Source organism: Acetobacterium tundrae (genome assembly GCF_008086615.1).
In the GTDB taxonomy this organism is placed as follows: Bacteria; Bacillota; Clostridia; order Eubacteriales; family Eubacteriaceae; genus Acetobacterium; species Acetobacterium tundrae.
The window spans coordinates 57,672-106,366 of sequence record NZ_RXYB01000012.1 but is presented as its reverse complement, the minus strand read 5'-3'; the positions used below and the strand labels follow the sequence as shown (position 1 = coordinate 106,366).

Here is a 48,695-nt window from a genome sequence, read left to right as displayed (position 1 = left end):
GGTTAACATAAGGTTTGCCTCCATTTGTTTTCTAATTTTATGATAAACCATGAACCTTGGAATAAGCTTTTTTGATTTCAAAAAACTAAAAAAGGCCAGGTTTCCCTGACCTTTGTCTTCAGTCTGAGCTGATTTCATTAATGAAATCAGCTTTTTTATTGATCGTAATCTTTATTTTGATAGAATATATTCATCCATTGCTTGATTCACAAGCAAATCAGCCTGATTGTTGTAAGGATTCGTTGCATGGCCTTTGACCTTGTGAAAGGTAACCTTGTTGGCATTAACCAGTTCATCGAGTTCCATCCAGAGTTCTTTGTTTTTCAGTTCTCCAGCTTTTCCTCTTGTCCAGTTTTTATTCTTCCAGCCGCCAATCCAGTTTTGCAGATAGGCATTGACAACATAGGCCGAATCACTGAAAACATGGACTTCACAGGGTTCTTTCAACATCTTAAGCCCTTCGATGACTGCTAACAGCTCCATTTTATTATTGGTAGTATTTTCATAAGCACGCTTGAATTCTTTTTTAATATTCTTGTCCGGATACATGAGCACTCCACCAATAGCGCCCATGTTTTCCCCTTCTTTTCCATTACCGCGGCAACCGCCATCAGTATATAAATGAATGATTTTCATAATTTTTCCTATTTCACAACAATATTAAAAATCTTTCCTGGTACGTAAATCTCTTTAACAATGTTTTTTCCCTGGGTATAGGCCAGGATATTTTCCTGGTTAAGGGCAATTTCTCTGGCAGTTTCCGTATCAGCATCTACCGGCAAAGTGATCGTGCCTCTGACTTTCCCATTAATCTGTACTGCCATTTCGATGACGTTGTCCACTGTTTTTGACTCGTCATACTGCGGCCATGCGGCCTCATCTAAGGTTCCGCCCATTTTCATATTTTGCCATATTTCCGACGTGATATGGGGGGCAACCGGATAAAGAAGCAATATAAAGGTTTTTAAGCCCGCTTTCGTAATGATGCCTTCTTTGTTAAAATCATTCAGCAAGGTCATTAAAGCGGCAATGGCAGTATTGTATTTCATTTCCTCATAGTCATTATTGACTTTTTTTATTGTTTTATGAATGGCTGTCTCTAAAACTTTACCGTAGCCTTCTTCTTCTGAAACCATGTCCTGAAGTTTCCAGACGCGATCAAGAAAACGTCGACAGCCTTTTGCACCATTATCAGACCATGGCGCCGATTTTTCATAGTCACCGATAAATAAAATGTAAGTTCTCAGAGTGTCTGCTCCAAAAGCGTCGATAATCTCATTAGGATTTACCACATTCCCTTTAGATTTAGACATTTTATCGCCGTCATTTCCCAAAATCAAACCCTGAGCTGTTCTTTTGGCATAAGGTTCTCTTGTCGGAACACAACCAATATCGTAGAGGAATTGGTGCCAGAAACGCGAATAAAGCAAATGTCGTGTAACATGCTCCATCCCGCCGTTATACCAGTCTACCGGAAGCCAGTATTTCATTTTTTCTTCGGATGCAAACGCTTCGTCATTTTCATTGTCAAAGTATCTTAAAAAGTACCAGCTGGAACCAGCCCATTGAGGCATGGTATCGGTTTCCCGCTCCGCCGGTCCGCCGCAAACAGGGCAGGTCGTTTCATACCATTCCGGAATATTTGCCAGTGGTGATTTTCCGTTATCTGTCGGCTCATAGCTCTCCACTATTGGCAATTCCAATGGCAGTTCATTTTCAGGCACCGGCACCATTCCGCATTTTGGACAATGAATAATCGGAATCGGTTCGCCCCAATAACGTTGTCTATTGAAAGCCCAATCCTTCATTTTATAATTAATGGTCTTTTTACCAAGGTTCTCTTTTTCAAGGTATTCAATCGTTTTTTTAATAGCATCTTTGACTTCTAAACAATTTAAAAATCCGGAGTTCACCATCTCTCCCGAATCGGTATTAGTATAGGCCGCTTCAGTAACGTCGCCCCCTTTGATAACCTCGATGATTGGCAAATCAAATTTCTTTGCAAATTCCCAGTCCCGGTTGTCATGTCCCGGTACCGCCATAATGGCACCGGTTCCGTAACCCATCATGACATAGTCCGCAAGAAAAATGGGGATTTCTGTATGCGTAACCGGATTAATCGCCTGAACGCCCTGAATCCTTACCCCGGTTTTGTCTTTGGCTAATTGCACCCGTTCAAACTCAGTTTTCCGTTTTGCTTTATCCTGATAATCAACCAGTTCATTCATATTGGTTATTTCTTCAGCCAGTTCCTGAATCAGCGGATGCTCTGGAGCGATGACCATAAAAGTTGCCCCAAACAAAGTATCCGGTCGCGTTGTGAATACCCGAAGGACCTTATCATGTCCGGCAATAGCAAACTCCACTTCCGCGCCAACTGATTTTCCAATCCAGTTTTCCTGTTCTAAACGAATTCGCGGTAAATAATCAACCTCGTCCAGGCCGTCAAGGAGTCTTTCTGCATAGTTTCTAATTTTAAGAAACCACACATCTTTTTCCATTTGAACCACTTCACTGCCGCATCGATCACATTTTCCATCTCTGAAATCTTCATTGGCAAGAACAACCTTGCAACCATTACAAAAATTAACATAGGTGCGATCTCTGAATGCTAAACCATGTTTGAATAATTGTAGGAATATCCATTGCGTCCATTTATAATATTTAGGATCCGTGGTATCAATTTCCTTACTCCAGTCAAAAGAATAACCAATCCGTTTTAACTGATCGGTAAAAACTGCGATGTTTTCATCGGTTACTTCTCTTGGATGTCTTCCGGTTTTGATTGCATAGTTTTCCGTCGGCAATCCAAACGCATCCCAGCCAATTGGGAAAAGAACATTAAAACCCTCTAAACGGCGTTTTCTGGCAATAACCTCAAGCGAGGTATAGGCTCGGACGTGACCGACATGCAGCCCAACCCCCGATGGATATGGGAATTCAACCAACCCGTAAAATTTTTCTTTTTTTGAATTGTCTTCGGTACGAAAGGTATCATTCGCTTCCCAATACTTTTGCCAATATTCCTCTATCTTTTTATGATCATATGCTGACATATTTCCTCCATTTGCTCGCTTTAGACTACTAAATTTATTCAAAACAAAAAAATCCGTACCCAATAAGGACGAACTTTATTTTGTCTCCTAACGATCTTCATCACTAATTATAAAGAAGGGGGCCAAAACTGTCAATGATTTGTGGCTTATTTATCATATAGATTCTTTATGAAATGTTTTTTTATGAAATAGCCTATTATTTATGGTATACTATACCCCAGAAAACTGCAAAGGAGCCTTTCATGTATCCCCTTTTAAAAATAAACAAACAAAAGATTATTGAAAATACCAAAGCCATTGCCGACCGTGCAAAAAAACAGGGAGTCACGATTACTGCCGTTACCAAATGTGTTGGCGGTAATGTGGAAATAGCCCAAGCTTTTTTGGATGGCGGTGCCACCGCCATTGGTGATTCACGGATAAAGAATTTAAAAGAACTGGCGACATTACCCTGTGAAAAATGGCTCATCCGCATTCCCCTGCCCAGTGAGATCAATCAAACTGTTGCATATTCCAATCTGTCCCTAAACAGCGAAATTAAAACCATTCGCCTTTTAAATGACGCTGCAAAAGCTCAAGGAAGAACCCATGGAATTTTATACATGTTCGATCTTGGCGACCTCCGGGAAGGCCTTTTCATCGGAGACGGTCACCCGACAAGCCCTGAAATTGAAAAACTGATCGCTGAATCTTTCACGACGCTCGATCAGACACTTCAGGAAATTTTGTCCATGAAGCACATCAAACTCCGGGGGATTGCCACCAACGCCACCTGTGTCGGAGCAACCATTCCTACGCCAGATACGTTTAAGGCTTTTTTTGAAGTAAAACAGCTACTGAAAGAACAATACAAACTCCCCTGTGAAATCATTTCCGGCGGAAATTCCAGTGCCTATTATCTTATTGAAAGTAAAACCATTCCCAATGAAATTAATAATCTCCGTTGTGGAGACGTTATTCTCTTTGGGCGAGAATCCGCTTATTATAAGTGCTATGATTACCTTCATCAGGATGCGTTTGTTCTGGATGTTGAGATCATCGAGCTTCAGGATAAACCCACCTACCCCATCGGAGAAATCGGCAGAAATGCCTTTGGAGAAATTCCAGATTTTAAAGACCGGGGAATCCGGCGCCGGGCGGTTTGCGGACTGGGGCGACAGGACACCGATCCTGATCACCTATTCCCCCTATTAGCGGGTTTAACTATCGAAGGTTCCAGCTCCGATCATCTGATCATCGATGTAACGGATGCGGAAACTTCCTATGATGTCGGCGATATCATCAGTCTTCGATGTGACTACGTTGGAGCGCTTCATGCCGCGACCTCATCATATGTTGATAAAATTGTGATCAGCCATTAAATTTGAAATAGAAAATTAATTACAAGAGGAGAATCATTAATGAAAAACGAAGCCCCCTACACTGTTCCCTTTGACACCATGGAAGCTTTCATGGCAGATGCCCTTAAAGGCGTTGGTGTTCCTGAAGAAGATGCAAAAGTCTGTGCCGACATCCTAATCAATGCCGATAAACGAGGCATTGATTCCCACGGAATTGGGCGATTAAAGCCCATTTACTATGACCGTATCAAAAAAGGCATTCAGCACCCAGTGACAGAATTTGAAATCGTCAAAGAGACCTTCACCACGGCTGTTATTGACGGGCACGACGGCATGGGCCATGTCATCGCCAAGCGAGCCATGCAGATGGCCATCGATAAAGCCAAAGTCTACGGCATGGGTATGACGGTCGTCAGAAATTCAACACATTACGGATTTGCCGGCTATTATCCTTTAATGGCCATTGAAAACAATATGATCGGGATAACCGGAACCAACGCCCGACCATCCATCGCCCCAACATTTGGGGTTGAAAATATGCTCGGCACCAATCCGATTACCTTTGGGATGCCAAGTGATGAACCTTTCCCATTCGTCATCGACTGCGCCACATCCGTTTCCCAACGCGGTAAAATCGAAGTTTATGATCGAGAAAACAAAGAGCTTCCCGAAGGATGGGTTATCGACCGCCAGGGAAACAGCCGTACGGATACCAAACAGATCTTAATCGATTTGGTTAAAGGTGAAGCTGCCTTGACTCCCCTTGGCGGAATCGGCGAAGACACTGGCGGATACAAGGGCTACGGCTATGCAACCGTCGTCGAAATTTTATCGGCGGCACTGCAGGGCGGATCCTTCCTTAAAGGTCTTTTAGGCTTTGATCCTAACGGAAATGCTCAGCCTTACCATTTGGGTCATTTCTTCATTGCCATCAACATCGACAATTTCATCGAACCGGATGCTTTTAAAAAAACCACCGGTGACATTTTGAGAGACCTTCGCAGTTCCGATAAAATGCCGGGTCAGGATCGAATTTACACCGCCGGCGAAAAAGAATACGACAAATGGCTGGAACGAAAAGATACCGGCGTTCCTATCAATGACGCTTTGATCAAAGATATTCTGGCTATTAAAGCCGAACTTGGTTTGAACCAATACTCATTCCCTTTTGAAAAATAATAATCACTCTAAAAAAGATTTTGCGAAATAGCGCCAAGCTATCAAGCAAAATCTTTTTTTATCGCGATTATTTCTTAAAGTGTATATCTACGAAAATGATTATGAATCATTTATTAAACACTAAAATTATTTAAAACATTGCTGATGAATGAGCTGGATGTTTCCCCCAATGCCTCAATTCAAAGGATGTACAATCAGTTTCATGATCTTGCCCAAAACGCGATCAACAACAAAACAGCCTTCTTTTGATCTGACTTTGCGATGTCTCCGTTTTATTCTTCCACATAAACAGCACATAGCTAATCGGCCTGAACCTTGAAAAACAATATCATTAAAACAACAGATGCCCTTCACACAATCGACACATTTCATGAAACAGTTTGTGATAAAGTTAAGTAAACAAATGTTGAAGATTTTCATTTAGTTCAATGGTTTTAAATCAGTGAAAAGAGTCATTGATTTATTATATTTATTCTATTTTGAAAGGAGTCACTACTAATGAATATTTCATCTGTTTCATCCACAGCCAGCAGCAACAGCACGACTACTTCCACACAAGCATCGGTTAAAAATCTTGAGAGTCAGGTTAAAAATCTCCAGGAACAAATCACAACAATCAACTCCGGAGATGGCGATGCTAAAACGAAACAAACCCAAGTTCAATTGATTCAATCTCAGATTCAACAATTACAGGCTCAGATTCAGCAAATTCAACAACAAGCTACTGAAAAACAGGTTACTCAAACAACTGACCAACAAACCACTGCTCAACAAGCCACGGCCACTCAAAATATTCCCAGCACAAATGTTTTAGACACTTTTGCTTAAGGTAATCTAAGATCATTCTCCGGAATGATCTTGCCGAAAAGCAAAGAAGCCTGCCAACTATCATGGCAGACTTCTTTGCTTTTTCTAATTAAATTGTGCGGGCCACTTCAAAGGCGTCCCAAATTGCTCCTCTGATATTTCTTACATTCTGACTGTCTCCAAGGATATAGATTTGAGAATAATCATTCTTCAGTTCGCTATACAGTAAACTGCTTGATTTGCTGCCGACAGCAACAATGATGTGGTGGGCAGTAATGCTTCTATCCTGGCCATCTGCTGTAATGACCGCACCGGTCGGGGTCACTTCTGTGAGTTGAGCATTTGTCACAATATCAACCTTGTAGAAAGCAAGCAGATCCCGAAGCATCCCCTCATTTGGTGGTGCCATTGGTACTCCGGATTTCAGAATATCAGCCGACGCTTCTACAATTATAATCTTATGGCGATGTTTGGCAAGATGAAGTGCCACTTCGCAGCCGACCAGACCACCGCCGATCACGATGCATTTTGGTCCGACATACGTTTTCCCAGTCAGCACATCGATGGCATTAGTAACATTTTCGCCGTCGATGCCCGGCAGTTTTAATTCAATTGATTTCGAACCTTCAGCAGTATATATTATATCCGGTTTGAGGGCATCGATTTTTGCCTTAGTTGCCATCGTACCCAGTTTGACATCAACCTTGAGTTCATTCAGCTGAATCTCATACCAGGTTATCAGTGCTCGAACGTCTTCTTTAAAAACCGGTATACCCCCAAACTTAAGATTGCCGCCAAGACGATCTGCTGTTTCAAACAGTGTGACCTGATAACCGCGTATTGCACTTACTCTGGCAGCTTCCAGGCCGGCCGGACCGCCGCCAACAACGACAATCTTTTTACGCTCTTTTGCCGATTCAATATTGACAATCAATTCACGGTTGCATTCAGGATTAACTGAGCAGGAACCACGCCCGCCCATTAATTTTCTTTCAATGCAGCCATCATGACAGCCGAGGCATGGTCTGATGTCCTTGATATCGCCATTTTTCAATTTATTTGGATAATCGGGATCGGCCAGTACCGGCCTTCCCAATCCAACGGCATCAAGCTTACCATCTGCAAGAGCTTCTGCTGCAATGTCGGGATCATCCATTCTTCCGGCCGCCAGCACTGGTACCCTGACAACTTTTTTAAGCTGCTCGGTCAGAGGTAAATACAGACCTTTCTCAAAATACATTGGCGGATGTGTCCAATACCCTGAATCACAGATGCCAGCATCCACATCGAACCCATCGTATCCTGCTTCTTCCAGAATTTTAGCTGCTTCCAGTGCTTCACCAATATCGCGTCCCAATTCTTTAAAGTCCTCTTCCGGCAAAGCGCTGTGAAATAATGCTTTGATATAACTCTTGATGCTGAAGCGCAAGATAACCGGAAAATCCTGACCACAGGATTTTTTTATCGCTTGGACAATTTCTGTTGCAAAGTGGAGCCTTCCACGTAAATCTCCGCCGTATTTATCCGTTCTTTGATTTATACGCATCATTGTGACGTCATCAAATAATTTGCCTTCATGAACTTCTATCCCATCAAAGCCACAGGCCTGAACGATTTTAGCCGCTTCGACAAATCCGGCGACAATTTGTTCGACTTCGTCAGCTTTCAATTCCCGGCAGGATTTACTCTGATCCCTTTGATTTTTAATTGCTGCCAGTGTAGCGGAATCCGTTTCGTCGATCCAATGAGGTACCACTGAGTGACTAAAATCGGCAGTTAGTTGCACAAATATTTTACAGCCGAATGCATGAATTCGATCGGTCATTTCGATTGCTGCATTTTTATAAACATCCGGGTCAGTAGTCGGAGATGGAAAAATGTGGTTTTCATGTTTTTCAATGTTGTCTGCTACCCAGTTGGCACCAGTGATAATAAGTCCGATACCGCCTTTTGCCCTGGTAACGTAATACTCGACGGCGTCGTTTGTATAAGCACCGTGTTCATTGATGACTGGAATTGTCATTGAGGTCATAAAGAATTTATTCTTAATCTCAAGATTGTTAATCATAAACGGCTCAAACAAAGCCTGATACTTCTTATCCATAGGTTTCTCCTTTATATTTTTGCATGTTTTTATCAGTAAACCAGTTTTTCTTTTCACTTTTTTTGAAACTTAAAAAATAGTTGATGCAGTTCGCCCTGGTAGTGAATCATAAATTCTTTGATGCCGTTGATGGCAATGCTTTCTAATATAATTTGGTTTCATGTATTACCCTAAAATTTTCGATCACTCATTTTTGTTAATTTTATCAATTTAATGGTTTAATTACAAGTTATGTTAGCAGATTTTTATAAAGAACCATTAAACCGGGTTTATCAATTGACCTAAAATCCATTTAATCCTATTCTAAAATTAACTTTGTCATTATTACTTTAAGGCTATGAAATAATATCCAAGGCCGATACTTTAATGGTAGAATAGCATAAAGTTCTATAAAAAAATATACTATTCTAAAGGTAATAAAATGACTAAACAACCCGAAATAAAACTGTCTGTTCGAAACCTGGTCGAATTCATTTTGCGTTCAGGCAATATTGATTCGCAATTCATGAGCAATTCAAGGGCATTGGAAGGAACCAGAGCTCATCAGAAAATTCAAAAAGACAATAAGAACAAAGGATACGAGCCAGAAGTGTCTCTAAAATATACAGTGGACTACCAGGGCTTTACATTTAAGATTGAAGGCCGTGCCGACGGCATTATCACCAAGGATGATTTGCTGATCGTCGACGAAATAAAATCGACGAATTGGCCCCTGGAATATCTCGAAGAAAATTACAATGAAACCCATTGGGCACAAGCAAAATGCTATGCCTTTATTTATTCTGTGCAAAATAATATTGAACAGATTGGTGCGCAGCTCACCTATTACCAGCTGGAAAGCGAGGAAATCAAACAATTTTTGGAAGTTTTCTCGCAAAATGAATTAACCGAATTCTTTTATAAGCTCATCGATCAATATCTCATCTGGGCAAGTCTAACCAGCGATTGGGTGATAAAAAGAGATGACTCCATCAAGGCGCTGGATTTTCCTTTTGAAGACTATCGGAAAGGTCAACGGAAGCTGGCTGTTTCGGTATACCGCACTATTTCTGAACACAAGAAAATATTTGTACAGGCTCCGACCGGCATCGGCAAAACCATTTCAACCTTGTTTCCGGCCATAAAAGCCGTCGCCGAAGGTCATACCTCCAAACTGTTTTACCTGACAGCCAAAACCATTGTCCGGGAAGTGGCTGAAGAAGCTTTTTCTAAAATGAAAGAGAAAGGCCTCGAATTCAAGACCGTCACCCTGACTGCCAAGGATAAACTCTGTTTTCAGACGGAAACAATTTGCGATCCCGATCATTGTGAATTTGCCAAAGGCCACTTTGACCGTGTCAATAACGCCCTTCTTGATTGTTTGCAGCAGGAAAATCATTTCACCCGTCCGGTTATTGAAAACTATGCAAGAAAGCATCAAATCTGTCCGTTTGAATTTTCCCTGGATTTAACACTCTGGTCGGATTGTGTGATCTGCGATTATAATTATGTATTTGATCCGAGAGTCTATCTCAAACGTTTTTTTATGGATAATGGTGGTGACTATACCTTTCTCATCGATGAAGCCCACAATTTAGTGGATCGGGCACGATCCATGTTTTCGGCAGAACTCTATAAAAAGCCCATTCTTAAGCTGAAAAGAATCTTTCAAGATAAAGAACCAGGGATTGCCAAGTCTCTGGATAAATTAAATGCCTACATGATCACCATGCGAAAATTAGCGGATACTGATCATCACTACCTCCAAAAGGATGAACCCAAAGAGGTCTATCCGCTCATCATGCGGTTCATCAGCGAATCCGAAGAATGGCTGGCAAAGAATGAAGGCCGGGAAGGCCATGAACAACTGCTTGAACTGTACTTCACTGCCTTGACCTTTATGCGGACAGCCGAGTTCTACGACGAACGGTACATCACTTATGTAGAAAATAGCTACGGAGATACCAGGATTAAATTATTCTGTCTCGATCCATCCTACCTGCTGAGCGAAGCAATTAAGCGCGGCAAGTCAGCGGTATTCTTTTCTGCCACCTTGTCACCCATTGACTATTTTTCAGAAATTCTGGGTGGCAGAGAGGATTGTTATAAAATCATCCTGCCCTCACCTTTTGCTGTAAACAACCGAGCGCTGCTAATCGCCGATCATATTTCGACAAAATACCGGAACCGGGAGGAATCCTATTTTGCCATTGCCGAATGCATAAAAACGGTCTATGATCAAAAATTCGGCAACTATATTGCTTATTTCCCATCCTATCAATACATGAACGACGTTTATGACGCGTTTAGCGAAAAATATCCGGATATTTATACCATCAAACAATTAACTGAAATGAATGAAAAAGAACGGGAACATTTTCTAAGCTTATTTAAGTCCGATGCCCGAGATGGAGTTTTAGGCTTCTGTGTACTGGGCGGCATCTTTTCTGAAGGGGTGGACTTGAAACATGAAGAATTGGTCGGGGCAATGATCGTGGGTGTCGGTCTGCCGCAAATTTGTTTTGAACGAAATATCATTCGAGACTATTTTAATGAAAAGAACCAGCGCGGATTTGAATACTCCTATCAGTATCCGGGAATGAATAAAGTTTTACAGGCAGCCGGAAGAGTCATCCGGACAGAAACAGACAAAGGCATCATCCTGCTCATTGATGATCGATTTAGTAATCAGAGCTATCAGCAGTTATTTCCCATGGAATGGTTTCCCCATACCAGAGTCGTTAATTCCAAAGAGCTGAGAAGTGTTTTAAAGGAGTTTTGGGAAAATAGCTGAAAGCACAGTCCAGTATCAACCGAAGCACACGTATCTATTGACTTCAATTATCCACTATTCTTGAATGATTTAATTTTTAGTACCTTCTTCCAATTAACTATAGTTAAATAAGAAATTCTGTTATTTAATGCCTGCATAAAGCAGTAATAGATGGGTATAAACCAAACATTATGAGAAATGGCAACGAAGATAAAGAAACACTCTATTTTCTTCAGTCTGGCTGTATTTTTTGCTTCTTGTTCAGACTACTTGTGAAAGCAAAAAAAATATTCCCATGATATATAATTTTCTAATCTTTTTTAAATATTTGTCGATATAAAAGCAGTATATTATAAAAAATAAAAGGAGAAATGAAAATGAAGATCGAAAAACGCCTGTTTTTATCCCTCACTGTATTACTTTGCTGTTTGGCTATTGCCGGATGCAGCGCCAAAACAGCCGATACAAAAGAAGATGCGGCACAGACGGAATCTTCCACAGCCATTCAGGCTACGGATTACAGTCAAAGCAACCACTGGTTGAACCTTCCCACAGAAAACAACAAAGACGTGGATGTTTTTTACCTATACCCGTCAGCATGGGCAAAGGTAAATGCTGACGATCCGATTATCTGCGATATTGATAATCCTGTCATGCTCCAACAATCAAAATTAGCCTATGAGCGACAGGCGACAGCTTTTTCAGACATTGCCAATATTTATGCCCCCTACTATCGCCAGGATGATGCCGGTTCAACTCTTGCCATGTCGGTTGATGAACAACAGGATGTAGTCAAAGGTGTTCCGCTGACTGATGCACTGGCCGCTTTTGACTATTATATCAAAAATTATAATAATGGCCGCCCTTTTATTTTAGCAAGCCATTCCCAGGGGTCCAACGTCATGATCTATATCTTGTCGGAATATATGAAAGCACACCCTGAGGTAAATGACCGCATGATCGCTGCCTACGTCATTGGCTATTCGGTAACCGATGATTATCTGGCCCAGAATCCTAACCTTAAATTTGCTACCGGCGCTGGCGATACCGGCGTCATCATTTCATATAATACTCAGGCCCCAACCATTGAAGGAACCGATGGTGTCGTAACCCCTGGCGCTAAAGCGATCAACCCGATCAGCTGGACCACTGACGAAACAGTCGCACCTGCTTCTGATAATCTGGGGTCACTCCAATTAAATTCGGATGGATCAGTGGCTAAAAATGAGGATGGAACCAATATCGTGGTGAAGAACTTTGCCGATGCTCAGGTTGATACCGCCAAAGGTGTTATCATTTGCAGTACTGTTGACGTAGACAAATATGCGCCGGGAAATGCAGTGTTTGGCAAAGGAGTTTTTCATTCCTTTGATTTCCCTTTTTACTACTATGATATTCAGGCAAATGCCGACCTGCGAGTTCAAAATTATCTGTTGAACCATAAATAATCCGATTCGTTTCTTATCAGAAATCGATTCAGTCATTAATATTTTCCGCTCCAAAACGGCTTAAACTCTCCAGCAGAATTTTTCATCGGGGTGACAATTTTAGAAGAATTTTGTCACCTCCTTTCAAAAAAATCGACTATCAATCCAGGTTATGAATTCCGCTCCAAAACATCTTTCAGGGCAAGCTGATAATCCTTTAAATTATCCAGCATGGTCATATGTCCGGCATTCTTGATGAGATACAGTTGTTTTTCTGGGGCGATAATCGTTTCAAAATATTTCACCGCAATCTCAGTTGGTGTTTCGTTGTCATTTTCTCCTAAAATAAAGTAAACCGGAACAGTATACTGTCGATTATATGCGTAAAGACTGTAATCCCAGAGTTCTCGAAATACATCATTATTTACTTTCATTCCATTGATCTGTCCCAATATCTCAGGCCATCCAACAACCGGACTTTTCAGAATCAGTTTGATTAAATTCCAGTCTATTTTCATACCAAGGTTATATTTTCCCTGCATTTTTCGAAGCACATTCATTTTTTTGAGCAACTTCGCGTCATCCGACTTTGGCGGATAAACACCGATTGCTGAGAGCTTTTCCTTGTCTTTTTCATTTTCTGCGTCGTCAATGGCACATGCCAATTTGCTGTAACAGACTTTCTCATTCTCGATGATGTCGATGACCTGGCCAACACCAATATAACACCGCACATGTTCGGGATGTTCGATTGCAAACATTGATCCCAGCACAGTTCCAAAAGAATGTCCCAGAATAACGATTTTTTCAGCCTGATATTTTTCTTTAACATAAAGCACTGTCTGCAGAAGATCTTCCTTAAGATTATCCATGGTTGGGATGGCGTTTTTGTTTTGATAATAAGTTTTTCCGGAACCTCGCTGATCGTAATACACACTGGTATAGTTTCCACTCCAGCCACTTTCTATATAATAGGCAAAAACAGATTCCGAACTACCCGGTCCGCCGTGGAGAAACAGAACAACAGGAGCATCCTTTTCGCCCTGATAGTGAATCATATATTCTTTGATGCCATTAATAGCAATGGTTTCTTCGATATAATTTGGTTTCATGCTTTTTCTTCCTCTAATAAATTCATGCCAATCATTTTTTTTACTTCAGTTTCTCAAAGTTATATATTTTTTGGGTTATCATTCAGATTTTTTCTGCAGTCTATCAAACTAACGGAATTTCCAATATATCAATTCATATTATTCTTAATATAATCAACAATTTCATTTTTACCGACACGATTGATGCCACTGTGTTCCACATCAAAACTCGGATCAATTGATTGTCCAAGTTGCCGTTCCATCACTTCGGCAACACGGGAACGGCAAAAAGTCCCCTGACACCAACCACAACCAGTTCGTGTACGTCGTTTAATACCGTCAATCGTTTTGACCGGAATACCACGATTCATGGCATCGATAATAGTAGCCTCAGTTACCTGTTCACAGCGACAGATTATTTTATCAGGACTGGATTCCATATCAACAAACGGCTGAATTTCTTTTAAAGGTTTCAGCTTTTTTCTGGTAATAATGGGTTTGCGGTAAGGATTGAAATCGGGGTCTTCTTCAAGCGGACAGTTCAGTTCTTTTAGAAGCTTGACAACCATATCAGCAATGGCCGGAGAAGAAGTGATCCCTGGAGATTGAATTCCGGCACAATTAATAAACCCTTTGACAGCAGTTGCTTCAATGATAAAATCATCTGTCGAACTGACCGCGCGGACACCTGTAAAGCTACGGATGAATTTTTTAATATCTAATTTGTCAGTTGTATGTTTGGCCTCCATAAAAATCTTGAGCAGACGTTCAGCATGAGTGGATTTATCAGCAGTTTCTTCATTAACAGCATCCGGTCCCATCAGAAGATTGCCATAATAAGTTGGCGTTACCAGGATTCCTTTGCCCATTTTTGTCGGCATTTGGAATAAAACCTTATTGATGATACTTCCCGATCCCCGAACCATGAGGAGATATTCTCCACTGCGCGGGTTGATTGTAAAGTAATCAACCCCAACCATCTTGGATACGGTGTCCGATGAAATGCCCCCAGCATTTATGACATATTTAACAGCATAATTTTTGTTCGTTTGATCAACCAATTCGAACCCATTTTCGGTCTGATGAATACCTGTAATTTCGGTATCAAGAATGAGCTTTACACCATTTTCCACCGCATTTTCAGCTAGTGCAATGGCCATTTCGTAGGGGGAACAAACGCCAGCCCCCTTACAATAAAGAGCGTACTTGACATCAGGGTTGACATTCGGTTCTAATGCCATGATTTGATCATGGTCAAGAATTTCAAGGTCATCCAAACCATTGGCTAATCCATTTTCATAAAGCTTTTTTAGTTCCTCCAGCTGATCTTCCTCAAAGGCGAGAACCAAAGAACCGATTTTTTCAAATCCAAAATTCAGCTCTTTATTAAGCTGATCAAATTGCTTTCTTCCCTTGTAACACAAACCACCCTTAACTTTTGCATGAGATTCAGCAAATCCGCCATGAACAATGGCAGAATTAGCCTTGGTTGCCCCCATTGACACATCATTTTCTTTGTCAAAAATAACAACCGATAATTGATAACGACTTAAAGCCCGGGCAATAGATGTTCCGATTATTCCAGCTCCAATAATAGCGACATCATACATAACAGTCTCCTTCGTATTCCTACAATAAATTTTGATCAATAAATTATTGTATATTATATACCAATTTTCCTTAAAATTAGAAGCATTATATTTTTTTCGATCCGCAAAATAATATAATGCGCTGTCTGGAGAAATTTTCATGGTAATAGACTGTATTTTAGTATATATTTAAATTCAAATGAAAATTTTATTCATCTAAATTTTTCTATTATTTTAATTTAGGAGTGACGATACAATGAAGTACTCATATGATTATGAAGAACTTATTGGCGATATCAACGAAGATATTGACGCCGGCATAATTTCGCCAAACGATACATTAAAGGTTATTCGCAAAAGAAAAGCGGTAAGCAACAACTATCACCCGATTATTGATTATTATTATTCCGACAATCTTCCCGAACAAAAGCACGAGGTCATGCTTGTTAAAGACGTTTTACAGGAACTGGTTTATCATCACATGCTTACTAAATAAAACTTTGATAAGTTTTACTTTGGAATATGATCAAATTTGCCCATAACATGAAACGAAGGCTGCCAATATTGGCAGCCTTCGTTTCTATTTAACAGCAGACAAATTAATGTGTTAATTCCATCAACCATTTATCCAGTTCCCGTTCATGGTCTGTAACGGTCAGGAATTCTTTGCAAGCTGCTATCTGCCCATCTTGAATATAGAGTACCTTTTTTGCTTTGGCCGCGACCCGGGGTTCATGTGTAACGGTCATGATGGTCATTCCCTCATGATTCAAATCTTCAAGAATTGCCAATACCTGATCCGTGGCAGCGGAATTGAGAGCGCCGGTGGGTTCATCCAAAAACAGAATTTCAGGATTATTGATCATGGCGCGGCAAATGGAAGCCCGTTGCAGCTGTCCGCCGGAAACTTCCCGGACATCGCGCTCTTCGAGTCCTTCAATTTCCATGCGTTTCATTAATTTTGATGCGCGTTCCCTGATGATGTGCACCGTTTCTTTCTTTGCGATAAGACCAGGGAGGATAATATTATTGAAGATCGAAAGATTCTTCAACATCTGGGCATTCTGAAAGACAAATCCCATTTTAGTCAGCCGGAATTCGGATAATTCAACCTCCGGCATTTCGGATAGGTTTCGGCCTTCAAACAATATCCTGCCGCCGCTAACGCTGTCCATTTGGCTGATACTGTAGAGAAGTGTCGATTTACCGGAACCGGAAGGCCCCATAACCCCGACGAAATCCCCTCTTTTTATTTCAAACGACACATTATTCAATATCTCTAAGTTATTAAATGATTTGCTGATCTGTTCAACTTTTATCATGACTTGACTCCTTATTCCATTATTTGATCTCTGATATGATATTTTTCAACTACTTTAGTTCCCACAATCACAGTGATGAAGACGACCAGCAGTTGAGCTGCCGGGCAGAGCAGATAGGCCGTAAGCGGATCGACCAGCATCGTTATTTTTGATGCCCCCATGGAAGAAAGCATGAGGCCGAAAATAACGCCACCCAAAGAATTCGCAAAAATTGTTCCGACAACAATTCCCATAAACTGAATCACTAGAATCCGTATTCCAAACTGTATCCGGATGTCCCGGTTTGAAAAGCCGATTACTTTTTTGATTGCGATGGCACTATGTTCCTTTGCTGTGACAAGCTGCAAAAACATCACGGTAATCAGTATAATTAGCAGCAGCGCTATGACGATGGCAGTCCCTTCGACCAGGCTCATATCATCCATAATGCCGCTGAGTGTCTGCGCAACGAATTCATTAACCGGCGTTATTTTACCGACGGTCAGAACTGTTCGCAGTTCATCCGTCTTTTTAGCAATCGAGACACCGTCTTTGACATTCAAATAAACAATATAGACCTCCACATCATTTTCGTCAAAATCTATGGCTGCTTTGGCAGTTTTACCACCGTATGTAATATCCTGGTAAATACCGCTGACAGTGAAGATAAGATCGGCCCCTTGATATTTTACCGTTATCGAATCGCCAACCTTTTTTCCTAATTCGGAAGCATTCAGATAAGAAAGCGCCATTTCTTTACTGCCAACCGGGGCGCTTCCCTCAAGGTATTCCAATGGGAAAACCGATTCATCACCATTTTCCACGCGGATGTATTCCCATTCTCCTAATCCATTCTGAGACTGTACATAGCCATTTTTATAAATTGCCGCCTTCTCAATTTCAGAATCATTCTCCAGATAGGATGTCACGGCGTCTTTTTGTTTCGTCAGATTATCCGTATACTGAATATCAATACGGATATCGCTTTGACCCACCCCCATATAAGTAATGAAAGACGGATTTTCAACGGTACTCTTCATGTTCAGCGGAAGCAGCATCAAAAATGATGAGAAGACAAAGACTAAAAAGATAACAACATATTCCTTCCATCTGCATTTCAGTTCACCGATTGCGATCGTCAGGTTTCGATATTTCAAGCCTCTGGAAGGCAAAGAATAATGGCCTTGTTTCTTGATCTGCTCTTCCTCGCGCATCAGCTCCACAACCGTACTCTTGAGATTTCTGCGGATGATTCTTCGGCATTCCAGCAACACAATCAGACTGAGCAGAATGATCCCGATGAATGGAAACACCCATTTCATCCATTCGCCGCTGCCAGATCCGCAGTACCGAATAACCGAGGAGGAAAAGAAATCACCGAATGGGATGGCTGCCGAATAACCAATGACTGCTGCCGCCAACAACAATATTGAATATTTTATCTGATACAGCTTCTCAATTGTTTTTTCTGGAAATCCAATTGCTTTCATCGCTCCGATAGCAGCATGCTCTTCTGACATGGTTGCCCGAATAATATAAGATAAACACAGGACTGAGATGATGATTAAAAGCAGACTGATTGCAATAATAATGAACGCAACCAGACCATAAGAAAAAGTATTCATCAGCCTCAGAATGCTGCCGGTTATTCCCACGCCATTGGAAGGCATACCTGCATCCATATAATCCTTCGCCAAAACCGATGTCGATGCGCCATCCTTTAACAGGAATTCAAAACAGTATTCCCATTCCCCCATATAGGAACTGATTTCAGCCATGTCTGACTGACTGATTAAGAAACGCTTTGAAGATGCCAGTGCAGAGTTCATCGATGAGTCCCGAATGATGGTTGATACCTTCAGTTCCTTACGGTAATCACCTTCATGCACGATAATGACATCGCCGGCTTTAATACCAAGCTCCTGAGCATAAAAGACAGGCACGCCGATTTCCCCATCCTGAACAACGTCAATTTCATTATTCATATTAAGCAGAAAATCAAATCCGTTATTCTGAACAACGAATCCGTTATCCATCAAACACTTTTCCAGGGTTTCACCCTGATAAATAAAATTTGCATTCCTGACATCAAGCATTTTAACGGTCAGCGAATCCTTAATATAATCATGAATTTCAACAAAATGATCAAGCGCTTCCTTATCAAATGCGCCCTTGTGCATCTGAATATATTCGGGTGAAACAGCCATTTCATTTAACCCTTTCACTGAAGATATCATCGCACCGGTCACTCTTAATCCACCGGCCATCATAAGAGCGGAAAGGACCAGGAATACCGCCAGGGCTGTTGTAATCACTTTGTTTCTTTTAAAGTCCTTCCGAACAAGATTCAGCAACAGCTTCATATAAATTCTCCTCTTCCAACGATTTCACACTTTTCAGTCGGGAAACAACAATGCCAACACCGGCCAATACTACCCCGGTGATTGCGATCAGCAATGCATTTCCTCTTCCTGCACCGGCACCAATTACGGCTCCGATTTTTATGGCGAGCAAACTATTTCCCTTCATAAACGGCTCAAATACATAGTCCGAAAGAATGCCAGAGGCAATAAATGCCAATATGTAACCCATCTGAGTAATCAGGCCGATCAACCCGAAAGCTCGTCCCTGGACCTCATTGGCAAGATTTCTGCGGATCAGAACTTCCGCCCCAATCTGAACAGCCGGCATGAAGACAAACATCATGAATCCGAACGCTGCTATCAAGAACAGATTTTTACTGACGCCAATCAGGGCAAAAAAGAGCCCGCAGCCGAATAATCCAATCGAAAGCATCTGGCCATAAGATTTTGTATGCTTCAGACAACTGATGACGATGCTGCCGACCAGCATACCCAATGCAATGATCGTGGTCAGAATGCCCAATTCGGTTTCCCCAGCCAAAGCCAGCACAAGGGGTTTACTCAAAATCTGTACAAAACCAAGGCAAAAAACCGAAATGGTCATAATCACAATCATTGTCATGATCCCGCTTTTCCCCCGTATGGCCGCAATCCCTTCCTTTAATTCCCGGCCAATACGTAATGAAGCACCACCGCGGTGTTTTATCGCCATGCCTTTTCTTACCGCAACAATCACCAATACCGTTGTAAAAAAAGTAAGAATATCAATTATGATCAGCGTGCTGACGGTTGTAATTTGCAGCAGCAGCCCGGCCAGTGCAGGGGATATGATAAGCTTGGCGCTGTTTACAATCTGAACCATTCCACCCGCTCGGACGAAATCTTCATCCGACAATAGATCCGTGACGGTCGCTTTAAAAGCCGGTTCCGATAACGACGTAAAAATTGAGCTGACCCCGACGCCCATACAGATGACCACAATGGAAGGGCTGCTGCTCATCACCGAGAACAGACAGACTAGCAATCCAAGACCGGATAACAATTCCCCGAAAATCATCATCAGCCTTCGATCATAGCGATCCGCCAGAACACCTCCCACCGGAGCGAGGAGAATGGATGGCAGAAAAGCACAAATGCTAAATATACCAGTTGCGGCAACCGAGTCTGTCATCGCCAGGACATAGATTGCCAGACCAAAGTCTGTTAATCCGCTACCGATACTGGATATGAACTCCCCGGCAACCAGTATCATGAACTTCTTCATTCCTTTTTCCGGTCTTTTTGTTTGTGTTTTTTGTATTTTATTTTGTTGATTCATTATGATCCTCCTTAAAATATATCGTCTTTTCTTCATGTTAATGTCGACCGTCGGTCGGTAGCAATGTAAAAAAAATGGCTTTACAGATGTCCAGTCGTTTTACGGTATTTGCCCAAACATTTGTAAAAAGCCATTCAGTTCTCCCTCTTTTGTTCCCAGCATTCGTTCAGCATGACACAAAAATGCCTGTATTTTTTGGGGATACTCTTCCATTTTCCATTCAAACGTATCGCAGTCAAACATCATATGTCCCAACAGCAGAATCGTTTCAATGCATTCCGTTGGATACTCCATATGAGCAATCCCTTCTTTTATGCATTCCAGCACCGGTTCCTGTAAAACTGGTGTCATCCGCTTAAGCATCGCTTTTAAATATAGCCGTTCCAACTTGGCATTCTCAACTTTATGCAATTCTTCCTTTATCTCATCTGATCCCTCAAACTCTGGAGCCTGTGCCATGATCGCCATCATAATGCGATTCAGCAAAGGAATGGATTGATCCTTGACGACTATTTCTGCCCTCCTAGCACCTTCTTCGACAATATCAAGAATGATTGCTTCCAGTACTTCTTCTTTTGAAGCAAAATAATAGTAAAAGGTGCCTTTGGCAATATCCACTATCTTCAGAATATCATTAACAGAAGTATGGTCATAACCTTTTGTAACAAATAATTCTCGTGCTACATCCAGAATCTCACGTCTTCGTATTTCCCCTTCTTTGACTGTTTTCATTTTTCATCCACCTCTATCGACCGTCAGTCGATGCTACTATAATAAATAAAATCGATGTAAATGTCAAGCATTATTTTAAAAAAGTTGCGATTTTTTTCGAAAATCCCATTGCTATTAAATCGAATAAAAAATATTTAAGTTTTAATACAAGCCGTCGATATTATATTACAACACATGCAATCGATTGTGAAAATGCCATGCGCTTCGCACCAGGTTTCCATCGAACAATTTTCAATTTAACTGCGAACAGTCGCCTACTGTTTCAAAATTGTTCATAAAACCGATAACAAAGCAACTGACATTTGTGCTTTACAAATTTTGCAATTGAAAAAAATGACTAAAAGGAGAAAAACAATGAACAAGAAAAAAGGACTACTCTTACGTATGCTGCTCACGATCGGATTACCGGTTGCCATTATTTTTGCAATCGTCGCAGGCATCTCACTGTATGTTGTGAACCAGTCCATCACCAACATCACCATCAATGAATTATCGGCACGTTCCCAGGCCGTATCAAATGAGGTGGAAGGCTACTTGAACGAGTACATTGAAGTTGCCAAACAAATGTCAACCAATCCGGAAACCCAAAAAATGTTTGAAGAAATCACTCCGGGGGTCCCCATCACTTCAGTGGGTTCCTACCCTGAGGTTAAACAAGCTTTAGATAATGTAAAGGCCACCAATCCTGATAATATTATTGCCGCCTGGATTGGGGATTTCGATTCGAGTCAGATAACGCAGTCAGACGGTTATACTTCCGATGCCTCCTATGACATCACTTCCCGAGGTTGGTATAAAGATCTTCAAGAAAAGAAAACCGTCTTTATCACCGAACCATATGAAGACACTGCAACCAAAAAGATGATTGTCAGTGTGGTTGCTCCTGTATTTAAATCAGGCACTCAAGAAATGACTGGCGCCACCTGCATCGATGTTTCCATTGATCATATTAAGCAGATCATTGCTGAAAATAAAATTGGAGAAACCGGATTTTTCGTGATTGCAACCAATAAAGGTACAGTTTTTGATCATCCCAATCCCGATTTTATCAATAAACCCCTTACCGACACTGATATGTCGGAAAATATTATCTCCGCCCTGATGGATAAAACTGCCGGTTCTCTTACTTACACAACAGACGGAACCAAAAGTCAAGGTTATGTTGCAAAAATCGGTGATACCGGCTGGGTTTTGGCCACCGGGCTGCCCATGAAGGAATTTAACCAGCAGTTTGTCGGTATTCAATTGATGATGCTTGTCATCTTTGGTTTGGGACTTGTAGTGATTATAGGACTCATCGTCTTTTCCACCCAAAAGTTCATCAACCCCATCAAGAAACTGGCTGAAGCGGCTGATCGCCTTGCTGTTGGCAATATCAATATTGACTATTCCATGGCTGATCATGCCACTCAGGACGAAATTGGTGCGCTTACTGTTTCATTTGTAAATTTGGCTGAAAACATCAAAGATCAGTCCGAAGCGGCACGTTTTATGGCTGAAGGCAATCTCGATATCAATATCCAACCCAAATCTGAAAATGATATTTTAGGAGTTAGCATGATTGCCATCAAAAAAGCCATTGGCAATCTGGTGTCTGATACCATCATGCTGTCGGATTCTGCCATTCATGGGGATTTTACAAAACGTGCTGAAGAAAGCAGACACGCCGGAGATTATGCAAAAGTTATTGCTGGCATTAACCAAACTCTTGATACCGTTGTGGATAATATGTTTTGGTATGAGTCTATTATTGATAATATTCCTTTTCCGATCCAAGTTACCGATAACAACATGAAATGGATCTTTATGAACCGGGCCTTTGAAGCTTTCCTGATAGCCAAAGGCGTTATAAAAGACCGAAATTCTGCCTGTGGTATGGACTGCTACAATGCCGGAGCCAGTATCTGTCAGACTGACAGTTGCGGTATCCGTCAATTGCTGGATAAGGGCTTATCTGAAAGTTATTTTGAATGGGCTGGTCGAAGCAAGAAACAAGATACCGCTTATCTCAAGAATAAAAGCGGTGAAAATATTGGCTTCGTGGAAATTATCACCGATTTAACCGCTATCATACGCGTCAGTGATTACACTAAAACCGAAATTGGCCGATTGGCCAGTAATCTCATCTGTCTGTCTGAAGGAAATATGGACTTTGATATGAACATCAGCGAAGCAGATGAATATACCACTGAAGTCAGTGCACAGTTCAATGAAATCAGCAATAGTTTAGTCACAGTAAAAGACTCAATTGGAGAAATGATTGACGGTGCTGCCATGATTACCAATGCAGTTATTGACGGCAACCTCCAGACTCGGGCGGACACCAGCAGGTTCCAGGGTGCCTGGGAAGAACTGGTTGGCGGCATGAATGCAATTCTGGATGAAATCAACAAACCAATCCAAGAAATCATGTCCGTTATGGATGCTATTTCAAACGGCAACCTTCAGGCCCGTATTGCCGACAATTATAAAGGCGATGTTGAAATATTAACCGGAACCGTCAATACTACCGCCAAACGTTTAGATGTGATTGTCAGTGAAATTACAGAAAAAATCGGACAATTATCTCACGGAAATCTTGATATTGAACATGCAACACCATTCGATGGCGATTTTGTTACTATTTCAAATGCCATCAATGTGATCATTGATTCTCTGAACGACGTCATGGGAGAAATTAACACAGCTTCCGAACAGGTAGCCTCCGGCTCTGGTCAGGTATCCGCCGGTAGTCAGTCTCTGGCTCAGGGTTCCACTGAACAAGCTAGCTCCGTTCAGGAATTAACCGCCTCGATTGCAGAAATCGCTGAGCAGACAAAAAAGAATGCGGTTGACGCTAATCAAGCCAGAGAATTAACTGACACAGTCAAGACCAATGCTGCCAAAGGCAATGCTCAAATGTCATCCATGCAGAGTTCCATGATAGCCATTAACCAGTCTTCTGAAGATATTTCAAAAATAATCAAGGTCATTGATGACATTGCTTTCCAAACCAATATTCTAGCCCTTAATGCCGCAGTGGAAGCTGCCCGGGCCGGCCAGCATGGCAAAGGTTTTGCAGTCGTCGCCGAAGAAGTAAGAAGCTTGGCGGCACGAAGTGCTAACGCTGCCAAGGAAACCACAACCTTAATTGAAGGTTCCATCGATAAAGTTCAAGAAGGAACGAAAATTGCCGATGATACTGCTGCTGCTCTGGACGATATTGTAGCAGGCATTGAAAAGGTCACCACCCTCATTGGGAATATTGCTGTCGCATCCAGCGAGCAAGCCTCAGGAATCGCCCAAATCGATACTGGCGTTGAACAAGTAGCTCAGGTCGTTCAACAGAACTCTGCTACTGCTGAACAAAGCGCTGCCGCCAGTGAAGAACTCTCCGGTCAGGCTGAACTGCTCAAACAAATGGTTGGCACCTTCAAGCTCAGATCTAAAATAAGATCACAATCCACAGCCAAATCAATTGAGCGACATCCAAAAGCAACATCGACAAAAGAAACTCCACGTCCGGCTTCCGAGAGCAATGTCGACCGCGAAGAAATAACCATCGATTTTGATAAATATTAAAGATTTGATGATGTAACACAACCGGAGAGCGACTATTTACTAAATAGTCACCCTCCGATATTACCTAATGCATTAACAATCTCAAATCACTCATAACCAGATAAAGGCAAAAATCAGACATTTTCGACCTGATTCTTGCCTTTATTATTTATGGCGTCATTTTTATTTTATGATCATCTCGCTGATAGCATTACCTGGTGGTACAATTGGCAGTACGTTTTCTTCGTGCTCAATGATAAACTCAATGATTATCGGTCCGGATACATTATTTTTGGCAAAATAAAAAGCACGCTTTATATCTTCGGCCTGTTTAACACGAATCCCCTTTGCACCGTAGCTTTCGGCCAACATAACAAAATCTGGTGTATATTCCGGGCAGGTTCTGTCCGGATCGCCGCAAGCGCCCCCACAGCTCTTTCGATAAAGCAAACAGGTGCTGGAATACCGTTTATTGTAAAACATTTCCTGCCACTGACGGACATTTCCCAAATAGCCATTATTCAAAATTATGATGATCAGTGGGACTTCATAAACCACTGCGGTTGCCATTTCTTGTATGTTCATTTGAGCACCGCCATCACCGGAAATGACAAGTACATCTTTATCTGGATTACCCATTTTAGCGCCCAATCCTGCCGGTATGCCATAGCCCATGGTTCCCAGTACTGTAGGACAGCAGTTCAACCTGCATAAAACGAACGCTGCGAATGAGGAGCTGGTTCTCAGTCTATTTTACGGACGCGAAGTCCAAGAAAGGAAGACGATATACCGATTGCTCTTACATTCTAACAGCTTAAGCAACAAGATGGATAAAGAACTAACTGGTTGTTAGGTACTATAACCATAAATCAAAAGGCATTCAAAGTATGAGCAGTACCGGGCGCTGCTATGATAATGCTTGGATGGAGAGTTTTTCCGCAGCTCTTATATTTGAAAAAGTTTGATGATTCTGGGTGATGAAAATCAGGGTGGGCTCGCGCTGATTGACTCCAGTCAATTCATCAGTCAGTTTGAATTTGTCAAAAAAATTTGGGCTATTCCCATCAAATAGTTAAGGATCAAGAAAGTGAAGATTAAAAAAATGCATATTATACTGATTGTTTTAGCTTTTGTGGTCATCAGCATCGCCGGTTTCCTCGGTTATTTTTTACAGCAATTTACACCCGCTTTATTCCTGCACGGCAAACGGCAAGGTGCTGATCTGATTTATGGAGCATGTGATCAGCGAAAAATGTATTGTCTCCGGACATTCTTCCAGCGGTGTTCTGGCAGCCTGGCTGGGATCCAACGCGCCGGAGCTGGTCAGTAGCGTTCTGCTCGAAGATCCACCGCTCTTTGCCGTGACTCCTGAGGAAATGCAGGAAGGAAATGCCTGCTTTGCCTGGAAGGATACCTTCTTGACCATTCACAGCTTTCTGAACCAGACGAATGAAACAGATTTTGTTGTCTACTATTTTAAAAACAGCTACATGGTTTCCCTTTTCGGTGGTTTAAAAGAGAAGGTGGTGCAGGCTGTTGAGACATTTCGAAATAATTATCCTGGTCAGAGACCAAGAATCTTCTGGATCCCCTATTCCTGGCTTCGACTCATGAATTCCTTTGATTGCTATGATCCGGCCTTCGGCGAGACCTTTTACGATGGTTCATGGATGAATGACATCGATCAGGAAGCGATGCTAAAAGCAATCCAGTGCCCGACGATTTATCTGAAAGCCGAAACAAATTACGGAAAGGACGGGGGTTTGTATGCCGCCAATACCGATGAAGATGCAAAAATGGTTCAGGATTGCCTTGTCAGTTGTGAAACCATGACTATCAAATCAGGCCATGATATCCATTATGAGCATCCAGACTTTTTCATTTCTGCTTTAAAAAAACTGCAGGATAAAACCAAATAATTCGGCATTCTCATAGATCTGATACATGCATCACAAAAATAAAGAAGAGCGATCTATTGATAGTAAGACTTTTTCAAAATTATTGACAGCTTTATATTTTCCTTAAAGTTAATTAACTTTTTTATTCATCAACTTATTGAGTCTTTTGTTGAGTTGGGCTATCGGAAGACCGACAATATTATTATAATCGCCTTTTATCCACTTGACCCAAAGCCCAGCTTCTTCTTGTATGCCATAGGCACCGGCTTTATCCATGGCCTTTCCGGATGCCACATATGCCCTAACCTCTCTTTTCATCTGTTTGTTCCAGCTAAAAAACTTTATTTTTGATACCGATACAAACTGTTCCTCTAGATTGCCAAATTTTATACTGACTCCGGTTAATACCCGGTGGGTATTACCGGAAAGAATTTTGATCATCCGGTATGCATCGTCTTCATCCATCGGTTTACCCAGGATCTGATCATTTAAAACCACAACAGTATCCGCCCCGATCACCAGAGCCTCCTGATTGTCCTTTTGTATTTCTTGAGCTTTCCTCAATGATAGCTCAAGAACAAGTTTTTTGGCTGCAGCCAGAAAATCGCCGTCTTGGTTTTTTAAAATATCCATTTCAATTTTCTTTTCATCAATATCCGCCACTTTTATTTCAAAGTCCTTAACGGCCAATTCAAGCAGCTCCCGTCTTCTCGGCGACTGGCTGGCCAAAATTATTTTTGGGTTCAAATTTTGCCTCCTGATTATTTATTTGAGTTTCAATATTTTTTTATTTCGATCTTTAATTGTCCGACCATTCACTGATTTAACTTCAAAATCAGTGAATTTTATTGTCTTAATTTAATATATCATAATTTTTTTTTATAAAACATTTAAATATGATGAATAAAAATAATAAATTTGGTCATAATTGAACTATGGATCTTATCGACCGTTTAGGTCAAATTTGAAACATATAGTAAGGAGAATTAATTATGAACATTATTCCAACAACCAGAGATTATAAAGGCAAAAACCTTATTGAATTTCCTGATGATTATGTGATTATTGATATTGAAACAACAGGGTTCAACCCTAAAAACAACGAAATCATTGAAATTGGAGCAGTAAAAGTATGCAAAAATGAAATTACATCCATTTTTCAATCATTAATCCGGCCGATGAACCCTATTAATGATTATATTTCTAACCTAACCGGCATCACCAATCAAATGGTTGCGGATGCCGCACAGGTTAGCGAGGCGCTGGATTCCTTTCTGTGCTTTTCAGTTGATAATGTTCTAATTGGTCATAACATTAATTTTAACATCAATTTTTTATATGATCATTGTGAAGAACAGCTGGGACAATATTTGACCAATGATTTCATTGATATCGTGAGTCTGTTCAGAGAAAAAACAATACCTCTGCAAAACCGGGGCCTGCTGGCTTTATGTGAAAAATGTGCGATTCGAAACACCACTACCCATAGAGCACTTTCCGATTGCCTGGCAACAAATGATCTGTTTCAATATTTAAAATCGCAACAGAAACCCACTGAATGTATTGGCAAACTAGATTTTCTCAACTTCAGATCAGAGCTAGGGATGAATCATCCTTTGTATATAAAGAAATGTCTGCTCCAGAAAACAGGCCGTGACAATGCCGTTCGGATTATTTGAATGATTTATCCCAGAAAGAGGACCCTGTAAAGTGTCTTTTTCCAGGTTGTCGACAAACGTATCTTGCCGTACAATGTAAAATAGTCGTTGTTCTTGACCCCACTTAGCTATCCTCACCAGTCAATTGCTTCAGTATCTGATTATTTATGATATCGCCAATTTGCGTGTCCCGCACCGAGTTCAAAATGATATTTAACGATGCCAAGGTCTAGTTTGGTGAGAAATCCTTTTCCCGCTTTTGCTATCACCGTATTGCCATTAAGGGAAATTAAAAACTTCTGCTGATTCATAGCAGTAGGCGCTAATTGTGCTGCTTCCATCGCCTGTCGGAACCATTCCGGCATATTGGCATTTACGTGGCTGAGTTCTTCAACAGATTTTGTCTTGTGAGGGATGCCATCTTTATCGAAGTACCCGATAGCGATAACGCAGACAAGTTTTTCTCCTTTTTCTATTGTACAGCGGCTCTTGCTTTTGCTGTATGTCCCGGCAACCCAGCATGAGCCCATACCAAGTTCGGTGGCTTTTAACACGATCTTCTCGCCATAATAACCTAACTGTTCATCAAGTTCTTTTGATTTTTTTCCAACTAAGGCAATGTAATTATTGACATTGCTGAATTTTCCATAGTGCGACAGCAAGCCGTCAAATGCTTTTAGTTCATTCAGGCATAGCTGAATATGAATTCCGCTCTTCTTATTGCACTCGTCAATAAGCGAACTCAAAATATGGGCAGGTTCCCCTTCGATTTTTCTCTCGTTAAAGGCGCGTACCGAATGACGCGCTTTCATCAATTCTAAATTTTCCATAATTATCCTCCTAAAATAGTTTTCGGGTCGATCCTGTCGGGCAGGAAGACTTTTTATAATTTCATGAATTTTTTAATTATAAACCGGGTTGGCTTATAGTAAAAACCCTCCATCGCTTTTGAAACATTGGTCAGTTCGTCTCTTATCTTAATATTTTGAGGGCAATGTTTTTCGCATTTTCCACATTTCGAACAAAGAGAAGCATTGCTGGTTTTACTCTTCACGCTGGTTTGCATAATGTATTTGCTCAGAGCAGACGTTTTACCTTCGATCTCCCGATCATTGTAGCATGAAAAACAGGTCGGAATATCGACCCCCATTGGACATGGAATGCAATAATTGCATCCGGTACAGGGTATTTTAATTTTTTCACTCAGTATTTGACTGACATTATTAAATAATTCAAAATCAGCGGCTGTAAAAGCATTTGCTTCAGCTTGTGATGCTGTTTTTATATTTTCTTCCACCATCGCCTGAGAATTCATTCCAGATAATACAACGGTTACTTCCGGGTGATTCCAAATCCAGCGAAATGCCCATTCTGCTGGAGAACGATGTACATATGCCTGATCCCAGACCTTATAAACTTCTTTGGGGAGATTTGTAACCAGTTTCCCGCCTCTTAACGGTTCCATTATCATAACCGGCAATCCTTTAGCCGCAGCATATTCCAGCCCTTCTTTTCCAGCCTGTTTATTTTCGTCAAGAAAATTAAATTGAATCATGCAGAATTCCCAATCAAAAGTGTCCACCAGTTTTTTAAATTCATCTCTGCCGCCATGGTATGAAAATCCGATATTAATAATTTGGCCTGCTTGTTTTTTTTCTTCAATCCATTTCATGATGCCGAGTTTTACAAGTCTTGTCCAGATTGTGACATCGGTCAGCATATGCAAGAAGTAATAATCGATATGGTCTGTTTGCAGCCTTTCTAATTCAGCGTTAAAAATCTTGTCAAGATCTTCATATTTCTTTATTAAATATGGGGGCATCTTGGTTGCAATTTTAACGCGGTCACGATAACCTTTTGCCAGCACTCGACCTAATATAGCTTCACTCTTGGGATAAATATAGGCTGTGTCAAAATAGTTGACACCATTCTCAATCGCATAAATTATCTGTTTTTCTACTTCTTTTTCATCTTTGGCAAATCGCATACAGCCAAAACCAAGGGCTGAAAGTTTGTCTCCATTTTTAGGGTTGATCCGATAATTCATTTTTGTAATACTCCTTATTTTTTTTAGTTGCTTTATTTTTTCTGCTTGTCGAAGAACAGGCAACGGTTATTAAAATCGATGTGATTAATTTAAAATTACATTACCTCCGGCTGAATGACTATTTAGTCATTCTAGTATAAAAAAAATCATTTTTTTATACTATCCCAGAGAAAATCGAAAGACATTTCTAAAAACTCTTCATCTCCAGCCAAATTAGGATTCGCAATATAGTAATAGGTACTTGAATTCAGTATACCTACAAGCACCGTACTGATATAATCCAGATTGACATTTTTTATAATTTCTTTCTCTATCCCTTCAGTAATCAACTCTAATATGCTATTGAACTTACTTAAACCTTCTTTGCGTGTTGTTTCGCCGATGCAGGATGCATTGCAGAACTGCTGAAAAAAAAGGAATTCATCGGTATACTCAAGACTCCATCTGAGATAATTGATATAAATTCTTTTCAATTTGCTTCGATAGGTCTTTTCTTGATCAAGACCATCGGATAACCGTCTTGTCAATGAATCCTTGCAATTTAGATAAAGGACATTAATCAATTCTTCCTTACTGTTAAAATAGTTAAACAGTGTTCCGGTTGCAACACCCGCCTCTTTTGAAATTCGGGCCGTAGGGGTATTGTCGAAACCATACCTATTGAAAAGTGTCAATGCTGCTTTTAATATCTGTTCTCTTTTATCCACCATTGCCTCCTTATCTTTCTGTCCTCAATTATAATTTAGAATGACTAAATAGTCAACCTGATATTGCTGACAATTCGAAAACAATATCAGGTTCCTTAAAATATTCCGTAACTTCTATTTTACGAGGTATGTAGAAACTACTTAACTTTAACAATTGAGAAGGCTTCTCCAAGTTTATCCCCCATTTGGTAATACCCTTTATCGGATGCGCTAAAGACAAATGGCGATACTTTTTAACGACAAGAAATCTGGTTTCTTCCTATTTTTTTTGCACGGTACATCGCTTTATCTGCACTTTCGAACATACTGCATTCCTTTTCCGGATGATGTGTTTGAGCGCTGGTAATCCCAATGCTTAATGTAATTTTCAGTTCAATGTCATATGTTTCAGCCTCAATCGCCATTCGGATGTCTTTTCCGATTCTTTCGGCTGTATTGAGATTTGTTTCTGGCATCAGGATTACAAATTCATCCCCGCCCCATCTTGCCACTATATCTGTTGTTCGAACCTGAGAGCTGATGGTTAACGCCACTTTTCTTAATACCTCATCTCCTGTCTGATGTCCATACTGATCATTCACGATTTTGAAATCATCCAAATCCAATAGCATCAACACGTAATCTCTCTTAAAGCGCTCGAATCGATTTTGCTCTTTTAGCAACGATTCTTCAAAATAATGTCTTGATCTCAGAAGGGTCAAATGGTCCTGATTAATGATGGTGATGAGTTCATCATATGCCTCTTTCAAGCTTTTTGTTCTTTTTTCAACCATGTTTCTCAGTACGTACGTGCGCTCTTCCAGTTCTTTCAAGGGATAGACTTCATCCTCATCATGAACCTGGGTAGGTAAAGAAATATGCATTCCTGCAATTTCAATTCGGTCACACGCTCGATGCATCACCAGCATTAATCGCAGATGGTTGATTTTCAGCCCCTGATCCATAATCGTGGTGCTCATATCAAATTCAGTAATTCCCAGGGCATTATCCGGGTCCAATAAATGAACATGCTTATGATGATAATAAATATCAATCCGATCTGGTGCTGCCTCGATATCTTTCTCAAATTGCAGTAAGGCATCCTGTTTATTGAAAGTTCTCTCGTTTAAACCTGTTCCAAACGCGAAAATCGAATCCGCAAGCAAGGGCTCTATTTGCGCCAAACTACGCTCTGTCATATAAGCTTTCATATATTGGTCAAAATACTCTTCAAAGATGGCAACGTTTTCTTTTTGATCATTCATGTTTATGCTTACTCCTTATTTTATTGTGTCGTTCACTTTAAGCTCTGTTCTAACTATCTTTAATTGACATTATAAACTCAAGCTCAATCAATATCAAAATATATTTACAACATTGCTCATTTATTTTCTTCTCATTATGGGACAATAATCTTATTTTATTACAAATACAAGGTGACAATGGTTTTTAACTTGAAAATCTTTCTTATTCGCAATATAATTTAAGCACCGCCTGTTGCTTTTCTTAATTCGTTCATTTACCGGGCGGAAGTTAAATAACGAAAACGATCGTTTTGTATTACAAAAAAAGAAAGGGGAATGCATCAGACTTTTTAATTTATACAGTCTGATGCTAAAAAAATGATATGAGTAAATCAGAAACCAAAGAAGTGATCATTGGCGCATCACTTGAAGCGCTAAAAGAAAGATTTTTATCAAATTTAGATGAAACACGGCGTTTTTCCATTATCGAAAAAGAACTGAAAGAAAAAAACTATGTGATTATTTTACAAACAACCCCCAGTTCAAGATCGGCTGGTGAAATCGTTACCGTAGAATTATGTGAAATCGGCGATAAGCAAACGCGCATCGTTGTAAAATCAGTGCTGGCAGCACTGTTTCAGCGATCGGATAAAGGAGTTAACCAAGAAAACATCAATGCGATCCTGTCAATGCTAAAAGAGGTGCCAGAAAGTTAAGTTGAGTCTGATGCCACTTAACTTTTTTGGCTGGTTTAGATTGAGCAAAATATTTTTTTGGTTATCTGGAAATGTTGTCAAAATCTTTATTTAACTTATCCTATCTACCTTCATCACTTAACCAGGTAACATCAATCGGATTCCTATCCACGAGTCTTTGAAAATGATATTTCGGATAACCAATCATGACGGCGCCTGTTATTGACTTAGTCTCTGGAATTTTTAACAAGTCCAGTAAGGGAACATAGTTTGAAAATGCACACATCTCAAAAAGACCTGCCCAAGCAGAACCAATTCCTAACGTATTTGCATACAGTTCTAAATAGGTAAGTGATAAAATAGTATTTTCCCGACCGTTTTTAAAATCTTTTGGTGCCGTCGCGATAATTAGATTTGGAGCAGAACGAAAAATTCCATCAATGCCTTTTTCTCTATAAGTTTTAATATGCAACGGAAAGCTCCACCAACGCGACTGGTTTTCTTCCATCCATTGAATAACTGCTGCTGTTGCTTTTTCAAGTGTTTTTCTGTTTTCGATAATAATATATGAGATCCCCTGTTTATTGCTTGCAGTCGGAGCAAATCGTGCAATATCGACTAATTTTAATAACTGTTTTCTAGGAACACTTTCACTTTTATAGCAACGAATTGATCGACGTGATCGCATAAAATGGTAAGCAGTATCACTATCAATAACTGGAAATTCTTCTAAATCCACTTGACCAGATAATGGTGTCTTGGCATTATCGATTGCCGTATTTGGACATATAGCAACACAATGCCCACAAGCGATGCATCCTTCCGGTCTAACTTCTCCTGGCCCGTTCTCTCCCATATGTAAAGTTCTTGTTGGACACAGTTCTACACATATCCCACATTTAGTACATTTTTCATGATCAACCTGAATAATATTCATTTTTACTTTCCTCACTTCAATAGTTGTTATTTTGACAGTCTATTATGCTATAATAATAGACTGTCAGGTAATAATTAACAAGTAGGCACTTATCAGTGTGATAGTATATACTTGTATACCGTAAAATAATACTTTGACTAATTTAAGGAGTAAGAAATATTGATTAAATTTAAAGATAAAGAGTATCATTGTTCGATGGAATTAACGTTGGCTATCATCGGTGGAAAATGGAAAGTGCTCATTTTATGGTATCTAGGTGATAAAACGATCAGATTCAATGAGCTACGAAGAACTTTACCGAATATTACTCAAAAAATGTTGACTCAACAACTCCGTGAATTAGAAGGATATGGATTAGTAAAACGATTTGCCTATGCACAAATACCGCCCAAAGTAGAATATTCCCTTACCGATTCAGGAAAAAGCATTTTACCGATTTTAGCTAATTTAGGGCAATGGGGACAAAATTATGCAAACTCCGAGATGGATTAAGAAGTAGCGGCAGAAAGTTTCTTCGCGCTAGCTGACAAAATTCGAAAGCAGATGCTATCTTTATTAAATCAGTAGCTATATTTTTCATCTTTTTAAGCACTGACTTCAATTTTATCAACACTCTGAAATTGTATATCATTTCGAGCTTTTTTTGCTTCATAAAGCGCTTGATCTGCATGCTTAATCAATTCTTCAATGGAGAAATTTTCCGACGGAACAATACAGCTGACACCAATACTGATGGTAAGGGATTGGCACGCCTGACAATCAATTTCGGGAATAATCAATGCGGCAACATTTTCCTGAAGTCTCTTGGCAATGGTCAGGGCACCGTCTTTATCTGTTTGTGGTAATATGACAGCAAATTCATCGCCGCCATAGCGGGATACAACATCAGCCGAACGGTTGGCGCAGAACACCAAAACATCCGCAACCTGCCTTAAGCAATAGTCTCCAATCTGGTGACCGAAAGTATCGTTCAATATTTTAAATAAATCAATGTCAATCATCAGTAAAGACAGCGGTAATTGATTACGTTGACACTTGTTCCATTCCAAATTCATTGTTTTATCAAACATGGAACGGTTGAAAATATTCGTTAAACCATCTCGTTGAGAAAGGTGTTTCAATTTTTCATTAGCTTTCTTTAGTTTCTCATTAATTTTTCCGAATTCAGTATTAACTTTTTCCAATTCATCGTTTTTTTCCTCAATGTTCTTCTCATTTTCAAAAACTTTCACCCAATTTTGGTATCGCATACGTGATATGACCACAGCCAATATCATAACCAGGGTACTGTAAATAATATCTCCTGAGACAATATCCGGAGATGGCTGAAACATTGGTATCAAAAGGATAAAAACGGATTGCACCGCAACATAAATTGGAACTATAATATAGGGCTGAAAAATAGGCACAACCGCAATCGAAATCATGGCTGCGACATAAACGATAATCTGACCATAGGATACCTGATCCAGTAAGGAAATTACAGCACACCATGCTAAGACAAATACAATGAAGATAATCCCCGCCGCCACGATCCCCGTTCCATTCTTGGGAATATCTTTTTCCAGTTTAGTAATCAGCAGAAAAATAACCAAGGCCCCAATTCCCAGGACTACGTACCGCTCAAAAGAAATGATATTCGACGGTATGAACAGAGCTTTCCCTTGATTAATAATTAAAAAAGCGATTGTTAAGAGTTGCAGAATAACAAAAGTTCGTGAAATAATACTTAAATTCGCTGCGTTGGTTCTGTTTATCTTTATTGTCAATTCTTTTCGGTATTTCTCCGCCAGCGGGATATAAAAAATGTTTTTTATGAAGATCAGTATTCTGGAAATCAAATTTTTCGCCTCACTTCTATTAAATTGAGTTTAGCTTAGCTACTTATTTAATATAACAGAAATTAAGAAAAACCACAAGAGATACGCAATGGCATTTCTTGTGGTTTTCATTCATTTTATAATCTCAATGAACCGTTACCTTTAATACAAAACTTTCAAGAATTTCCTTCAGGTTCTGAATTTTTTCTTCCGTTGGCGGCTCCGTTTCAAATATCTTCGGGTCATCGCTGATTCGCAGATATTTTGCCACACCCATATTGTGGTAAGGAAGAATTTGAACGAGTGTCACCGCGTCTCCCAAGGCTTTGCAAAATTCTCCAGTTAATCTTAAATTTTCCTCGGAGTCATTAAAGCTTGGAATTATGGGAATCCGAATCTGCAGTTTTCCGCCTGCCCTAGCAATTTTTTTCGCATTCTCGAGGATCCGTTCATTTGGAACGCCAATGACTTTTTTATGTTGCTGGCTATCCATGTGTTTCAGATCATATAAAAATAAATCCACATAGGGTAAAACGGCGACAATGTTTTTGAAATCTGTAAAACCGGTGGTATCCAAAGCGGTATGAACCCCTTGCTCTTTTAAACCCTTTAAAAGAGCAAGGATAAATTCCGGTTGTGAAAGAGCCTCTCCTCCGGAAACAGTGACCCCTCCCCCAGATTGTTTATAAAAGGGAATGTCTCGGCAGAGCCGTTTCAGCAAATCATCTACCTGATAGTCCTCTCCGCAAATAGAAAGTCCGCCCGGATAACATGCCTTGGTGCAATCGCCACAATCGTCACAAAGGGAACGATTAACATGAACCAGCTTGATTTTCTCGCCGGTTCCGATACTTTCTGTACTCTCACCGACTGTAATTGCGCCTTTTTTGCAGGCCGTCAAACATTTTCCGCATTTTTCCACACCAATACACCGCATGGCCATCCAGCTCAGCTGGGAAGCAAAGGATTGGGATTCCGGACTATGACACCATGGGCAACGAAGCGGACACCCCTTTAAAAATACTGTGGTTCGAATTCCTGGTCCATCCTGAACCGAGAATCCCTGAATATCATATACCTTACCCGTTAGGTCTGATTCTTTCATCATCTGTAGCCTCTCACGGCTTATAGGGTTAATTCTGTCCGACGAATTAAATCATCCTGACAGTTTTTAAAGAGTTCCACAAAATAAGCACTGAATCCAGCAACTCGGACAACCAAATTTTGATAGTCTTCCGGATGTTCCTGGGCTTTTCGTAGGGTAGCCACACTTACAACATTGAGCTGCATTTCCATCCCGCCCATATCAAAATAAGTTTTCATTAGGGCTTCCAGCTTTTCTTTGCCGCTTTCATTGCTCAGTGCCGTAGGATGAAACTTCATATTCAAGAGGGTTCCGTTTGAAAAACGTTCCTGAGGAATACGGCTCACCGATTTCAAAATAGCCGTGGGTCCATTTTTATCAAGTTGCTGTACTGGAGAGATACCATCTGAAAGCGGGTCTCCACCTTTTCGTCCATCCGGAGTAGCTGGTGTCATCAATCCCCATAAAACATTAGTAGCTACCGGGTACAAACCCGGCGCAAATTTACAGCCCCGAACATTGGTAAAATTCGTCACAATATCGGCAAAAAGGTTAAGCAGCCAAGTGGCCCATTCATCAGCGTAGTCGGCGTCATTTCCATAGTGAGGCACTTCGTTGAGGATATATTGCCGCAGATCTTCCCGGTCTTCCCAATTGGACATAATTGCATCATAAAACTCCCTAGCCGTACATATTTTTTTGTCATAAATCATATGCTTCATCACGGCCAGACTATCCACAGCATTCCCGATTCCAACTCCCGGAACACCACAGCTGTTATTCTTAGCACCACCGTTCATGACGTCCTTTCCGGATTCCATACACCCATCCATCATGCAGGATACCAGGGGTTGGGCCATATGCTCAGCCGCCACCACTTCAAACATATTAACCATCGACATCTGCCATTCTAAAAAATATTGGTATTGAACGGAAACGGCTTTCAGCACTTCATCAAAGGTTTCCATTTCATAGAGATAGCCGGTATGGGCCCCGGTTCTGTTTTCGTTGACGTTTCCAAAAAAGTCTGGCATCGGATTATGACCGTCGTTGATAGCATGAACAATAGCCATTGGCATATTCCAATAGGCTTCACCCCCGGACCCACCGCAAGCTGGCCATTCGTCACCACAACCGGCTGGCTCAACACAGCCAATGAGACAGTAATTCCGGGCACTTTCCAAATCCATCCGATTGTTTTTCATTAACGCCGGAATAATCACATCATCATTTTCAAAAGTTGGTACCCCGCCACATATTTTCGTGGTTTCCAATGCGGCTTCCCACAATAAGTCCGGCGTATCTTTATGAATTCGAAGCGATAAAGGCGGATCATGGAGTTCCAACCGGGCAGCAGTCTGAAGCATCATATAGGTAACCGCATTGGTGGCATCCTGATTGTTCTTGTCGACGCCGCCCAGAGTCATGAGCTGACCAACCGTATAACCAGAAACTGCCAGAGTGGTTCCGGATGACCAGATTTTATTCATTTCAGCGACTTTTAGTGAAAATAGATCATAGATTTCCTGAGCTTCTTCCGGTGTCATCCGTCCGGCTGCCAGATCAGCTTTGTAAAAGCTGCCCAGATACTGATCTACCCGACCGAAAGTCGGGGCATGCATATTATTGTGAAGACACATGCCAATCTGATACAGGAACATAATCTGAATGGCATCCTGAAAATTGCGGGCCGGTTTTTCCATAATCCAGTTCAGTGATTCCGCCATTTTTTCCAGTTCAGCCTTTCGACTGAGATCTGAACATGCTTCTGCCTGACGGGCAGCTTCTGCGCCATAGCGCTTGGACAAAGTAATCATTCCGTCACAGACAATCACCACTGATCGGTAAAAATTGTATTTTTTTATGGTACCCGCATCCATTTTCCCTTCTAAATCAGCCATTTTTCCTTTGGCTTCCTCCCTAACGGTCCCAAATCCCACCCGAATGGCCTTGTCATAATTGGTACAGAAATGACCAACCGGTGCCGCACAGATTCCCTTGTCCCCATAAACGGTAACCTGGTTGCCGACTGCGGCAAAATATCCTTCCGGAATATAGGCATCGGTCATGGCACTGAGGGAATTTTTGGACCAGTAAGGTATGACGCTGGAAATATACGCCCAGTCTTCATCATCAATAATATAGGGATCCAACTCGCGGTTAAACAATTGTCCGGCCTCGTTGTCAGCCTTCATCCAGACAATATCATTCTCCGGGAAAAGAGCTGAACCGCGATAAGTAGAAGCCATACTCCCGACGATGATCTCATCCGCACTGATCAAAACCGGCATTTTTTCCGCCAGTTCTTTAAATACCAGTGCGCGTTTTAAAATCCCCGTGATGTTGGGATTTTCCAGATAAAAATCGGTGACGATTTTCAGACGGGCCGTGCAGACTTTCGGCATGGTTTCGCGATAATTCTTCCGCATTTTTAAAACGCGGGTAGTAATGGGTTTTAAGGTAATCATATTTTTTCCTTTCCAGTTTTAATTTTTATTGAAAATTATCATAAATTTTTTCAATTAATTCGGCCATTACATCAACATTAACTTCTTTGACGGCGCAACTTACAAACCAGTTGTTTTCCACCGCTCCTTTGGCACAGGCGACGGCATCTGCTCTGCTGATTCCGAGTTGTTTGAGGGACATAATGCCAACAGCTTTCAGCAAATTTCTCACTTTTTCAGCCGTCAGTTCCGCGGCCTGAAGGCCCGTCGTATTTGCCGGAAAATCCAGGCCAAATGCTTTACCAATGTTGATGATCCGTTCTGGTATAATATCTGCGGCAAATACAATCACTTCCGGAATGGTCAGTGCACAGGCCGCACCGTGAGGCAAATGAAAAACTCCGCCGAATTCATGTCCCAGGGCATGACCAAAATGGACACTAGCGTCTCCAAAAGAAATCCCGGCGAAATTGCTGGCCAGTGATAACTGTGTCCGGGCTTCCAAATCGCTGCCGTTGCACGTTGCTTTTTCCAAATTCTGGGCGATCAGTTTGATCGCCTCCAGCGCCAACACATCGGATCGCGGATTGGTGCAGTTGGTGGTGTAGGATTCAACCGCATGGGAAAGGGCGTCCATCCCAGTTACCGCGGTGATATGGGGTGGCACTGTTAATGTTAATGCCGGATCGACAATAGCCAGATTGCCTGGTTTAACAACAGCTTCCTTGATATGCGTCTTGAGATCAACGATGGCGGCAATCATCGTCACTTCGCTACCCGTGCCGGATGAGGTCGGCACTAAAATCAACGGTGTTTTCATTTCATATTTTTTACCTAATGATGCCCAGTATTGAGTAATCGGAAGCGGATTGTCATTTAAAACCGCTACGCATTTTGCCGTATCCAAGGTGCTTCCGCCCCCAATACCAATAATTATATCAACATGGCTGTCTCGCGCAAATTGACCGGCGGTATCAACCGCATCATTAGTGGGATCTGGTTTAACCCCTTCATAAACAACCGTTTCGATTCCGGCATCATTTAAAAGCTTTATAATTCGATCAGCCATGCCTGTTATTTTGACGCCTTGATCATAAATGCATAATGCTCTGCTGCCGCCCAAATCTTTTGCTTTTTCAGCAATCTGATTGATTGCATCCACTCCAAAAACCACTGGACTTGCTTGTGTATAGGTACTAATCATTAGTTTCCTCCAATTGATATTATTTTTTGAAATCGTTAAAGTGTATTTTCTGTTCTTCGGATAATATCGTTCTGGCAATCTGCATTCAACTCCACAAAATAAGCCGAGTAACCGGCAATGCGCACAACAAGATCCCGATAGGACTGCGGATCTGCCTGGGCGGCACGCATGGTTTCTGTGCTAACAACATTGTATTGAATTTCCATTCCGCCATTGTTTAGATAAGTTTTGGTCATATCTCGAAGCTTTTCAACGCCGTCATCCCGGCTTAATGCAGAGGGATGAATACGAATGTTCAACGCCAGTCCGTCCATGAATTTACTCTGGTCATAACAACAAGCAGAAGTGCACACTGCGGTGGGTCCGTTTATATCTCGTCCTTGAGCAGGGGATGTGGCATCAGCCAGGGCTTCTCCGGTTTTTCTTCCATCCGGTGTTGCCCAGGTATGATACCCCTGGAAAACGTGGTCGGAGGCACTGTAAAGCCCTGCTTTAAAATGTCGAGTTCGGGTACTGTAGCATTGCTGACAGATATCATAATAGGTATCGCAAACCCATCTCATTTGTTCATCCGCATACGGATCAGCGTTTCCGTAATGAGGAACCTCGTGAAGAATCTGTTGACGTAGGTCTTCGAATCCCTCCCAATTGGCCATTACTGCATCATAAAGTTCTCTGGCGGTACAGAGCTTTTTATCAAATACCATGTATTTAATCGTGTTTAACGAGTCTGCCACGGTGGCGAGACCGGTAGCTGTGCCACCATAGGAGTTATACTTACAGCCTCCCCAGGTGGCATCTTTTCCAGATTCCATACAGCCTTCCATGGAAATGGAAAGTCCGGCAAGAGGCGCATATTGAGTGGTCAGATACTCGGTATAATTATTGATGCTGACTTGTGCCTTGGTGATGTAACTCGCAACTGCCTTAAATGCTTCTTTCACCTCTTCGAAGCTTTTCATCTCATAAAGATATCCCTTTTTCACACTGCATTTCTGGCCATTAAAAGCATTGACTCCGTTATTGATGGCCATATTGAGAACAACCCCATAGTGAATGCTGGCATAGGGTGGAGCAATTCCGTTACAGGCCGAATAATCATTTCCGGAGCCAGTGATTTCCTGACAGCCGATCAGGGCATAGTTTCTTGCATCTTCCAAACTAAAGCCAAGTTCTTTCATCAGACCGGGGATAATAATCTCATCATTCTGAAACAGCGGCAGACCGCCCACAAGCTTGGAGGTCTCAAGCGCACATTCCCACAGTTTGTCCGGCGTATTTTTATTGACCCGAAGCGAGATGGTGGGATCATGAAGCTTCAATCGGCCAATCGTTTCAAGCGCCATATAGGTCACCGGATTGGTGGCATCTTCGCCAGTTTCCGGGTCAATCCCGCCTACGGTGGTATGCTGATAGGTATTGCCGATGCCCGTGATCTGGGCAACAAATTCAGGTGCCGCACCGTAGAAACAGTTCGATTTCAGAAAAAAGGCATCTACGATTTCCTGAGCTTCATCCATTGTCAAACGTTTTGCTTCCAGATCGGCCTTAAGGAATGGCCAGGTATACTGATCAAATCGGCCAAAGGAGCACGCCGGATACTTTGATTCCAAAGCCAGAAAGAGCTGATACATAATGACTGCCTGGCAGGCTTCCCAGAAATTTCGAGCAGGATTTTTAGAAATCCACAAAAGTCCATCGGCCATTTTTAACAGCTCATCCCTTCGGGTTTCATCCTGACACACTTTTGCTTTTTCCAGACATGCTTCACTATAGCGCTGAATCATAATTACTGCTGCATCGCAGACAATGGAAGCGGCATTGTAGAACATATATTTATTCAGATCATCCCCCATGAGGTTATTACGATGGGTATCCATAAAATCCAATGCTTCCTTTCGGATGGCACCATAACCAACGTTAATGATCTTCTGAAAACCTGGAGTAAGGTGACCGGCTGTCATCATCATCAATGGAGCTCCCGGAGCATTGGCACAGACTTCAAGCTTGCAGAGCTCATCATAGCCTTCCGGCTGCCATGCATTAGCTGTCGTTGTAATGGTTCTGTCTTTCCAATAATCCCGAATGGAACCCAAGGCTTCAACATCTTCCGGACTGATGGCAAGTTTGAGTTCTTCTCCTTCAGGGTTGTGATACAATCCATCATCCTGAAGCGTCCAGATACCATTCTCAATCATTGACGGAATCCATCCCTCTCCTTCCCATTCAGGTTCAACACCGGAACCACAGAAATTTTTAGATCTGTTCCCAACAATAATTTCAAAATCTTCCACACGAACTGTCATATTTGCACAGACATCATAAATTGCCCGAGGCCGCTTGATCATCGGCAGCACATGTTCATTTCTCTTATAGGACTCCGTGGTGATCAGCGCTCTCTCCGCGTCAGTCTGAATGACCCGGTCACGAATGAGCTGATGCATCTTAATAATGCGTTCAGTTGCAGGTTTAAATTTGTACATTCTTAAATTCCTCCTAATTCAATTGAGCTTTTAATCGTTTTCAAATAGGCTAATTGAAATTAAATACGCAACAAATTTTTCTGCTCTTTCATCACAGGCTGGTGCTTGGCATCAAATAATATTACACGTATTCAAGTTTTATTATCCTTATCTTAAATTTTTGACTGATTCAAAGCAACGTTGTTTCTGCACAAAATAAAATATCGCTTAGTGGTTAAAATGCACAGAAGACTTAATGAAAGCCCGGTTGATGATGGCTTTGACAAACGAAAAAGCCTGAGGAAATCAGCATCACGCAAATTTCCTCAGGCTTTTTTGCCATTATTATTTTTTTAAACCATCGCTGTTTTCCAAGCAAATCATAAAAAAAAGTAATTGCTCTTTTAGTTTCCAGTCATCCAGACTGACCCCCAGCAGCTTTTCAATTCGATTGATTCGATACAATAGCGAATTACGATGCATATGGAGTAAATTCGCCGTGGTGACGATGCTGCTTTCATTTCTAAAGTAGCACTTTAGGGTTTCCAGATAATCGGAATGATGTTGCTCATCATAATCGATGATCTTTTGAATCATCGGATGCGTGATCATATTGTTGGGCATATTCTCCGCCAACAGCCACATGCTGTATTGACTGGCAAATTCATAAAAATGATAAATTCGATCATGTCTGCCCTGATTATCAATAAATGTCAAAACCACTTTGAACATGGTGTTAATTTTATACAATTCCTCAAAGGATATAAAGACCGGGCTGAAGAGACAAAGACAATTATGAATAGTCATAAATTCCGATAATCGATTCAGCCCTTCATTGGACAAATACACATCATCTGCGATGGGAATAATGATGTAAATAAAAGAATCCATGGCAATACATTTTGAATCCGCAATGCTTCTTTCTAAAGATTCCATCATGGTAAAATAATAATCTGTTCTCATCTGACTGTCCCTGACCGAAATCAGTCCCATAATATATCTGGTGTCCAAGTTGAAACCGAGTTTTGATGAAAGCTCTTCAATTTCATTTTGACTCTCTAACTTGCGATTAAACAGATCATGCAAAAATTCTTCATACAATAATCCACGGTCGGTCTTTGACTCGAAAAAAAGATTAAAATTGCGATTCAGTTTTTCCGCAACATAATCATAAATCTGAATGGTATGTTTTTCGAAGGGTTTATCAAAGTCATTGGTTTTATGCATGCCGAAAGTTGCCACGGCATGGCCCTTATTAGAAAGCATCGTGACCTTTATATAATGGCCGCTGATATTCGAGATCATCTCAACCGAAGATCCGGGGGCCTGAATAATGTCACTCATCTTTGGTTTTCCTTTTAAAACCATATCATAATTGGACGTATCCGACCCTGCTTTCATGGATTCCCAAATCGGATCATTCTGAGCATCCATATGCGAACTGATGGCCAGCACATTATGATTCAAATCCAGCACATTAAGGGGCATTTCCACCATTTCCGTGGCTAAATCAATAATTTTCTGCAAAGAAAAATTTTGGTATATTAATGAATTAAGCTGTTCATCGAGGGTATTGTATTGGTGAAAAATCGCGATAACATTATTTAATATCTTTTGTTCACTCAGACCTTCAAGGATTAACAGATTGATGTGTTGGTATTTTTTTAGTTCAAAATCTGCTGGTAAACTATAGCAAAGAAAATTCACATCAGGGGGAACTTCTTCAGCATCGGGTATTTCTTTGGCTTTCATTAAATACAAATTTGATTTTTCAAACGAACACTTGGTAAGATCAATTACCTCAAAAGACTCAATTGTCAGATTAGCATCCGCTCTAATCGTTTTCATACGAATGTGTTTATAAAAATACTTTTCAATCATATTAATACTGATTTTCAAAATGCGCCTCCTTTAATTAGATGTTTTTGAATATCATAAAAGTACGGTATATTTCGTTCACAATCCATTACTTGTTATTTTACATTCTATCATAGTTTTATATTTGTTACACCGATAAATATTAAATGTGTTTAATTACAAGAATTATGTTCTGAAATATTATTGTGATAAGCAAGCATCATCAGTTGTAAGAATTCAATATCTCTGGTAAACTAAAATATCTACAGGGTGAAACAACCCAGTCTCACCAAATTTATTTTTTAGGAGCATATATATGGAGATTGAAACAACTAACAACTATGAAAAAGCCTGTGAGGCCTGGCGCCTGAAATTTCTGAAAATGGATCGCCAGCAGCTGCTTGAAAAACTTCCGGAAATCAAACAGGAGGAGGGATACCTCACCTTAAACCTTTTCGGACAAAAATTCGGGATCCATTCTGAAACCGGGAAAATCATCTCTTTTGAAAATTTTCTAGCGGCGGATCGAAATAATCAATTAATTATTTACACGCTGCTCTGGTACGCATCGCCTCAGGCGGTATTAAAGAATAAATGGGTTCCCTTCAGAGAGTTAAAAGGCGCTTCCCCCTTTACAACGGCTTTTGAAAAACATGTTCTTGTTCCTTTTGCCCAAATCTTTTCCGGCCAGACCGAAAAGCTGTCGATGGCATGTATCGCCCTTGGCGGTGTCAAACTCCCCCATTCCGATGCCGGCTGTCAGATCAAAGCCTTTGAATGCATGCCGATGCAATTTCTTTTTTGGGATGGCGATGATGAATTTCCCGCTCAGGCCAATATTCTGTTTGATGACAGCGCGACGGATTTTATCCATGTCGAAAGCACCGTCACAATCGCCGTTGAAGGCGTTCAGAGACTGGCAGAAGCGGCCGGTATCGAGATTAAAGATGCCCTGTATTAAAGCACCGCCAGAAAATAAAATTGTCTCGATAAAAAAAAGAAGGAACCGTGTGAAAATACAGGGTTTCTTCTTTTTTATGTTGTTACCGACACCGTTACATTATCTTTACTCGACAAGCTTTTTTCACGGCTCAAAATACTCGAAGATGATCACGTCAAATTTCTTCTTGCAATATTCAATATCGTCGGTATCCTGAACGGTCCATCCCACCAGTCGCCCTGTTAATAAATGAAACAGGCTGAGGCCCAGTTTGCGATGAGCATCGCCATGGTAAAAGGCCATGAAATGGGGGCGTGTGACAAAATTTGTACCAAATGAAATGATTAAGAGCCATTGCCACAATTTGACATCAATATCCTTAAGGCTTTTTCGCCCGACTGAAAGCTGTCCCCGAACCACATCCGGACGGTTTTTATAAAACCATCTGACAATCAGAGGATGGAAGGACTCCACACAGTACAGCCCCTTATACTCATCAAGCATTTCAGCCGTCTTTGAACACAGTTCTTCGATATGCTTGGTACTTTTCAGTTCCACAATCAAGGGAACCTGCCCATTCACCAGTCTAAGTACATCTTCAAACAAGGGTATTTTTTCTTCAGTGTTTTCAAGATTATATTTTTCTAGTTCATCAAGGGTACAGTCGGTTATTAATTTATCCACTCCGCATAGTCGAAACAAATTATCATCGTGAAATACTATAATTTTTCCATCTGCGGTGAGATTTAAATCCATCTCAATGCCATAACCGGCCTGCACTGCTTTTTTAAAGGCGGTCATGGAATTTTCAGGAATCGACTTATCCTTATTATGCAATCCCCGATGAGCATAATAACTCATCCAAAGCTGATCATCAATATCCTTCGGTATCCGGCCCGGAAGGAGCATCAGAATATAAATCGAAAATATAACTATTCCAGCCATGATATAAAGTGTCATGTCTCCTCACCTCTACTTTTAATTTTATTCTATTCAAGCTTTCACTCAAACAGTGTGTCATTCTTTATTTACTCGGACATTATCCCAATTAATTATTAAAACTTCATTAGTATTTTAAACGAAAATAATTTTTATTTAACCGGCTTTATTATTTTCCAAACATCCGGTGCAAAATGGTAGTGGTAAATAATTGACGATCGGACTAATAAGCTCTTAAAATGTCGACAATCCAAGCACTCTTGGGCATATGCTGATTTTGTCCATTCGCATAATTTCCGGCGATTCCCTGAACAGCTCCCCAATATGCCATTACCAGTGCCTCTGGATCACCTTCCTTTATTTGATGTAATTTCTGACCATGGCTAATTATTGAAATCAGCGGATTTATTACGTTAAGCTGTGAGGCTATTTTCCGCACATTTTCCGGGGTTGACTCTGAATTGATTGCCTGTGCCATTAGTAAAAACATCTTCGCCGTCATTGAATAAGACTGAATTCCTTCAAAAATGGTTTCCGTAATTTTTTCAAAATATTCAATCGGCTGTGTGATTTCTTCATTAGATCTTAAAATATTTTCGGTGGTATTTACTCCCATCATGACGAGTTCTTCAAATATTTTTTCTTTTGAGCCAAAATAATTAAAAATAAGGCCCGTACTGATATGCAGTTTTTCAGTGATATCGCGAGTTTTCATCGCTTCATAACCGCGGCTGACGATCATATCCAGACAGCATTCAAGGATTTGTTGCCGTCGATCCAGTCTCTGTTGTTCCCGTTTATTCAATTCATTTTACCTGATAAGAATTCGCACAAAAATGAAACCCGAGCGTTTTCTTTAACTTTTTCCATTTTTGATTCAACATCAAGCGTCATTAAGCAGTGGTTTTCTTTTGTATAAGGCTTCCATTGAGCCAAACCATTGCCATTCGGATTACCATTTTTGGCAAAGTTAGTCCAATATTGAGCTATTTGGTCCGATAATTCGTAATCCGCTTTTTCATAAGGCCTCCAGCCATGTGACAGAGTTTTAAATAAATACCCCAGTTCGCTGGTATGAAACGCACCGCTATAATCTCCTTCTCTGATTCCATCAACGCTAATCTTGGTTGCCTCTGATGGTTCGCTCTTATTGGAACCGTCGGGATCCTCCTCCGGCAATTTATGATCAAAACGATAAAGATAAGCAGGTACTCGGCCCAAGGTGTTTTGTATCTCAGCCCAAGCAACTGCAGCGGCTGTCATGCGCTCTGAAACGTGATGGCTGAACCCAGAAAGATTTCCTGCCCTATCCTCAAACAGTTGGAGATATTTTTCTGCATACCCGCCATACGAAAAGGCGGCAATCTTTCTGAAATTTTCCTCAGTAAGCTTCATTTGAAAATCATCATGGGTCGTGCCAATCAAGTAAGAAATATCCGCGGTATTTCCGTTCATTTCAGCAAGTGAGACATCTTCCGGGATCATATATCCGTCGACATTTGGTAGGAAGACGGCTGGCTCTTGCGAATGAAAGACTTTTGATTTTACTAAAAGATCTTCAGCCGATACTTGTCTTAACGCTTCCACTGATGCGGTCTGAAACATCGAGGCAAACTCTAAGCCAATTTTTTCAGCATATTCAAGTGATGGAAAATCCAGAAGCATATGAATACCACCACCACTTTGCATAATAGCTTTTGATATCAGTCCCGAAGCAAGCGGAGAAGCGACAAGCGCCTGTATCGACATCGCGCCAGCTGATTGCCCAAAGACTGTCACATTATTGGGATCACCGCCAAACTCTGAAATATTATGATTAATCCATTTTAGGGCTGCCAACTGATCCATTAACCCATAGTTACCTGAGATTCCCTGTGAGGATTCCTTTGAAAGATCAGGATGAGCCAAATAACCGAAAATGCCAAGGCGGTAGTTTATTGAAACCATTACCACACCCTTTTGCGCCAGGCCTTCTCCATCAAATTCAATCTTATGACCGTATCCGCGTACAAAAAGACCTCCATGCAGCCAGACCATTACCGGGAGCTTTTCTGACGCTGTATCAGCAGGGGTCCAAATATTTAAATATAGACAGTCCTCACACATCGGTTGATCTTCACAAGGAAATTCTTTGGCAAAGAAATCATTCTTCGCTGGACGATCCTGGACACATATATT

Annotated in this window: 37 protein-coding genes (1 of these 37 only partly in view); 12 read left to right on the top strand and 25 right to left on the bottom strand. The window is 41.0% G+C overall.

The genetic code is table 11. The features are described 5' to 3' along the window. Nucleotides 1-171 precede the first annotated feature (171 nt). Nucleotides 172-636, bottom strand: coding sequence for a ribonuclease H family protein (locus FZC40_RS10855; RefSeq protein ID WP_148604222.1), 465 nt, complete (start codon nt 634-636; stop codon nt 172-174). 8 nt (nt 637-644) lie between these two features. After that, the gene (gene leuS / locus FZC40_RS10850) at nt 645-3,056 is read right to left on the bottom strand and encodes a leucine--tRNA ligase (RefSeq protein WP_148604220.1); all 2,412 of its coding nucleotides are present in this window, start codon (nt 3,054-3,056) and stop codon (nt 645-647) included. A gap of 242 nt (nt 3,057-3,298) precedes the next feature. Between leuS and FZC40_RS10845 the strand changes: the two genes are divergently transcribed. The 3 genes from FZC40_RS10845 to FZC40_RS10835 all read left to right on the top strand — a co-directional run bounded on the left by FZC40_RS10845 (nt 3,299) and on the right by FZC40_RS10835 (nt 6,403). Further along, entirely contained in the window at nt 3,299-4,417 is a 1,119-nt protein-coding gene (locus tag FZC40_RS10845) for an alanine racemase (protein WP_148604218.1), read from the top strand. Nucleotides 4,418-4,456: 39 nt separating this feature from the next. Next, nucleotides 4,457-5,575, top strand: a complete 1,119-nt coding sequence (locus tag FZC40_RS10840) for an Ldh family oxidoreductase (RefSeq protein WP_148604216.1) — start codon at nt 4,457-4,459, stop codon at nt 5,573-5,575. A 498-nt stretch (nt 5,576-6,073) separates the two neighbouring features. Next, the gene (locus FZC40_RS10835; protein ID WP_148604214.1) at nt 6,074-6,403 is read left to right on the top strand and encodes a FlxA-like family protein; all 330 of its coding nucleotides are present in this window, start codon (nt 6,074-6,076) and stop codon (nt 6,401-6,403) included. 88 nt (nt 6,404-6,491) lie between these two features. Here the strand turns inward: FZC40_RS10835 and FZC40_RS10830 are convergent, their stop codons facing one another. Then, nucleotides 6,492-8,486 (bottom strand): oxidoreductase, encoded by a 1,995-nt coding sequence (locus tag FZC40_RS10830; RefSeq protein WP_148604212.1) that lies wholly within the window; start codon nt 8,484-8,486, stop codon nt 6,492-6,494. Nucleotides 8,487-8,907: 421 nt separating this feature from the next. Here FZC40_RS10830 and FZC40_RS10825 point away from each other — a divergent pair, with 421 nt between their 5' ends. Then, nucleotides 8,908-11,259, top strand: a complete 2,352-nt coding sequence (locus tag FZC40_RS10825; RefSeq protein ID WP_148604210.1) for an ATP-dependent DNA helicase — start codon at nt 8,908-8,910, stop codon at nt 11,257-11,259. Nucleotides 11,260-11,615: 356 nt separating this feature from the next. Then, nucleotides 11,616-12,686, top strand: a complete 1,071-nt coding sequence (locus FZC40_RS10820; protein WP_243135795.1) for a DUF3089 domain-containing protein — start codon at nt 11,616-11,618, stop codon at nt 12,684-12,686. Between the two features lie 149 nt (nt 12,687-12,835). On the opposite strand, the gene FZC40_RS10815 is transcribed toward FZC40_RS10820, so the two are convergent. After that, on the bottom strand, nt 12,836-13,777 hold the full coding sequence (locus FZC40_RS10815) for an alpha/beta fold hydrolase (RefSeq protein WP_148604205.1): 942 nt from the start codon (nt 13,775-13,777) through the stop codon (nt 12,836-12,838). A 128-nt stretch (nt 13,778-13,905) separates the two neighbouring features. Continuing rightward, nucleotides 13,906-15,366 (bottom strand): NAD(P)/FAD-dependent oxidoreductase, encoded by a 1,461-nt coding sequence (locus FZC40_RS10810; protein ID WP_148604203.1) that lies wholly within the window; start codon nt 15,364-15,366, stop codon nt 13,906-13,908. Between the two features lie 235 nt (nt 15,367-15,601). Here FZC40_RS10810 and FZC40_RS10805 point away from each other — a divergent pair, with 235 nt between their 5' ends. Then, nucleotides 15,602-15,841: a hypothetical protein gene (locus FZC40_RS10805; protein ID WP_148604201.1), complete on the top strand. Its 240-nt coding sequence runs from the start codon at nt 15,602-15,604 to the stop codon at nt 15,839-15,841. Nucleotides 15,842-15,944: 103 nt separating this feature from the next. Here FZC40_RS10805 and FZC40_RS10800 read toward each other — a convergent pair whose 3' ends face one another. The 4 genes from FZC40_RS10800 to FZC40_RS10785 all read right to left on the bottom strand — a co-directional run bounded on the left by FZC40_RS10800 (nt 15,945) and on the right by FZC40_RS10785 (nt 21,059). After that, nucleotides 15,945-16,667, bottom strand: coding sequence for an ABC transporter ATP-binding protein (locus tag FZC40_RS10800; RefSeq protein WP_148604197.1), 723 nt, complete (start codon nt 16,665-16,667; stop codon nt 15,945-15,947). A gap of 11 nt (nt 16,668-16,678) precedes the next feature. Continuing rightward, entirely contained in the window at nt 16,679-19,009 is a 2,331-nt protein-coding gene (locus tag FZC40_RS10795) for an FtsX-like permease family protein (protein ID WP_148604195.1), read from the bottom strand. Then, nucleotides 18,972-20,327 carry an MFS transporter gene (locus FZC40_RS10790; protein WP_148604192.1) on the bottom strand — a complete coding sequence of 452 codons (1,356 nt, stop codon included), beginning with the start codon at nt 20,325-20,327 and terminating at the stop codon, nt 18,972-18,974. Before FZC40_RS10790 ends, FZC40_RS10795 begins: the two co-directional genes overlap by 38 nt. Before the next feature lie 99 nt (nt 20,328-20,426). Beyond that, nucleotides 20,427-21,059 carry a TetR/AcrR family transcriptional regulator gene (locus tag FZC40_RS10785; protein ID WP_148604190.1) on the bottom strand — a complete coding sequence of 211 codons (633 nt, stop codon included), beginning with the start codon at nt 21,057-21,059 and terminating at the stop codon, nt 20,427-20,429. A gap of 354 nt (nt 21,060-21,413) precedes the next feature. Between FZC40_RS10785 and FZC40_RS10780 the strand changes: the two genes are divergently transcribed. After that, nucleotides 21,414-24,620, top strand: a complete 3,207-nt coding sequence (locus FZC40_RS10780; RefSeq protein WP_186843766.1) for a methyl-accepting chemotaxis protein — start codon at nt 21,414-21,416, stop codon at nt 24,618-24,620. Between the two features lie 162 nt (nt 24,621-24,782). On the opposite strand, the gene FZC40_RS10775 is transcribed toward FZC40_RS10780, so the two are convergent. Then, nucleotides 24,783-25,304: a thiamine pyrophosphate-dependent enzyme gene (locus FZC40_RS10775; RefSeq protein ID WP_337959676.1), complete on the bottom strand. Its 522-nt coding sequence runs from the start codon at nt 25,302-25,304 to the stop codon at nt 24,783-24,785. Nucleotides 25,305-25,828: 524 nt separating this feature from the next. Here FZC40_RS10775 and FZC40_RS10770 point away from each other — a divergent pair. After that, the gene (locus FZC40_RS10770) at nt 25,829-26,518 is read left to right on the top strand and encodes an alpha/beta fold hydrolase (RefSeq protein ID WP_148604185.1); all 690 of its coding nucleotides are present in this window, start codon (nt 25,829-25,831) and stop codon (nt 26,516-26,518) included. Between the two features lie 108 nt (nt 26,519-26,626). Here FZC40_RS10770 and FZC40_RS10765 read toward each other — a convergent pair whose 3' ends face one another. Beyond that, on the bottom strand, nt 26,627-27,244 hold the full coding sequence (locus FZC40_RS10765; protein ID WP_186843767.1) for a Maf family protein: 618 nt from the start codon (nt 27,242-27,244) through the stop codon (nt 26,627-26,629). Nucleotides 27,245-27,489: 245 nt separating this feature from the next. Here FZC40_RS10765 and FZC40_RS10760 point away from each other — a divergent pair, with 245 nt between their 5' ends. Further along, the gene (locus tag FZC40_RS10760; RefSeq protein ID WP_148604181.1) at nt 27,490-28,176 is read left to right on the top strand and encodes a 3'-5' exonuclease; all 687 of its coding nucleotides are present in this window, start codon (nt 27,490-27,492) and stop codon (nt 28,174-28,176) included. Nucleotides 28,177-28,316: 140 nt separating this feature from the next. Here FZC40_RS10760 and FZC40_RS10755 read toward each other — a convergent pair whose 3' ends face one another. The 4 genes from FZC40_RS10755 to FZC40_RS10740 all read right to left on the bottom strand — a co-directional run bounded on the left by FZC40_RS10755 (nt 28,317) and on the right by FZC40_RS10740 (nt 32,153). After that, nucleotides 28,317-28,985: a nitroreductase family protein gene (locus FZC40_RS10755; protein WP_148604179.1), complete on the bottom strand. Its 669-nt coding sequence runs from the start codon at nt 28,983-28,985 to the stop codon at nt 28,317-28,319. A gap of 53 nt (nt 28,986-29,038) precedes the next feature. Next, nucleotides 29,039-30,202 carry an aldo/keto reductase gene (locus FZC40_RS10750; RefSeq protein WP_148604177.1) on the bottom strand — a complete coding sequence of 388 codons (1,164 nt, stop codon included), beginning with the start codon at nt 30,200-30,202 and terminating at the stop codon, nt 29,039-29,041. Between the two features lie 146 nt (nt 30,203-30,348). Then, nucleotides 30,349-30,909 carry a TetR/AcrR family transcriptional regulator gene (locus FZC40_RS10745; RefSeq protein ID WP_186843768.1) on the bottom strand — a complete coding sequence of 187 codons (561 nt, stop codon included), beginning with the start codon at nt 30,907-30,909 and terminating at the stop codon, nt 30,349-30,351. Nucleotides 30,910-31,142: 233 nt separating this feature from the next. Then, nucleotides 31,143-32,153: a diguanylate cyclase gene (locus tag FZC40_RS10740; RefSeq protein ID WP_148604172.1), complete on the bottom strand. Its 1,011-nt coding sequence runs from the start codon at nt 32,151-32,153 to the stop codon at nt 31,143-31,145. 362 nt (nt 32,154-32,515) lie between these two features. Between FZC40_RS10740 and FZC40_RS10735 the strand changes: the two genes are divergently transcribed. Beyond that, nucleotides 32,516-32,848 carry a hypothetical protein gene (locus FZC40_RS10735; protein WP_148604170.1) on the top strand — a complete coding sequence of 111 codons (333 nt, stop codon included), beginning with the start codon at nt 32,516-32,518 and terminating at the stop codon, nt 32,846-32,848. A 100-nt stretch (nt 32,849-32,948) separates the two neighbouring features. Here FZC40_RS10735 and FZC40_RS10730 read toward each other — a convergent pair whose 3' ends face one another. Then, entirely contained in the window at nt 32,949-33,764 is an 816-nt protein-coding gene (locus FZC40_RS10730; RefSeq protein ID WP_148604168.1) for a nitroreductase family protein, read from the bottom strand. Nucleotides 33,765-33,923: 159 nt separating this feature from the next. Between FZC40_RS10730 and FZC40_RS10725 the strand changes: the two genes are divergently transcribed. Beyond that, nucleotides 33,924-34,256 (top strand): winged helix-turn-helix transcriptional regulator, encoded by a 333-nt coding sequence (locus FZC40_RS10725; RefSeq protein WP_148568401.1) that lies wholly within the window; start codon nt 33,924-33,926, stop codon nt 34,254-34,256. Nucleotides 34,257-34,348: 92 nt separating this feature from the next. Here FZC40_RS10725 and FZC40_RS10720 read toward each other — a convergent pair whose 3' ends face one another. The 6 genes from FZC40_RS10720 to FZC40_RS10695 all read right to left on the bottom strand — a co-directional run bounded on the left by FZC40_RS10720 (nt 34,349) and on the right by FZC40_RS10695 (nt 44,680). Then, on the bottom strand, nt 34,349-35,605 hold the full coding sequence (locus FZC40_RS10720; RefSeq protein ID WP_148604166.1) for a sensor domain-containing diguanylate cyclase: 1,257 nt from the start codon (nt 35,603-35,605) through the stop codon (nt 34,349-34,351). 124 nt (nt 35,606-35,729) lie between these two features. Further along, nucleotides 35,730-36,692, bottom strand: coding sequence for a glycyl-radical enzyme activating protein (locus FZC40_RS10715; protein ID WP_148604164.1), 963 nt, complete (start codon nt 36,690-36,692; stop codon nt 35,730-35,732). A gap of 17 nt (nt 36,693-36,709) precedes the next feature. Continuing rightward, nucleotides 36,710-39,136, bottom strand: a complete 2,427-nt coding sequence (locus tag FZC40_RS10710) for a glycyl radical protein (RefSeq protein ID WP_148604162.1) — start codon at nt 39,134-39,136, stop codon at nt 36,710-36,712. Between the two features lie 25 nt (nt 39,137-39,161). Next, nucleotides 39,162-40,319: an iron-containing alcohol dehydrogenase gene (locus tag FZC40_RS10705; protein WP_148604159.1), complete on the bottom strand. Its 1,158-nt coding sequence runs from the start codon at nt 40,317-40,319 to the stop codon at nt 39,162-39,164. Nucleotides 40,320-40,354: 35 nt separating this feature from the next. Continuing rightward, nucleotides 40,355-42,802, bottom strand: a complete 2,448-nt coding sequence (locus tag FZC40_RS10700) for a pyruvate formate lyase family protein (RefSeq protein WP_148604157.1) — start codon at nt 42,800-42,802, stop codon at nt 40,355-40,357. A gap of 324 nt (nt 42,803-43,126) precedes the next feature. Continuing rightward, a complete protein-coding gene (locus tag FZC40_RS10695; protein ID WP_148604154.1) occupies nt 43,127-44,680 on the bottom strand; it encodes a PucR family transcriptional regulator in 1,554 nt (517 codons plus the stop codon). A 274-nt stretch (nt 44,681-44,954) separates the two neighbouring features. Between FZC40_RS10695 and FZC40_RS10690 the strand changes: the two genes are divergently transcribed. Then, complete coding sequence (locus FZC40_RS10690) at nt 44,955-45,599, top strand: DUF3786 domain-containing protein (protein ID WP_148604152.1); 645 nt, start codon at nt 44,955-44,957, stop codon at nt 45,597-45,599. A 123-nt stretch (nt 45,600-45,722) separates the two neighbouring features. Here FZC40_RS10690 and FZC40_RS10685 read toward each other — a convergent pair whose 3' ends face one another. The 3 genes from FZC40_RS10685 to FZC40_RS10675 form a co-directional block, all read right to left on the bottom strand. Further along, nucleotides 45,723-46,538, bottom strand: a complete 816-nt coding sequence (locus tag FZC40_RS10685) for a glycerophosphodiester phosphodiesterase family protein (protein WP_148604150.1) — start codon at nt 46,536-46,538, stop codon at nt 45,723-45,725. 202 nt (nt 46,539-46,740) lie between these two features. Continuing rightward, nucleotides 46,741-47,322: a TetR/AcrR family transcriptional regulator gene (locus FZC40_RS10680; RefSeq protein WP_148604148.1), complete on the bottom strand. Its 582-nt coding sequence runs from the start codon at nt 47,320-47,322 to the stop codon at nt 46,741-46,743. After that, nucleotides 47,319-48,695, bottom strand: the 3' portion of a protein-coding gene (locus tag FZC40_RS10675) for a carboxylesterase/lipase family protein (RefSeq protein ID WP_148604146.1). It continues 180 nt past the right edge of the window; 1,377 of the gene's 1,557 nt are visible here — the last part of the coding sequence; its start codon lies off the right edge, out of view; its stop codon occupies nt 47,319-47,321. The genes FZC40_RS10680 and FZC40_RS10675 overlap by 4 nt, the downstream gene beginning before the upstream one ends.

Coding starts and splice junctions, on each gene's coding strand:
- FZC40_RS10855 (WP_148604222.1), bottom strand. CDS start 636: ATGAAAATCATTCATTTATATACTGATGGCGGTTGCCGCGGTAATGGA.
- leuS (WP_148604220.1), bottom strand. CDS start 3,056: ATGTCAGCATATGATCATAAAAAGATAGAGGAATATTGGCAAAAGTAT.
- FZC40_RS10845 (WP_148604218.1), top strand. CDS start 3,299: ATGTATCCCCTTTTAAAAATAAACAAACAAAAGATTATTGAAAATACC.
- FZC40_RS10840 (WP_148604216.1), top strand. CDS start 4,457: ATGAAAAACGAAGCCCCCTACACTGTTCCCTTTGACACCATGGAAGCT.
- FZC40_RS10835 (WP_148604214.1), top strand. CDS start 6,074: ATGAATATTTCATCTGTTTCATCCACAGCCAGCAGCAACAGCACGACT.
- FZC40_RS10830 (WP_148604212.1), bottom strand. CDS start 8,486: ATGGATAAGAAGTATCAGGCTTTGTTTGAGCCGTTTATGATTAACAAT.
- FZC40_RS10825 (WP_148604210.1), top strand. CDS start 8,908: ATGACTAAACAACCCGAAATAAAACTGTCTGTTCGAAACCTGGTCGAA.
- FZC40_RS10820 (WP_243135795.1), top strand. CDS start 11,616: ATGAAGATCGAAAAACGCCTGTTTTTATCCCTCACTGTATTACTTTGC.
- FZC40_RS10815 (WP_148604205.1), bottom strand. CDS start 13,777: ATGAAACCAAATTATATCGAAGAAACCATTGCTATTAATGGCATCAAA.
- FZC40_RS10810 (WP_148604203.1), bottom strand. CDS start 15,366: ATGTATGATGTCGCTATTATTGGAGCTGGAATAATCGGAACATCTATT.
- FZC40_RS10805 (WP_148604201.1), top strand. CDS start 15,602: ATGAAGTACTCATATGATTATGAAGAACTTATTGGCGATATCAACGAA.
- FZC40_RS10800 (WP_148604197.1), bottom strand. CDS start 16,667: ATGATAAAAGTTGAACAGATCAGCAAATCATTTAATAACTTAGAGATA.
- FZC40_RS10795 (WP_148604195.1), bottom strand. CDS start 19,009: ATGAAGCTGTTGCTGAATCTTGTTCGGAAGGACTTTAAAAGAAACAAA.
- FZC40_RS10790 (WP_148604192.1), bottom strand. CDS start 20,327: ATGAATCAACAAAATAAAATACAAAAAACACAAACAAAAAGACCGGAA.
- FZC40_RS10785 (WP_148604190.1), bottom strand. CDS start 21,059: ATGAAAACAGTCAAAGAAGGGGAAATACGAAGACGTGAGATTCTGGAT.
- FZC40_RS10780 (WP_186843766.1), top strand. CDS start 21,414: ATGAACAAGAAAAAAGGACTACTCTTACGTATGCTGCTCACGATCGGA.
- FZC40_RS10770 (WP_148604185.1), top strand. CDS start 25,829: ATGGAGCATGTGATCAGCGAAAAATGTATTGTCTCCGGACATTCTTCC.
- FZC40_RS10760 (WP_148604181.1), top strand. CDS start 27,490: ATGAACATTATTCCAACAACCAGAGATTATAAAGGCAAAAACCTTATT.
- FZC40_RS10755 (WP_148604179.1), bottom strand. CDS start 28,985: ATGGAAAATTTAGAATTGATGAAAGCGCGTCATTCGGTACGCGCCTTT.
- FZC40_RS10750 (WP_148604177.1), bottom strand. CDS start 30,202: ATGAATTATCGGATCAACCCTAAAAATGGAGACAAACTTTCAGCCCTT.
- FZC40_RS10740 (WP_148604172.1), bottom strand. CDS start 32,153: ATGAATGATCAAAAAGAAAACGTTGCCATCTTTGAAGAGTATTTTGAC.
- FZC40_RS10735 (WP_148604170.1), top strand. CDS start 32,516: ATGAGTAAATCAGAAACCAAAGAAGTGATCATTGGCGCATCACTTGAA.
- FZC40_RS10730 (WP_148604168.1), bottom strand. CDS start 33,764: ATGAATATTATTCAGGTTGATCATGAAAAATGTACTAAATGTGGGATA.
- FZC40_RS10715 (WP_148604164.1), bottom strand. CDS start 36,692: ATGATGAAAGAATCAGACCTAACGGGTAAGGTATATGATATTCAGGGA.
- FZC40_RS10710 (WP_148604162.1), bottom strand. CDS start 39,136: ATGATTACCTTAAAACCCATTACTACCCGCGTTTTAAAAATGCGGAAG.
- FZC40_RS10705 (WP_148604159.1), bottom strand. CDS start 40,319: ATGATTAGTACCTATACACAAGCAAGTCCAGTGGTTTTTGGAGTGGAT.
- FZC40_RS10700 (WP_148604157.1), bottom strand. CDS start 42,802: ATGTACAAATTTAAACCTGCAACTGAACGCATTATTAAGATGCATCAG.
- FZC40_RS10690 (WP_148604152.1), top strand. CDS start 44,955: ATGGAGATTGAAACAACTAACAACTATGAAAAAGCCTGTGAGGCCTGG.
- FZC40_RS10685 (WP_148604150.1), bottom strand. CDS start 46,538: ATGACACTTTATATCATGGCTGGAATAGTTATATTTTCGATTTATATT.